Genomic DNA, 57,671 nt, shown 5'->3' on the forward strand with positions numbered 1-57,671 from the left:
CAATAGGCGTTTTTGATATAACAAATCGTAAATGTCGTTTATCAGCTCAGAATTTATCCCTTTGTAGAGCTGTTTCTGGCTGGCGATCAGTGAGCATCTTTGATTAGGGGTCAACTCGTGGAAGTAATCGACATAATCTGGCGAGGTCATCTCTAAAGTAAGCTTGGTATATTCCAAGGGATAAAAACGCGCTGATCGTGTCATCCAATTGAGTTGATAACCATAGGTATCAATATCTTGCAGTAGATCGTAAAACACTTCCGCCGCACTCTGGCCACTACCAATTACTGTGATGGCACTCTGACTCTGCAGGTAGGTTTTTTGCTGCATATAACTGGCGGTATGCATGACCCGTGCATCTTGGATTGGGCAATCCTTTGGTAGATAAGGTTCAGTGCCAGTGCCTAGCACTAGCTTTCGGCATTGATAGGAATGGGTTTTACCACTGCGCCTATCAAAACCTGTAACTCGATAAATACTTTCACCTGCGTTGTAATCCACTTGAGTGACCTTAAAACCAAATTTAAGGTTGCTGAGTTGTTGGCTCACCCATTGGCAATACAAGTTGTATTCGTGGCGGGGTAAAAAGAAATTCTCACGAATATAAAAGGGATAAAGTCTGCCCGTTTGCTTGGCAAAATTAAGGTAGCTGTAGCGGCTGGTGGGATCGGCCATAGTCACCAGATCCGACATAAAGGGTGTTTGCAATCTTGAGGATTTGAGTAGCATGCCTGGATGCCAGTCAAAACTGGTTTTAGCATCTAAAAATAAGCAGTTAAAGCCGTCAATAGGTTCTGATAAGGCGGCGAGGCCAAGATTGAATGGGCCAATGCCTATGCCAAGTAGATCAAAGATTTCGCGATCCATTTCCCTTTGCTGTGTACTCACTTACGCCTCCTTGGCAACATGCTGCTGCGCGTTGCCGATCCAGTAATCAGTTACCTAAGGACGCAAACCAAAGTGAATGCGGTTATCAAAATAGACTGTTTGGCTATTTATCTTGCGTTGTTCAACTCGCTATTTTTAGCTCAGTCCTTAGGCCATTTCCTGCTGTCTCTGTCCCGACAACGGTAGGTAAATTAGCATGTGAAAATATTCAAATGCAAACCATTCTCATTTGGGTGGGGCTGTGGGTTAATACTTTTAACTGATGAATAAGGGGGGCGGATACGGTTAATGGTACAAATAAGTAAATGACAAAGGAGTGATAATTAGGCAGCGTTTTGGGGATGTATCATTTAGGGTTTTACGAGCTCTATTTTTATAAAATATATAAATACAGTGGGTTACATTAATGCTTGAGTTGGTTCGAGAACAGAGAAAAATTGATTTAGGTGGGAGCCATGTCATCCTTATACAATAAACATAGGTGCCGCTAAACGGTCAGTGTAAATCCATTGTAAAGCGTGGACAGGGGGCTCAATGAGCGCTTTGATTTAATACGATTGGTATGATGTAGGTCGTACTGTTTTAGTTTAAGTAAATATGGGCAGGGTAACAGATCGAGCAATTATCGATGTAATTTTTAGTCGCTGTACGCATACAGAGAAGGAGTTCAAGATAAAGCCGTCCTAAAACGGCTTTGAAATAAAATAGTTAAATCGGAAGATTAAGTCGTAAAACTAGCGTAAATCGACAAAATGAGCTGTGATTTTACGCACCAAAGGTAACACCATCAGCAGTGTCGGAAAGGCGACAACCCATGAGATCAGCCAAGCGCCGAGCCAGAGTTCGAGAAATTGCGGTGAAGCGCCAACGCCATTGAAAGTGCTAATCCCAGAAACGATACAACTCATGAGAATAGAGAGAAAAAATGGCATCACCACAGTGGCATACTTGGCCGGTAATTTGGGTGTTCCCAAAAAAGTACGAGGTTTGTTATCGGGTAAAGATTTAGAAATGGTCATCGGATCCTCTAATGGATATGTATCAGGCGAATGATTTGTTACAGGCTAGCACTATACCTTTTTTTATCGACTCAATTCATCCAATTTGTTACCCAAAGCTCGCCTGTTACATTAACCCAATGGCCTAGCGAGATAGGGGATTTTCCCAGTTCATTATCAAAGGGGAGCGGTAGATTTGATTGCAACAGGTAAATTGTATCTTCGAGTGTTTGGCTGATGTCGATGATTTGTCCCGAAGCTTCAAAGTGACAGTTATGCAACGGGAATTTTAGATGCTGGTGTGGAGTTTGTTTAATCATATCAGCTTGAAGACTTGCACTTGCTAATCGGCCAAGCAATTCAACTGTGACCCATTGGTTAACCGGAAAGCGAATTTCGGCCTGCTGATCGCTACCTTGGTAGTAAAACCAAATTGGTGCACCATTATCGCATTTACCTGCAACTTCACCTTCAAAACCACAGCCCCAAGGCGTTAATTCGAGAATATAGATCCGATACTGCATAAAAAGTCCGTTTTTCTTCGATAGGGCATTCTATCGAGGAACTGTGACTAAATAAATACGCTGTCAGTGTAGTACTGCGTGAGTGTCAGTATTGCCTTGATAGATTGTGTTTGAGGGAGATAAAGGCTGAGTAAACATAGAGCTTGGTAAATACAAACAAAATAAGCGAGGCGACGAGTCTACCTCACTTATTTTATTTGTAATTGAACTTTTGATTTATATTGGATTATTTAAATCAAGACTCGCTTAGGTTGCAGCCTTCATTGCGCGAGTAAATTCCCCAAGCGTTGCAAGTAGCTTAACTTCATCGTGCTGGTGGGTTTCGATGATTTTTACTACGGCAGAGCCAGAAATCGCCCCCGCAGCGCCCGCTTTGATGGCGGCGCTTACCTGTGAAGGCTCGGCAATACCAAAACCGAGGAGCGGTGGCGGGGCGTTAAAGGCTTTTAATTTAGATAAAATTTCCTCTACCGGCACGCCAGCTTTCGTGTCTGTGCCTGTGACTCCCGCGCGGGATAAGAGATAGGTGTAACCTTCACCACTTTTACTCACTTGCTCCAGGGTTTCACTGTCAGCATTGGGTGGCGCGATAAAAATCGGCGCAATACCATGGGCTTTAGCGGCTTCGCTAAAGGGCGCAGATTCTTCCACTGGCACATCGGCGATAAGTACTGAATCCACACCCGCTTGCTGCGCTTTGGCGTAAAACGCATCTATGCCGTTAGCAAACACCAAGTTCGCATACAGCAGCAAACCGATTGGTAGTTCTGGGTATTTTGCACGTACTTGCGCCAGTAATTCAAAACACGCCGTTGGAGTCGTGCCAGCGGCTAAAGAACGCAGGTTAGCGCCTTGGATCACAGGGCCATCGGCCAAGGGATCGGAAAACGGAAAGCCCAGTTCTAAGGCATCGGCACCGTTTTGCACTAAGGTATCGATAATTTTTAGCGATAACTCAGGGCTAGGATCGCCAAGGGTGACGAAGGGGACAAAAGCGCCACGGCCTTCAGTTTTGAGTTTGGCAAAGGTGGCTTGGTAACGGCCAGTGTTGGTAGACGTGTCACTCATGTTTATTATTCCTCTTTACCATTCAAAATGTCAGAAACGGTGAAAATATCTTTGTCGCCACGACCGGAAAGATTGACCACTAAAATGGTTTCTTTGGTGCACTCGCGCGCCATTTTGACGGCATAGGCGATAGCATGCGCTGATTCTAATGCGGGGATAATCCCTTCACAGCGAGCCAGTTGTTGGAAGGCTTCCAAGGCTTCATCGTCGGTAGCCGATTCATAACGGGCGCGGCCTGTGGCATTAAGATGCGCGTGCTGCGGGCCAACGGAGGGGAAGTCCAATCCTGCTGAAATCGAGTAGGACTCTTCGATTTGACCTTCGCTATCTTGCATCAAAGGCGCTTTCATGCCGAAGAAAATACCAGTCTTACCGTGTTTAAGCGGCGCGCCGTGCATTGGCGTGTCTATGCCTTTACCCGCAGGTTCGACGCCAATCAGTTCGACACTTGGTTCGTCGATAAAGTCAGCAAACATGCCGATAGCGTTGGAACCGCCGCCCACACAGGCGATAACCGCATCGGGCAGGCGACCTTCACGTTCCAGCATTTGTTTTTTGGTTTCTTCGCCAATAATGCGTTGGAATTCACGCACTATGGTTGGGAACGGATGTGGCCCCGCAGCGGTGCCTAGGAGATAGTGGGCCTTTTCGTAGCTGCCAGACCAGTCGCGCATCGCCTCGTTACAGGCATCTTTTAAGGTGGCAGAACCTGAGGTGACAGGGATCACTTCCGCACCCATCAAACGCATTCTAAATACGTTAGGTGATTGGCGCGCAACGTCTTTGGCACCCATATAGACTTTACATTTTAAGCCTAACAGCGCGCAGGCAAGGGCGGTGGCAACGCCGTGTTGTCCTGCGCCGGTTTCAGCAATAATTTCTTTTTTACCCATGCGCTTAGCAAGCAGGGCTTGGCCTAACACTTGGTTGGTTTTATGGGCGCCGCCGTGGAGTAAATCTTCCCGTTTAAGGTAGATTTTCACCATAGGATTTGGGCTTAAATTGCGGGTTAAGGTGAGTGCTGTTGGGCGACCCGCGTAGTTTTTCAGTAAATCGGTAAATTCGGCTTTAAAGTCGTCATCTTCCTGCGCTTCCACAAAGGCAGTTTCTAATTGCTTAAGGGCTGGCACTAAAATCTGTGGCACATACATGCCGCCGTATTCGCCGAAATAAGGGTTAAGCTTTAACTTTGACATACCTTTTTCCTTATCTTATCAATCAGTTTGTCAGTGGCTTGATGGTGCTAATAGCGTCTTGGGGTTAACCGCATCATAGTGTTAACTGAGCCGTTATCTATTTGGCCACTGGCATTAATAGGTTCATATTGTTTGTTGAGCATCACTCTTGTCGAGCACCAACAGCATCTAGGGCTTCTTGCTTAGCGCGATAGGCTAGAGACGTAAATGGGCAAAAGCCGTTTGGATCAGTTGCGCCGATTTAATTCCTGCGGCGGTTTCTAGGCCAGAATTAAAATCTAAACCGTAAAATCCTTGGGCATTGGCACTGGCCGCATTCTCGGCGTTGAGTCCACCCGCCAACATGGCATGGGCCTTTTGCTGGCCTAAGGACTTCACATCAATATTTTGCCAATTAAAGGCTTGGCCCGAGCCGCCAAATTGGTTTGCCGTTTTACTATCAAACAGATATCGCGATGCTCCCTGAGGTAAGTTACCAAGCTCACCCGTTTGCGCATCGACGCTGACGGCTTTCCAAATTTGAGTGGTGAGTCCCGCTTGCTCAAGTCGCTTAGTGAGCTCTGCGATTTCAAGTTCAGTTTCCGTGCCATGCAGCTGCACGGCAGATAACTGCAAACTGGCTGCGGTATCCGTAATGGTGCTTGGCGCTGCGTTAACAAACACACCGACGAATTCAATGGCGGGAGCCGCGGATGCGCGATATTCCCTGAGCAATTGTTCAGCGGCGTTAAGGGTTAACGCGCGCGGGGATTTTTCAGCAAAAATCAGCCCGGCATAGACGGCGCCTGACGTTGCCGCGGCGCGAATATCTTCCATGCGGGTGAGGCCGCAGACTTTATTGTGACCGAAGATCAATTTACGGCAGGCTAAGTCGATATCAGCCTCGGCCATTATCGAACTACCGACGAGGAAACCATCGACCAGTGGACTCAGGCGGCGTACTTGCTCATTGTTGTAGATGCCAGATTCGCTGACAACCACGCGGTCGCTGCTAATGTGTGGCGCTAAGGCTTCTGTGGTGGCGAGATCGGTACTCAAATCCCTTAAGTTACGGTTATTAATGCCAATGATCGGCACATCTAATGCGATGGCGCGTTTAAGCTCTTCTTCGTTACTGACTTCGGTCAGCACATCGAGTTGATACTGAGCGGCTTCTTTCGCTAGGCGGTGATATTGCGCATCATCGAGTACGGATAGCATCAACAGAATGGCATCGGCGCCTTGGTGGGCGGCGAGTTTAATTTGGTATTCATCGACAAAAAAATCTTTGCACAGAATAGGTTGGTTCACCCGAGCGCGTACCTTAGGGATATAGTCCATATCCCCTTGGAAAAACTGCTCGTCGGTTAATACCGAAATGCCCGCCGCATATTTTCCGTAAATATCGGCAATGGCTTCTACATCAAACACATCGCGGATAAGCCCTTTGGACGGGCTGGCTTTTTTACATTCTAAAATGTAACCTGCTTTGGGCGCCTTGAGTGCGGCAAATAAACTGCGGTCAGAGATTTTTGGCGACAAGCTTGCCTCGGGGAAACGCAGCTTCAGGGCGGCAATATGGGCCGCTTTGGTATCGACTATACGGGTTAACACATTACTTTTTGGCATAGGGTTTGTTTCTGCCTGTGGCTGAGTTCTCATATCTTGGCTATTTGTTATCAGTTCTTGAGTCATTGCCACTTATTCCTTTGTTTCACTGCTGACTTTAGCTAATTGGCTTAACAATTCAAAGGCTTTACCGCTTTGTATGGTACTGAGCGCAAGTAAGGTTCCCGTTTTCACTGAATCAGCAATTCCACACACATATAAAGCACAACCGGCATTGATGGCGACCGCATTGGCATGCGCATCTGTGCCGTAACCTTTTAAAATTGCCTCGGTGATCAAGGCATTCTGCGCGGGTTCGCCGCCTTCTAAGTCACTGATTTGTGCTAAAGGCACACCTAAATCGGCGGGCGTGAGTTGATACTCTATGATGTCGCCGTCTTTTAATTCGGCCACTTGGGTGTTGCCGTGCAGCGCGACTTCATCTAAACCACTGCCGTGCACTACCATAGCGCGTTTTGTGCCAAGCGCCTTTAATACTTTCGCTATCGGTAAGACTAACTCAGGGCTATACACGCCAAGTAACATAAATTCGGGGCGGGCAGGATTGATAAGTGGCCCTAACACATTGAATAAAGTGCGCGTTTTCAGTGCTTGCCTGACCGGCCCCGCATGCTTTACTCCGCCGTGGTAGTGGGGCGCAAATAAAAAGCACAGGTTCAATGCGTCGAGGCAACGACTGGCGGTGTCTGGTGACATCGTTAAGTCGATACCAAACTGCGCCAAAAGATCCGATGAACCCGATTTACTCGACACGCTACGATTGCCGTGTTTGGCGACCTTGGCGCCCGCCGCCGCGGCAACAAAGGCCGCAGTGGTGGAAATATTAATGGTATTAAAGCCATCGCCACCGGTGCCAACTATGTCAACGATGCCATTGCTAAGGTTATCGCCATTCGAGTAGGGAAACGTCTTGGCGGCGGCGCGCATCGCATCGGCGGCGCCGCTGATTTCATCAATGGTTTCGCCGCGCATCTTGAGCGCGACTAACATGCCTGCCATAGTGGCTTCACTCATTTCACCGCGAATTAACGCGCTAAAAATCTCAAAGGTTTGCTCGCGACTTAAACTCTTACCTTGGTATAAAACGTCGAGTAAAAGCTGAATATTTTTTGTACTCATGCATTTACTCCTGCTGTCATGTCTTGGGTCAGAAATGCCAAGGTTTGAATGAGCAGTGTGCTGCCCAACGTCGTCAGAATCGATTCTGGGTGGAACTGAAACCCAACGGCTCTATGCTGCGGGTGCAAAATTGCCATCGGCATAGCGTCTGTGGTTGCAATCACTTGCAAGCAATCCGGTACTTGAGTGGCAACGAGACTGTGATAGCGGGCAACGGGCAGGGGAGAGGGCAAACCGGCAAATACGCCAGTACCGTCATGGAAAGTGGGGCTTGCCTTGCCGTGTACCACAAAAGGCGCGCGCGCCACTGTGCCGCCGTAATATTCCACCATGGCTTGATGCCCAAGGCAGATCCCCAGCATTGGCACCTTACCCGCAACTTTGGCGATAAGTGCCATCATAGAACCTGCCTCATGGGGGGCACCAGGACCAGGTGATAACACGAGGGCTGCAGGCTCTTGTTCGTTAAGCAGTTTTTCAGCGATATAATCGGCGGTAACATCGTTGCGGTAAATCACCACTTCACAGCCAAGGCTGCGAAATTGATCCACTAGGTTATAGGTAAAGGAGTCAAAATTATCGAGTAGATAGAGTTTCATGTTTGGCTCCTATTTATATTGCACTGAAGAGAATTGTGCTGAAGTGGATTGAGTTGACGATTCATTCACTGGTGATTCAGTTACTAGCAGTCCAGCGCCCATTTTGATGGCCGAAATCACGGCTTGGGCTTTTTGACGGGTTTCATCTGCCTCGCTTTGTGGATCAGAATCAAATACCACGCCAGCGCCCGCTTGAATAAAGGCGGTACCATTTTTAACAAAGGCGGAGCGGATCACGATGCAAGTGTCCATGTCTCCAAGGGCATTGAGGTAACCCACAGCGCCGCCATAGCTGCCGCGACGGGCTTTTTCTGCTTGGCGTACCAGTTGTGATGCACGTACTTTTGGTGCGCCCACTAATGTGCCCATATTCATACAGGCCTGATAAGCATGCAGTGCATCTAAATCTTGGCGCAGTTGACCCGTTACGCGGCTGACGAGGTGCATCACGTGGGAATAACGGTCAACTTTTAATAATTCGGCGACTTTGCGGCTGCCGCTTTGGCTGATGCGTGCGATATCGTTGCGCGCTAAATCGACCAGCATTAAGTGTTCCGACAGTTCTTTTTTATCTAAGCGCAGTTCAAGTTCAATACGGCTGTCTAAGTCAAAATCAATCTCGCCCGTGGCGGTTTTACCGCGTTTGCGGGTGCCTGCAATCGGGTAGACTTCCACCTGATTACTGCTGGCATCAAATTTGAGCGCACTTTCTGGTGAGGCACCAAAAAGCGTGAAATCTTGGCTTCTGAAATAAAACATGTAAGGGCTTGGGTTAGTCAGACGCAGGGCACGATAAGCCCCTAAAGTATTCGGGCAAGGCAAACTAAAGCTACGGGATGGCACCACTTGGAAAATATCGCCCGCAATAATGTGTTCTTTCAAATCGATAATGGTTTGTTTAAACACCTCATCGGAAATATTGACTTGCTCAGTTGCGTCGATGGCGACCAGTGTCGGTATATCGGCAGGTGAATTACCCAGAGTTTTACATTGTGTGCTTAACTGCTGAACTCGCTCGCTTAGCGCTGCGGTAATGGCGGCATACTGGTCGGAATCGCCACTAAAATTATGGGTAATGATGTCAGCTTGTTTCAGTTTATGGTCAATAAGGATTAAGGTTTCAGCGAGGTAAAATAAGTAATCAGGGCAATCGTTATCGCGGTTCGGTACGGCTGGCAGCGGTTCGACGGTATCAATCAAGTCGTATGCCAGCACGCCACCTAAAAACAGATCCTCAAAGGCGGGTTTAGTCTGGCTGTCAGTATGGGCGCCACAATCAATCTGCTGGATAAACATCCGCAGACCATCGAGTGGCGAGGTCGATTTTAAGCGCGCATCTTCATCCTGCAGCTGAGTGTCTTTTTGCAGCGTCACCACTAAGGTCAAGTTATCTCCGGCCACATTGACAGCAGTACTGAAAAAGAGCGCGATGGGAGCAAGTAAGCTCGCGCCATTGTCGGTCAGTGCGGTGAAGGTCAGCTGATAACCGTCACAGCGGATCATCATGGCGGCATGGGTCATTACCATGCTTTTTAAGTGATCTTTACTGTCGATTTCGGCCGATTCGAGCAACATAGTATGGGGCGCATCTTGGGTGATGTGCTGATATAAGCGTAGTGGATCGCTGTGGTAGGTTAATGCCGCCTTGAGTGTGCTTGAGCGTGCGAATGTCTGTTTGGGCATGTTCATATTCCAGCTACCTTATAAAATGTCTTTAACATCATGAGTTATCTCGCTTTCTTAATTTTTTTACCCGAGTCTGCCGACATTTTTCGCACCTAACAAAAAAGCCCGCATTTCTGCGGGCTTCTTGTTGATTCTGGTCACTTTCAAATGAGCACAGAGCTTCACACCACCCGCTACGTTGGGAAGTGCCACCACCAAATGATGTTTAATGAAGCGTTAATGTGTGTCATTCAAAAGGGTCTCGCTAATTCAGTAATTGGTGTATAGAAAACCTTAGCTGGAGCTGAATGTCAATTGAATATTTTTCACTTCCTGCGATTTATTCGCTGCAATGATGCATAAAATTGATGTTACTCAGCCACAAAATACGAGATAGCAGCGCATTTGTTAACAAGTTCGCGTACAATAGCGCCATGAATACTCAAAGCATATTGGCTGATCTACATAGCCACACGACCGCGTCCGATGGTCAGTTAACGCCGTCTGAATTGGTGGCAAGAGCCCTTGAAAAGGGGGTGCAGTTATTTGCCATTACCGATCACGACACAGTGGCTGGTTTACCTGAAGCCCGTGCCTTTAATCAGGCACAAGCTACTCCATTGAAATTGATTTCTGGCGTGGAAATCTCTACTCGCTGGAACAGTTACGATATCCACATAGTGGCGCTTAACTTCGATGCTGATAATCCAGCGTTATTAGCATTTTTAGAAAACCAGCGTGAATTACGTGAATTACGTGCTCAAGAAATTGGTCATAGATTAGCTAAAGCTGGCATTGAAGGTGCCTACGAAGGTGCTAAGGCGTTGGCGGGTGATGCGGCATTGAGCCGTGGACATTACGCTCGCTGGATGGCTGAAAATGGTCATGCTGTGGATATGCCCAGCGTCTTTAAACGCTACCTTGCCCGCGGTAAAACCGGTTATGTGCCTAATAATTGGGGTGATATGGCCAGTGCCATTGATATCATCCATAACGCAGGTGGATTAGCCGTGTTGGCGCATCCCAGTGGTTATAAGTTATCGGCTAAGTGGCTTAAGCGCTTAGTGCGTGAATTTAAAGAAGCGGGTGGAGATGCCATGGAAGTGGTGCTTGGCCAGCAAACATTAGACGACAGGGCCAATCTTGTGGCGCTGAGTGTCCAAAACCAGTTGCTTGCATCGATAGGGAGTGATTTTCACTTTCCGAGCAATTGGATAGAATTAGGTAAAAATCTGTATCAGCCCCAAGGTATTGATTGGGTCTGGCAATCGGAATCTTGGATGGAACGACCATGAGTCAGTTTTTTTATGTACATGAAGTAAATCCGCAAACGCGGCTTATAAGTCAGGCGGTTGCCGTATTGAAAAGCGGCGGTGTAATTGTTTATCCCACCGATTCGGGCTATGCCTTAGGCTGCCTGATTGGTGAGAAAGACGCGATGACGCGGATGGCGAGAATTCGTCAAATTGAGAACGATCATAACTTTTCCTTGATGTGCCGTGATTTATCCGAGCTTGCGACCTACGCTAAAGTGGATAATCAGGCGTATCGCATCCTAAAAAGCTGCACGCCTGGGCCTTATACGTTCATTTTCAAAGCGACTAAAGAAGTACCGCGTCGCTTACAAAATGACAAGAAAAAGACCATAGGTATTCGTGTGCCCGACAATGTGATCGCACTGGCGTTACTTGAAGCCTTAGATGCGCCGCTGATGTCGACCAGTTTAGTGATGCCGAATGCAGAATTTGCCGAGTCTGATCCTGAACAAATTCGTGATTTGCTCGAGCATCAAGTGGATGTGATTATCCACGGTGGTTATTTAGGCGAAAAGCCAACGACTGTGATTGATATGTCTGAAGATGGCGCCGAGATTTTACGTGAAGGCGCGGGTGATATCACGCCGTTCCTCTAAATTTGCCGCATTAGATTTATCGCTAATGGATGCGGGTAAGTGATTCGGATAGTGGTAGTCAACATTTGGCAGTTTTATCGCCGTAGATTTACAGGTATAATCGCGCGTTTGGCGTTAGCCTAGGTTGGATAGCGCAGTGTTAACGGAGCAAGATAGCGGATGCAGGGCACGCAACAAAGTTTACCCTTAGCCGTTATTCGTGGTCAGGCAATGACCGAAATGCCGCTGGATTTGTTTATTCCGCCTGAGGCATTGGAAGTGTTCCTCGAGTCCTTTGAAGGGCCATTGGATTTACTTTTATATTTGATCCGTAAGCAAAAATTAGACGTTGTCGATTTACCCATTCAGCAAATCACCGCGCAGTATTTAGAATATATTACGTTGCTGACTCAGGCTCGAATCGAACTTGCCGCTGATTATTTAGTGATGGCGGCAACGCTTGCCGAGATTAAATCCCGTTTGCTGCTGCCGCGTATGGTGGCCGAAGATGAGGTTGAGGAAGATCCACGGGCACAGCTTATTCGGCAGCTTAAAGCCTATGAAGTGATTAAAGAAGCGTCGCAAAAACTCGATGATTTACCGCGGCTCGAGCGGGATGTATTTCAAGCCAAAGCAGTGGCAGCACCCGACATTAAGCCGTTAATGATCCCGCCAGAAGTTTCGTTGTTTGAAATTGCCCGCGCCTTTGGTGATGTACTCAAACGTATCGATGCCTATGAAGATCATCACGTTAAGCGTGAACAGTTATCGACCCGTGAGCGCATGAGCCAGATTTTAGCCATGCTGAACTCGGAAGATTTTACGGCATTTGAACGTTTATTTACCCTAGAAGAAGGCCGTGCCGGCGTGGTAGTCACCTTCTTAGCTTTGATGGAATTAGTCAAAGAATTATTGGTCGAATTGTACCAAACAGAGCCGTTTTCAACTATTTACGTTAAGGCCTATTAATTGATGCAGATAAATCCGACTCAATTAAAACAGCTTATTGAAGCGAGTTTGTTTGTATTGGGGAAACCCTTGTCGGCGAAAATGTTGAAAGACACTGTATTGGTGGATTTCACGGTTTCTAGAGACAAAATAAAAGCTGCATTGGATGAGCTGCAGCAGGATTATCAAGACAGAGGTGTGCAACTTGTGAAAGTCGCTGGGGGTTATCGCTTCCAGACCTTAGAAGTCTTGAGTCCATTTTTGCAGCCTCTGTGGCAAGAAAAGGCGCCTAAATATTCGCGTGCGACATTAGAAACCTTGGCGGTGATTGCTTATCGTCAACCTGTGACTCGTGGCGATATTGAACAGGTGCGCGGTGTGGCTATAAGTAGCCATATCATAAAAAGTTTGTCAGATAGACATTGGATTAAAGTAGTTGGCCATAAAGAAGTACCGGGGCGACCCGCGTTATATGCCACTACCTTAGAATTTTTAGCATATTTTGGCTTAGACACCTTAGCGGATTTACCGCCGCTGTCGGATACTGAGTCATTGCAGGCGGTTTTTTCAGGTTTGAAATCATCGCCAGAACAGTCAGAAGAGCATAATACTAATGAGTGAAAAGTTGCAGAAAGTCTTGGCCCGTGCAGGCCATGGCTCCCGTCGTGAGATGGAGGCATGGATTGCTGCAGGCCGAGTTAGTATTGATGGTGAAATTGCTAGCCTTGGGGATCGTATTGAAGCTGATGCTAAAGTACGTATCGATGGCAGAGCCATTTCGTTAAAGTCTGCCGAAGATGTGATTTGCCGTGTGCTGGCATATCATAAACCTGAAGGCGAAATTTGTAGTCGTAAAGATCCTGAAGGCCGTCCAACGGTATTCGATCGCTTACCTAAAGTGCGTGATTCACGCTGGGTAGCGGTTGGTCGTTTAGACATTAACACCTCAGGCTTATTGTTGTTTACGTCAGATGGTGAGTTGGCGAACCGTTTAATGCATCCATCGAACGAAGTCGACCGCGAATACGCAGTGCGTACCTTTGGTGAAATCCCTGAGGCGACAGTACAACGTTTACGTACTGGCGTCATGTTAGAAGACGGCCCTGCGCAGTTTGATAGCATCAAACCAGCGGGTGGCGAAGGCATGAACCAGTGGTGGCATGTGTGTTTACGCGAAGGTCGCAACCGTGAAGTGCGCCGTTTGTGGGAATCCCAAGAAGTGCAAGTGAGCCGTTTGATCCGTATTCGTTATGGTATGGTCGAACTGCCAAAATCACTGCCTCGTGGTGGCTGGGTTGAATTGCCCGTAGAGCAAGTTAACTACTTGCGTAAGCTGGCAGGTCTTGAGCCCGAAACTCGTACTATGCTCGCCGCTGATAAACACAGCGTAGCCCGTGCTCAGGTGAAGAGTGCTAAAATTCGCCGCGCCGTACGTAAGCATAAAGTAACCGGATCGGGAAAACCTAAGCCATCGCGTCAGCGCAGCTAAGTTGTTTTATCCCAATGAAAAAGGCCGCTAAGCGGCCTTTTTGCTTTCTGTTATTTGCAGCTATGTTATAACAAGTCTCAGTTGGATTGAGGAGTGAATGGATGAAGCTAATTTCAGTGAAACGGATTTGGGAACACGCTGCCCATAATGCGTTTACCGATTTAATCACGTTTCAGGGGGCACTGTTTTGCGTTTTCCGTGAAGGGACTGCCCATGTGTCACCCGATGGTGCGCTACGAATTCTACGCTCAGCGGATTTAGGCGACACTTGGCAGAGCGTGGCGCTGATCCGTTCGGATGAGGCGGATTTACGCGATGGCAAACTGATTGAGTATCAAGGGGAATTACTCTTACTCGGCGGCGGGACTTTACACGATAAGTCCGGCTTACAATCACATCTTTGGCGCTCAGCCAATGGGCTAGCGTGGTCGGATGCGTTAAAAGTCGCTGATAAAGGCTATTGGTTATGGCGCTTAACCGAGCATCAAAATGCACTCTATGGCGTGGGTTATCGCGCTGGGCCTGATGGCGATACTCGCTTGTATAAAAGTGATGATGGGGTGCAGTTTGAGACTTGGTTAAAGGTGTTTAATAATCAAGGTTATGTCAACGAAACTGCCATTGTTTTTCATCAAGAAAACGGCTTTTGTCTATTGAGGCGCGATCCCGTATGGGGCCCAGAATTTGTCGGTTTACTCGGCCGCAGTCAAATGCCATTCACTGATTGGCAATGGCAAGAACTCGATAAGCGCATTGGTGGGCCAGTGATGTTGATGTATCAATCCCGTTTGTTGGCTGTAGTGCGTTTATACGATGAGCAAGTTCGTACGGCTTTAGTTGAAATTCATCCAGATACTGGCGTGGTTCAAGAACTACTGACACTGCCATCGAAGGGCGATACCAGTTATGCGGGCGTTGTGATTGACGGAAATGAGTTGTGGGTAAGTTATTACTCCAGCCATGAGTTAGCTGACTCACAGCTGGATACACAAAATTCGCTTGATGAGTCAAACAGAGTCGCCAAAGCTAAAACGATGATTTATTTTGCAAAAATTCAGTTAAGCTAAGATTGGCGGTGCGGTATCTTTGTCGTACTTAATGTCATCGACAAGTTCGGGTTTCATTTTGAGAATATCTAAAATAATAAAGAGCCATAAATAGGCCCTTTAATATTGCTGAATCATACAGGCAGAAACTCAATAAGCGATTCGATTACTGTGCGTTAAACTGCTGTCCGTTGACGGCACTAGAATCTTGACCCATCAAATAGAGATAGGTCGGCATGATCTCTTCAGCGGTTTTGAGATCCAGTGGATTCTCTGCAGGGTAGGCTTTAGCGCGCATCTCAGTGCGGGTAGCTCCTGGATTGATGCTGTTAACTCGAACTGAGGTGCCATCGCATTCATGGGCGAGAACTTGCATCATGCCTTCGGTGGCAAACTTAGAGAAAGCATAAGGTCCCCAATAGGCGCGGCCTTGACGACCCACACTGCTCGACGTAAAGATAATAGATGCACTGGGTGCTTGGCGCATCACAGGTAGTAATGCTTTAGTTAGCATGACTTGGGCCGTGACGTTCACTTTGAGCACGTCTTCGAGTGATGGAATATCTATGTGTTCAAACGGGCCTAAGGCACCGAGCAAGCTAGCGTTATGTAATAAGCCGTCTAAATGATCGAATTGCTCGGCTATGGTATCGGCCATATCGCGATAATTTTGTTCCGTTGCGCCCTTAAGATCCAATGGCACTATGGCTGGTTTGGGATAACCGGCTTGTTCTATTACGTCGTAAACTGCTTCCAATTTTTTCACTGTTTTACCAAGTAAAATCACAGTGGCGCCGTGTTTTGCAAACTCAATGGCGGCGGTTCGGCCTATGCCAGCACCAGCGCCTGTGACTAAAATCGTCTTGCCCTTGAGTAAATCTTTTGTTGCTTGATATTCCAACATGAGTTTCTTTTTCCTCTTGGCGAGAATGCCCGCCACTTCTAGAGTCGCCGAAGTGATAAACGCATGTTTCAAACAAATGAATGAAACTTTGTTATCAATAGCTAAAATCTTTGTGACAAACTTGTGGCTAACTCAATATTTTTACGTTAACTTGAAATGAGTTAGGGGCTAACATAAGCCCTATTGGTCACAGATCTAAAAGCTATTGTGACTAATTTCTTGGGGAAAACAAAACTATTACAACAAGATTTGGGGAAAAAAGATGAAAAGACTCATTTTGGGTGTTGCGATTGCATCTGCACTGGGCCTCACAGGATGTGGTGAGGACAGTTTTAATGAACTCAAGGATAAGACAGAAGTGCTCATCCCTGAATCGCACATGGTGTTCGACCCTGCTAATTCAAAAGTTCCATTACCGAATGATTTGCTGTTCAGTGGCACCAAAGATGGCACATTATCAATTCCGGGTGAAAGCTCGGGCAATTATGTTGACCCACAAATAGCGCTTGGGGCGTTAGATGGGTGGTCGACAACATCACCGATTTCTATTGATATCGATTTGGCGAAAAAACATGACGGTACACCGCTGACCTTAATGGCGGCATCGGTTGCGCAACCGAGTGCTGTCAGAATGTTTGAAGCTACAGTAGGCGGCGCATTATCGTCTGATCCCGAATGTAAGGCTAAACCGTCAGTTTCAGCCTGTAAAGTGGGCGCTGAGTTGCAGTTTGGCGTTGACTTTATATCAACCGCTTCGGGCAAAAAAGTGGTAATAATTCCGCTTAAGCCACTCAAAGCTGGGCAATCTTATATTTATGCGACAACGAATCTTATTCAAGATTCTGAAGGTCGTAGTATCGCTCCTTCAACGACCTATGGTTTGTTGAAGCTGGATATCAATACGTTACCTTTAGAAACGCCAGACCAATTGATGCTGCAAACCTTAGTGAACAGTTATGAGAAAGGGATTGCTGCGGCCCATAAGGTCGATCCTTTAACCATCAGTTACTCTGGCTTATTTACAACTCAGTCTGTTGCTAACGTCTATGAAACCACCAAATTGCTGATGGCGAAGGGAGTTCCCTATGCACCAAGCTTTGCCCAGATGCCAACACCGACTGGATTGACTGTGGCTCAAGTGGCGGGCTTAACACCAGCTGCTGGAGCTGCCTATGTTGCCGCAAACTTGGCTGATGTGTATACGGCAAAAATTAAACTGCCTATTTACGGTGATTGTTCTTCAGTTGGTTGTTTATCCGCTGAAGGTAAACCATTAATTAATGGTCATTGGAAAGCACAAGGTGATAGCCCTGTATCTGTGCTACTAGCACTGCAAGCGGGCACACTCAGCCAGAATAATTTTGGTATGCAAGCGGTGGCTAATGGTATTGCTAACCCTGCTGATGCTTTAGCCAATCCCTCGTTAATGGCGGGTAAAACATGGGTTTTAGACGATGGTACGGCAGTTGATAAAACCAAACATCTGACTAAATTCAATCCTATTCCAGCAATCAAAGGTTATGAAACAGTATCTGTACTGATTTCTATGCCCAATGCAACGAAATTGGCCGCTTTTTATCAACAGCAAGGTCGTGAGTTTATTCCTCCTACATCTGGTTGGCCAACAACAATTGCCCTTCACGGTTTAGGTGGCGGTAAAGAAATGTCATTGGCCTATGCCGGCACGTATGCGGCAATGGGGGTTGCAACTGTTGCTATTGATATGCCACTTCACGGTGCGCGTTCATTCGATGCTAACGGTGATGGGATTTATGAAGTCTCTGCGACAGATCCTGCCTTCGGTGCAGTTGTCGGTAAACCGGATGCCTTTAAAAATGGTAACCCGTTGGTGTTTGTGAATATTTCTAGCACTTTGTCGGTGCGAGATAACTTCCGTCAAGCGACGATGGACCATTTAGGGGTGCGTCTTGCTCTTACGGGCTTAGCACAGGGCTTAGCACAAGCAGGTCAGCCGCAAGTATTTGATGTGACTAAAATCAGTGCTCAAGGTCTGAGTTTAGGCGCCATTGTGGGCACTGATTTTGCGACCTATGCCAGCACAGGTATGAAGAATCCAGCAACCGGCGATGCCTTGCCAAATGCTTATGCTATCAATGCTGTATCCTTAGTTGCGCCAGCAGGTGGATTAGCAGGATCATTCGCAGGTTCTGCAACCTTTGGCCCAGTGCTGTTTAGTAATATTACGGCATCTGCAACTTTCCAAGCACAGGTCGATGCGGCTAATACAGCAGGTTATGAGCCTGGTAGCCCTGAATATGCGGCACTGGTGCAGGGGGTGTATGCCCAATTTATTCCGACGTTTGCCTTTGCGGTTCAAACAGCGGTAGATTCTGCAGATCCTGTTAACCATGCTGCTATGTTAAAAGCGACTGGCTTACCTGTGCACTTAATTGAAGTGGCGGGTGATGGTAACGGTAACTTAGCAGACCAAGTGCTGCCTAATCGCGTCGATAACTTCCCATTATCGGGCACTGAGCCGCTGATCGCTGCCATCGGGCTACCTTGTGCCGATAGCACGAGCAAAGGTCATGGCGTTGTACGCTTCGCTAAAGGTCACCACAGTTCGATTGTTGATCCTAAAGAAAAGGAATCAACGGATGGTATGGCCGCGGCTGCCACGGTTGAAATGCAGACTCAAGTGGCAACCTATGCAGCTACTGCAGGTAAGGGCGATGCGACGATTTTAGTGACAAACAGTGAGGTCATTGCGACTTGTCCTAACTAATCTTGCCTTAATCGGAAAAACCCAGCCTTTGCTGGGTTTTTTTATGGGCCTTTAGGCTGTTAGAATAGCGCGCAATTGACTGAATGATGTAACGCCCTAACGGAGAACACTTTGGAATTTTTATACGAGTATGGAATGTTTTTGGCGAAAGCCGTCACAATAGTGGTCGCAATCGTTGCCGTTATTATTGTGGTGTTGGCTTCTACTGTAAAACACAAGTCAGATAAGGGCGAGCTGAGGATCACTAACTTGTCTGAAGAGTTAGAAGAACTTAAGCATGGCTTAAAAGAAGAACTTCTGTCAAAGAAACAATTCAAAGCCTATGAAAAGCAATTAAAAGCTGACGAAAAGGCAAAAGACAAAGCCGCAGATGAAGCCTGCACGGGCAAAGTGTTCGTGATTGATTTTAAGGGCAGTATCGATGCCGCTGAGGTTGCATCACTGCGTGAAGAAATCAGTGCAATTATCGCTATCGCAGAAAAAGGCGATGAAGTGGTTGTCAATGTAGAGAGTGGCGGTGGTATGGTGCATGGTTATGGTTTAGCCTCCAGCCAGTTAGATCGCTTACGTCAATCAGATATTCCATTGACTGTCTGTGTTGATAAAGTCGCCGCCAGTGGTGGCTATATGATGGCTTGTGTAGCGAATAAAATTTATGCTGCACCTTTTGCCATTGTCGGTTCTATTGGTGTTGTTGCTCAACTGCCTAACTTTAATCGCCTGCTGAAAAAGCATGAAATTGATTATGAGCAACATACGGCCGGTAATTTTAAGCGCACCTTGACAGTATTTGGTGAAAACTCCGATGAGGGAAGACAGAAGTTTCAAGAAGAACTCGAAGAAACCCACGTCTTATTTAAAGCGTTTGTTGGTAAGTATCGCCCTGAGTTGGATTTAGTGAAAGTCGCTACTGGCGAGCATTGGTACGGTCAGCAAGCTATTGAATTAGGTTTAGTTGATGCGATTTCGACCAGCGATGATGTGATAATGTCACTCGCCACAGAGCGTACTGTGTACAAGATACGTTATCAGGTGAGAAAGAAACTTGCCGATAAAATTGCCCACGGTGCTTCTTTGTCTGTGAACGCTATTTTCAATCGCCTCATAGAAAAAAATCGTCCTATGTAATTCTGTCTATTGGTGAATAAAAGTAAAAACGCCTGCATTTGCAGGCGTTTTCATTTGCTTAGCTTTCGCGGCTAATACCGAAGTGGGTTAGATTTGATAGCTGATATGTTGATGGAAGCGTACGATGAGATCTTCACGCTCCGGATCGACACCTATGTCCGCAGCAAAGGCCTTCAGGGCTGTTTCAACATTGTTCATAAAGCGACCGAAACCCGAATCGTCACAGTCCTTAGTACCTGCCACTATGGTAAAGTGCGCGGCTTCGACCAAGTTATCGGCATCCCAACGACGGATCACTTGTTGCTCAGTCGCATTAGGATCAAACCCTATCATTTGTACTTCGGCTTTGCTGTCGAGCTTTTCAAACTTACTGTTACGCACAAGTGGTGTTAAGCCGTTCGCTATCATAGCAAGGCGTGTCAGCTGTCTATTAGCTGCCGCTTTGAGGAAGCAGTCTTCAAGATGCTGATATAAAGGCGTAAAGTCAGTGGCTGAGTCAGGTAATAAACCCTGTTTGAGTTTGCGGCTCAGCGGCAAGCTCACCGTCACATAGGTAAGAGAGCTAACGTTTTCTGGTAACTCACATTTTCTGGCTTTATACCTTGGGCCGATGGCGCGCAGTTTATAACCATAGGTTTCTTTATAGCCCTTAGCTTTTGCGAACAGATCATAGGATAAATGCTGATGGTCGCGGACCTTAACCTTAAGATCGCTTATTGGCATTAAGGGCATTAATTCAGTGAGTAACTCACGCACCTTGATATGGAAACTGGCGGAATTACTGCGAATATCGTCACCTGTGGCGAGAAACACAATGCGCAGTTTACGGGCGCGATAGTTTTCTTGCGAGAATAAGTTTTGGGCTTCGTGGTAGGCTGGGTTATAAAAAAATAGAATTTGTTCAGTGGTTTGGAAGCAATATGCTTCGGTATGGTAACGCACTACTGGCAGTTTATCGTTAGTGATCACGTGAACATTACGGAGATCGTGTTGTTCTGCCAAATTAAATATCAAACGGCTTAACGTTTGATAGCAGCTTTGATAATCGGGATATTGATTGAGTAGCTCATCCGTCACCTTGATTTCGGCTGTGATGTATTGATTTGTACGGGCTTCCTTGGGTATGTACACTTTTTGCTGATGGCTAAGGGACATATTGACTCCTTGTTTGAGTTAACCATTTGCTAACACGAATTTTACTGTTTATCTATAGGGTGAATCTTGCGTTAGAACACGTTTTTATCCGTTGAACATGAGTTTAGCTAAGTAAGCGGTTCGTTAGCTTAAAATAGCAGCTATTTTATTGGGTTAACGCATTTTCTATCCATGGTTGCATCCAAGCCGCAATCTGAGCTTGCGCCTTTTCGTTGGGATGAATGCCATCCCTTTGCATTAATTCTGGATGGGGAGCGATATCCTGCATAAAGAAGGGGATCAACACTATATCCTGGGTTTTAGATATGTCTTGATACACTTGGGTGAACTTTTGGGTATAGCGAGGGCCATAGTTAGGCGGTACCATGATCTCGGTCAGCAGCACTTTTGCGCCGCTATCTTTGGCTAGGGTAATGATTTGGATTAGATTATTTTCGAGTTGCGTTGGGGGGAATCCACGTAAACCATCATTACCTCCCAGTTCAACGACCACAAGGTCGGGAGCAACAGAATCGAGCAAGGCGGGTAATCGGCGTAGGCCGCCCGCTGTGGTTTCGCCGCTCACTGAGCCATTGGTAAACTGATGTTCGGGCAGATTTTTTTGCAGTAGTGCTACCCAGCCTGACTGTTCTGCCATGCCGTAGCTAGCGCCTAAGCTATCGCCGAGGATCAGTATCTTTGCCGCGTGAGCGGGCGTGACCATGAGTACACTCAGTAGGATGAATGCCCCTAGGGTCTTCGCCATTGATTTTAATCTTAGCGATTGATACCAGAACGATTTATATAAGAAGGATCCTATGTCTAACGTCATCTTAAAAAACAGTGCCATTAATGTTGTTAACCTCGAAAAATCAGTGATTACTCAGGAAGGAACGCTCACTATCCTCAAGGGCATTAACTTAGATGTCAAGCAAGGTGAGAGTGTGGCCATTCTCGGCCCATCAGGTTCGGGCAAATCCACCTTATTGGGATTGCTTGCGGCGCTTGATACGCCTACGTCGGGGGAGATTTGGCTCGATGGTGTGGCATTATCACCACTGAATGAAGAGCAAAAAGCGGCACTGCGTAAACAGAAGGTCAGCTTTATTTTTCAATCCTTTATGTTAGTAGATACCTTAACTGCGCTTGAGAACGTCATGTTACCCGCCGAGCTTGCGGGCGTGAGCAATGCCAAGGAAAAAGCGCAGGCCATGTTGGTGCGGGTTGGTTTATCCCATCGCTTGACCCATTTACCCAAACAGCTTTCGGGTGGTGAACAGCAAAGGGTGGCGATTGCCCGCGCTTTTATCTGTGAGCCTACAGTTTTGTTTGCCGATGAACCAACTGGCAATTTAGACAGCGTCAACGGCCATAAGATTGCCGATATGTTGTTTGAGCTTAATCAAGAAAGCCATACAACCTTAGTCCTTGTTACCCATGATCTGCTGCTGGCCAAACGGTGTGAGCGTCAATTGGTGATGGATAACGGCCATTTACAGGAAGATATTACTCAAACAGAACCGCTAGCCGATGTTAAGGAGGCTTAATAATGGAGCTAAGTCTGGCATGGCGCCTGTTTAAACGCGAGTTACAGCAGGGACAATTGTTATTGATTATCCTCGCTATTACGCTCGCGGTTTTGTCTGTGAGTGGCTTAGCGCGGGTGAGTGAACGTCTGCAAGTGGCAATTAGTGGTCAAGCTTCACAGTTTATTGCTGCCGACCGTATTATCGATTCGCCGGTTAAAATTGATGCGGCGATTTTATCCAAAGCCGAAGCGCTTGGGCTTAAGCATGTGACTAACATGCAATTTAATTCCATGGTCTATTCGGGAGATAAGTTTCAGTTAGTCACAGTACGCGCCGTAGAGTCGGGTTACCCGCTTAAGGGTGATATTGAACTCACCAGCGGTAAAACCAAGGCGTTACCTCAAGCGGATCAAATTTGGTTTGAGACTCGCTTAGGCGGACTTTTGGGTTATCCCAAATCCATCGAACTAGGTAACAGTGAATTTGTGCTCAGCAATGAGATAAGCCGCTTACCCGACGCAGGTTTTAATCCTTTTGCTTCATCGCCTGTGGTATTGATGCGGATGGAAGATGTCGCCAAAACAGGTGTTATTCAACCAGGCAGCCGCGTGACTTATCTGTATCAATTTGCTGGAGATGAAGCCTCGCTTACGGCCTTTGAACAAAGTGTTAAACCACTTTTGAATAGCACTCAGCGTTGGGTCGATGTGCAATCCGGTGACTCGCCGATTGCGGGAGCCGTTAAGCGAGCGGAGCGCTTCTTACTGCTGGCAAGTTTGATGGGCATTGCATTGGCCTGCGCGGCGATAGGTATTGCCGCCCAGCGTTATTGTCAGCGTCATTACGATGTGGTGGCCATGCTGAAAACCTTTGGCGCCTCGGCAAAGCAAATTCGCCTGTTGTTTGGTACTCATTTATTGTTGGTAACGCTACTGGGAATTGGTCTAGGCCTTATTGGGGGAGGGTTACTCGATTTTGGGATCAGTTATCTCTTGCCACCCGAAATTGCGGCCTATTCACCGCCACTCACACGGCCATTATTACTCGGTATCAGCACTGGGCTCATCAGCGCCTTTATGTTTTCGGCTTATCCATTGATGCGTTTACTGGCTATTCCGCCACTGCGGGTGTTGCAGCGTCAGTTAGAAGGCTTACAGCTTGGTATGTGGCTGCATTTGCTACTGAGTCTAGGGGCTATGGCGCTACTGGGCTATTTGTATTCCCAAAGTTGGACTTTGACTCTGACTGTGGTCGCGGCTGTGCTATTGCTGGCTATGCTATTAAGTCTGCTTGGATTTGTGATGATACGAGCAGGACACAGTGTTGGTATGAAGACTACCAATCCTTTGCAATTAGCGCTGGCGGGGCTAAGGCGTCGTGCGCGGCAAAATGCGGTGCAATTGGTTGGTTTTAGCGCCGCACTGGTACTGTTATTGACGATTTTAGCGCTAAGACAAGATTTACTTAACGAATGGCAAAAACAGTTGCCCGAAAATGCGCCTAATTATTTCCTTGTCAATATTGCGCCTGATGATGCAAAGCCCTTGAATGATTTCATGACGGCTAAGGGAATAGTGGCGACGGACATTTATCCGGTGATCCGTGGCCGGTTAACCCAAATTAACGGTGAACCGCTGATTTCGAATGAACAGTCCGAAGCGGGTGAAAAGGGAAGAGTGGGCATTTCGCGCGAGTTAAACCTAACGTGGCGCAATACACTGCCTGCTAACAACGAACTGTTAGAGGGGCATTTTAATCAAGCCGCTGATGAAGTATCGGTGGAGTCCGGCGTGGCGGAGCGTCTAGGTATTGGTATTGGCGATAAGCTGACTTACGTGATTGATAATCAAGAGCTCACAGTTAAAGTTGCCAGTATTCGTGCCGTACACTGGGAAACGCTGCAACCGAACTTCTTTATGATTTTCACTCAAGAAGCGCTCGCGCCTTTTGCTTATACTTCGATGGCGAGTTTTTATTTAAATGACCAGTCAACAAATGACCCCGCAACAAACGGCCAAGCGCTGAGTGCCGATGGTACGCCTAAGGATGCAGTGATCCTTGCGCTTATTCAGCAATTTCCGACGATATCTATCATAGATGTTGGCGCTATGGTGGGGCAGTTGCGGCAGATAATTGAGCAAGTGTCGCTGTCGTTGTCTTTAGTGCTGGCCTTAGTGTTATTAGCCAGTGCCTTAGTCTTGATTGCACAGACTGAGGCTGGCATGGCAACTCGGCAACGTGAACTGGCGGTGTTACGTACCTTTGGTGCTTCAGGATGGTTATTGCGCAGTGCAACGGGTTTAGAGTTCGCCTTACTTGGCGGTATTGCGGGTGTGTTAGCCGTAATTGTGGCCGAATTTGCGTTATATCTACTTAAGACGCAAGTATTTGAACTTAATGTATACATGCACTGGCCTTGGTGGGGTATTGCCCCTGTTTCTGGAGCCTTAATCGTCGCCTTACTAGGGGTTTGGCGTTGTCGACAATTGCTCAGCCAATCTTGCTCTGAGCTATTAAAGGCTGGAAGCTAGGGCGGTTTGTGAACTCTGTTGATGGGCTAAAACATAAAGCTTATTAAGACAACAAGCTGAGCTAACATTAAAAGCACTGATGCGACATAAGCTCAGTGCTTTTTTGTTATGGGGTTGATTCTGCTGCACTTGAATTGAATATGCTTTTTACATCGGCTTACAAATTGATCTGTGCTTAAGCAGGTAGCAACAGAACTTAGTGCAACGCAATGGGTCTATCTAACTGAGAACAGCGACTAGCTTATATATGCCATAGAGGGAATATTATGTTCAAAGGAATAACAAAACTGCTTAAGGATAATCGCTCCTTTTTTCTGTTTATCAGCTTAATGTTAGTGTTCAGGAGCGCTGTGGCAGATTGGAATACTGTGCCATCGGGTTCTATGCTGCCGACTATCGTCGAGGGGGATCGCATTCTTGTTAATAAGATGGCTTATGATCTTAGGGTGCCATTTACGCATATCGCATTAGTTAAACTGGCAGATCCTGTTCGCGGCGATATCGTGGTATTTGACTCGAAAAAGGCCGATAAAAAGCTGATTAAGCGGGTAATAGCTGTGCCAGGCGATACTGTGATGATGCAGGATAATCGCTTGTATTTAAACGGCGAACTGCTCAGCTACACATCCCAAGCATTGAGTGCTTATGCTCCCGCTGATGTGACAGAAATGCAGGAAAATTTACTTGGTATGGTCCACAGTATTCGCCTTAACCCTGTACCCTCAAGGCTTGCCAATTTTGGACCTGTCACAGTGCCAGATGCGCATTATTTAGCCCTGGGTGATAATCGTGATAACAGCGCTGACTCTCGGGTTATTGGCTTCGTGCCCCGTGATGAGATTGTTGGCCGTTCAAGTTCAGTCGTTTTCTCCCTTGATTATGATGATTATTACCTGCCTCGGCCTGAACGCTTAATGCGTGAATTCTAGTCTTAACTATTTTGAACCATGAAATAGGGCGCCAAAGTCGGCGCCCTATTTTTTAAGTGATTGAGTTATAAACAACTACTTCATAAAGCTCAGATAGCCCTGTAAGACAATTAAGTTAACTATGTCGATGAAGAAGGCACCGACGATAGGTACTACCATAAAGGCTTGGGGTGATGGTCCTGTGCGTGAGACTAGCGCGCCCATATTCATTACCGCTGTTGGGGTTGCCCCCATACCAAAGCCGCAGTGGCCACCGGTGATCACCGCAGCATCGTAATTACTGCCCATGACTTTGAACGTCACGAAATAGGCAAAAATGGCCAACACTGCGGTTTGTACCAGTAATATCACCAGTAGCGGGATCGCTAAATCAAAAATTTCCCATAACTTTAAAGTCATTAAGGCCATTGAGAGGAAGAGAGACAGCGCGACAGTCCCTATCACATCGATGCTTTCGGTATGGGGTTTGTAACCGCGGGTGAGTTCTGTGAGATTAGCGATGAGCACGCCAAGAAAAAGAGCATATACAAAGTCGGGCATCTTTAGCCATGCAATACCCGATTGGCTGATCCACAGCGTGAGCCATTTTGATCCTGCAACACACAACAACAGCACAAACAGAGTTTCTAATATGGTTTTGGCGGTGACTTGGTCTTCTTCTAAGTGATCATAAGTGACTAAATGTGGATGTTCACTGTGATGCTTGCGGCCAACCCCATAGCGAGAAACAAGATTATGCTTACCGATTAATCGCTGCGCGACGGGGCCACCGATGATCCCACCCATGATCAAACCAAAGGTTGCCGCAGCCATAGCAAACTCTAAGGTGTTGATACCGTAGCGCTCAGCAAAGGTTTGTGACCAAGCGACGCCGGTACCATGCCCGCCCGACAGGGTAATTGATCCTGCGATAAGTCCCATGATGGGATCGAGCCCCAATAGACTGGCTAAACTGACGCCGACGGCATTTTGAATCACAATATACACTGAGGCCACACCTAAAAAGATGAAGACTTTTTTACCACCGCTGAGCAATAGTTTGTAGTTTGCCGAGAGGCCGATTGTGCTAAAAAACATCAGCATTAAGGTATTTTGCAGTGATAGGCTGAAGTCGAGACTGATATTTTGAAAGTGAAGAAATGTGACTCCCGCGGCGACAACAAGGCCACCCACTATGGGTTCGGGGATATTATATTGCCTGAAAACACGTACATGGCGATTGATAGAGTGGCCGATAAACAGCACGAAAATGGCAATTAAAAATGATTCTAGCTCGCCAATCATATAGGTCATGTGCATGAAAATTCCTTACAAACTGTCTTAGTGCGGGCGTTTCATTGGGCACAATGTCCAATGAGAAGTAACCCATCTTGTTATTAAGTACCTGCTAATGCTGGATGTTAAGCGCTTGATGTCGAGGACAGATCAGTGTCAATCCGATAAAAAATTTAAAGGACGAGTAGGCGCGAGTGTGTATCGTTTTATGGTCTACAGACCAAGAACAGCAGATTAAATAGCCTGTTCCTGAGCATAAATAACTGTCTATTTATGAGGTGTTGCTGAGTCTATCTGTGGTCAAGGCTGAGGCGATTAATGCGTGCCTCCTATGACCGAATGAAGGCGAGTTTAGCAGAAAATGGACGGATTGTCGCTAAATCATAATATAAATCATGATGTTACATTCTTGTTTTTCTAGTGTTGCTAAAATAATGGCAAGATTGACGTTACAATATACCTGGCTGTTGAGCGGATTTGAGTACTAAGATCCGCCTGCATTAGCGACTGATTTTATCAGCATATTTAAGCTGAGTTTAGGCTCTAGCGTGCTAGCCTATTTGGCTAACACGTTTGTTAAGGCGTTATCAAGATCACTGAATTGAAACTGAAAACCCGCTTCGAGGGCACGTTTGGGGTAAACAAATTGCCCTTCCGTCAGCAGCTCCGACATTTCGCCCATCGCTAAGCGTAATGCAAGCGGTGGGGTCGTGATTAACGCTGGGCGATTAAGTGCTTTTCCGAGCGCTTTGGTAAACACAGCGTTACTCACTGGATTGGGTGCAGTGGCATTAAATATGCCTTTACAGTGTTGTTGAGTGAGTAAAAAATCAATAAGGGAAATGAGATCCTGCACATGGATCCAGCTCATACCTTGGCGTCCATGGCCAATTGGGCCACCGAGTCCGAGTTTAAATGGCGGTAACATTTTCTCTAAGGCACCACCTTTGCCTAGCACGATACCAATACGGATAATACAGACGCGTGTGTGCTCTGAGGTTGCATTTAGCGCCTCTTGTTCCCATTTTCGACAGATGTCATGGCTAAACTCAACATGGGCGCCACTAGACTCATCGAGTAATTTATCATCGTGCCGCCCGTAATAACCTACTGCCGAACCACTCACCATGATCTGAGGAGGAGTGCTACTCTGTTGTATTAACTGAGTTAATCTTGCCGTAATATTCCAGCGACTATCACAAATGCGCTGCTTCTGGTTTTTACTCCAACGTTTAGCGACTATGGGTTCACCCGCAAGATTTACAATGGCATCAATGTGATTTAAGTCGCTTAGCGCATCGAGACTCTCGAGGTAATGGTGCTGACTACCGAGCACTTTTTGTGTTTGTTGCACTGAGCGAGTTAATAACGTCAGTTGATGATATGGCGCCAGTCGTTCGACTAATTGGCGACCAATAAAGCCGCTTGCGCCGGTGATCAGTATATTCATGGAACCTCTCTTAATTGGTTAAGCTCTGCGGATATATACCAAAATGCGGTGTGCAACGATCACTTAGTCGGAGTATTTTTAGCCAGATTATTTTTGATAACATAACTCCATCGAGACTGAATCGGCAAAGCGTAGTGCATGGGGCTTGTCGATTTCGACACTGGCAAATTCAACCCAAGGATGCTCACTGGCGATGGCCAGCGTTTGGCTGGTGAGATTTTCGAGTAATGAGAAACGGTTATTCTCAATCAGTTCAATGATCTTTTTGGTGATTGTGCGGTAATTGAGCGCATCCTCGACATTGTCACTGTTGCGGGCACGTTCGGCACAATAATGGATCACGACATTAATGATCACGTCTTGGCGATTTTGGATTTCATCTTCTTTAATGCCAATAAAAGTACGAAGTCTTAAGTTTTTAATGCGTATAATCGCGGTTTCTGGTTTCATAATGACAAATGGCTATCTTAAGCTAAAGTTTCTGAGGTTAAGTGGTTTCAAGGGTTAGCCTAACAATTTTATCTAAGATCAAGAAGGATTTTTAATAAATGACTCGACCTAATGCGCCCTCTGCTGCTTATCGTGGCTTTGCGGTTATGGCCTTTGTAGTGATTATTTTGGCAGGGATTAAGGCGGCGAGCCCGATTGTGGTGCCGTTTGTGCTGTCCAGTTTTCTTGCGGTGATTTGTAATCCTGCAATCGGTTTGATGACAAAGTTCCGTGTGCCTAAATGGCTGGCAGTAATTCTCTTGATGGGTTTTATTGTGTTGATGGGCCTATGGTTAGCCTCAGTCGTCGGCAGTTCTGTCAATGAGTTTTCTAAACAATTGCCCCAATATCGCGATCAGCTGGTGGAGCAGTTTTCGTGGATTATCCATAAATTACAGGCATTAAATATTCAGATTTCGAAGGATCAGGTATTAGCCTATTTTGACCCAGGTATGGCCTTGTCTATGACCACGAATATGCTATCGGGTGTCGGCAATGTGATGGCGAATTTATTTCTGATCATCCTCACTATCGTCTTTATGCTGTTTGAAGCTCAGTCGCTGCCAAAGAAATTGCATCTGGCATTGGACGATCCTGATATGCGCTTAAAGCAGATTGACCGTTTTTTACAATCTGTGAATCAGTACATGGTGATCAAGACTTTAGTGAGTTTGGCTACTGGGATCATTGTTGGTGTGGGGTTGACCTTCATCGGCGTGGATTACGCCATGTTATGGGCGGTGATTGCTTTCCTGTTTAATTACATTCCCAATATTGGTTCTATCATTGCCGCCATTCCAGCGGTGTTGTTGGCCTTTATTCAGCTTGGCCCTGCGGCTGCGGGGGGGACTGCACTTTTGTACGTGGGTGCCAACATGGTGATGGGCAATATCATTGAGCCTAAATTTATGGGGCGCGGCCTGGGGTTATCGACCTTAGTGGTATTTTTATCATTAATTTTCTGGGGCTGGTTATTAGGTTCTGTGGGCATGTTGCTGTCAGTGCCATTGACTATGGTGGTTAAAATTGCCCTCGAATCGAGTAAGAGTGGTAATTGGTTAGCCATTTTATTATCGGACGATATCGAAGATAAGTTCTTGGCCAGTAACACGGAAAATTCAATTCCCAATGGCGATGAAGCCAATACAAGTGCAACTGAGAGTAAGTAGTAGAAGATGCAAAGTTTTATACAAGCGCTAGCGACAATTGAGTTAGGTGATGATGCGGTGCGGTTATTCCACGGCCGCGGTGGGCATTACGTGGGTTGTGAGCACCTATGTTTAGATTGGTTTGCACCCGTACTATTGCTGACCAGCTTTACTCCCTTGGAGGATACGGATTTAACCCTCTGCAAACAGGCGATTGCAGCGCGCTGGCAAGCTATTAGGCCAGATAGCCAATTGAATTTAGTCTACCAATACCGTAGTGCGGGGGAGACGTTTACCCAATTATTGCAAGGTGAAGTGCCTGAGCCGCATATCGTTAGCGAAAATGGTGCACGGTTTCAGGTGCACCTAATGCGCGGACAAAACCACGGACTCTTCCTCGATATGGCTAATGGTCGTGAGTGGGTTAGAGCAAACGCCCGTTATAAAAAGGTGCTTAATTTGTTCGCTTATACCTGTGGTTTCTCGGTCGCGGCATTACAAGGGGGCGCCGATGAAGTTGTGAATATGGACATGAGCAAAGGCGCATTAGGCATAGGTAAGCAGAACCATTTGCTGAATGGCTTTAGCGCGGGAGCCCGTTTTTTAGGCCATGATATTTTTAAATCTTGGGGCAAACTGAAAAAGCTCGGTCCCTACGACATTGTTGTTGCCGATCCACCGAGCAATCAGAAGGGCAGTTTTGTCGCGACTAAGGATTATGTGCGTTTAATTAGGCGTTTACCTGAGTTGCTTGCCGAGAATGGCGAAGTATTACTGTGTCTAAATGCACCTGAACTCGATACCGCTTTCCTGCGTCAACAGGTAGCGGAAGCTGCACCTGCACTCGAATACATAGAGCGCTTAGCCAATCCGCTAGCCTTTATGGATGTGTCGGAAGAGAAGTCACTTAAGGTGCTTCGCTACCGCTTATCGACTCAAGCCTAGGCCTGATTTAACTTAACTGGCCAGTATTAACTGGCCTTTTTTGTCGGCTTAGGTTGAGTGTTTAGCTTTCTACACTGTCGCTTATTACACAGCACTTATTCTTCAGTAGCTTAATCGCTCAGATAGCTGCGATCGCCCATAGGTTTCAATCACTTTACTGACTTGATGTTGGTCTAAGTGTTTGAGGGTAGAAATTTCACCATAAAGCCTGCCCTGAACATCTAATGGCATTCCCTAGATTCATTTTATGTAAGCGATTTCTGTTAATCGCTTTTGTGTATAAAGCGAATGATGAAATGGCGTCAGCATGGCCTCAATATCCTCGTAGAAAGTGAAAGTCTTTCATGTTTAATCACTGATTTTGAGCTATTTAAATGACAATCAGCCTTAAATGCCATGCTTTGTGGTACAAAACTGAAAGTTTTCTGTAATTATAACTTTTGCTTTGTTATACTCCCGCCCACGGAATGTATCCCTTTCCTCATAGGCAAAATGTCAGCATAGAATGGCAAGCCTCTGCGACCTTACCCAATCAAGCAGGAGTTGTTATGGAAGTTCATGAATACGAAAATGCTTATTATCAAGTGAAAGACGATGTACTAACGTCTTTACCTGTTGAAAGCGAAGAAGAAGTGATCCAAGCTTAATCGATAACGATTAAACTGACGGTACTTATGAGTCGGAAATAACAGAACAAGCACAAAAAATAGCAACCTTAGGGTTGCTATTTTTTTGGTTGAAAGTAAGCAGAATGATTGTATGACAAGGTATGCGCGGTGAAAGCAGGCAAGAAAGGGGGTTAACCGTTAACTTTGCGCTTTTCAGGCAGAAGTTCGACGATAATCCATTGGCTACCAATTTTGTGTAGGCGTATGGTCCTGTCATCAATCCATGGTTGACCACCTTTAAGACCTTTCATTTTGACCACAACAATGACGTCTTTGGTAAATTTGCGGAAGAAGTCGATATCGATATCATCAATTTCCATTTCAACATTGGTCATAGATAGGCCTAGCATATTACGCTGTACGGCTGCGGCAATGTGGTAATGGGTGAGCACTTGTTTAATGGGATCGTCGACGTATTGCTTGGCTTGTTCAACATTACGATCAACATAAATCGCTTGAAAAAAGCCTAAGCTCACTTCTTCCGGTGATAACTGGCGCTGCTCTTGCGTTGAGGGATCGCCACAACCGAAGAGGAACAGGAGGGAGAAAAATAATAGAGTTCGCATAAGTTTTAGTTATTGGAATTTGTTCCGAGTATCGCGATTTTAGCTGTAATGTACAAGTCTTGTCGTGATTCGCAGTCTATTGTGAAAAGCATTGACTCAAACCTCATGTGTGTGGCATATAGTTAGGAGCCATATAAAAAGGTTATCCACAGAAACTGTGGAAAACTATGTTGAAGACTTCAGTGATACTTTGTAAGTCACTGATATTGTCTTGCTTTATTTGCTGGTTAAAAAGTGACGCTTTTCTGCTTTCCATTATGTTCCACTTCTACTTGTGGATATTTTTCGCAATTTGCCGAGCTTATTCACACTGCATAATTCGATATTTCTCGTTTTTCTCTTTATCTTTTGCAATTTCGACTCATCCATTAAGCGATTCTTGCGATCAACGGTATGGTTTACGCTAAATTTGAGCATAAAAAAAGCACCGGTAATAACCAGTGCTTTTTTGTACGTAACGCTATGCAGATTTAATGCTGTTAGCCTTTAGCTGCGTCGTTCTGTGCGGCTTGAATTGCCGTTAGGGCGATAGTGTAGACGATGTCATCGACTAACGCGCCGCGAGACAAGTCGTTCACAGGTTTGCGCATACCTTGCAGCATAGGACCAATACTGATCAGATCGGCGCTTCGCTGTACGGCCTTGTAAGTCGTGTTGCCTGTATTAAGGTCTGGGAACACGAAAACGGTAGCTTGACCAGCGACAGGGCTATTAGGTGCCTTAGAGCGTGCAACGTTTGGCATAACCGCCGCATCGTATTGCAATGGACCATCAATAATCAGATCTGGGCGTTTTTCTTTGGCAATACGGGTTGCTTCACGCACTTTATCCACATCAGAACCTGTACCTGAGTTGCCGGTTGAGTAGCTGATCATCGCCACTCTTGGCTCGATACCAAAGGCTTTTGCTGATTCTGCCGATTGGATGGCGATATCAGCTAACTGCTCAGCATTGGGATCTGGGTTAATCGCACAGTCACCGTAAACAAGCACTTGATCCGGCATCAGCATAAAGAAGATGGATGAAACTAAGCTTGAGCCCGGTGCTGTTTTGATCAATTGCAGTGGTGGGCGAATGGTATTGGCTGTGGTGTTAACCGCACCAGAAACGATACCGTCGACTTCGTTTTGCGCCAACATCATAGTGCCGAGCACCATGTTGTCTTCTAACTGTTCACGGGCAACGACTTCAGTTAAGCCTTTGCTGCGACGCAGTTCCAACATAGGTTCTACGTAACGGTCGCGCACCTCTTCAGGATCGATAATGATCACGCCTTCGCCAAGCACCACATCTTGCTGGGCGGCGATACGCAGAATTTCCTCTTTTTTACCTAAGAGTACACAGCGAGCGATACCGCGTTCGGCACAAATGGCCGCCGCTTTAATGGTACGCGGCTCATCACCTTCAGGCAGCACCACAGTCTTGTGGGCGGCGCGCGCCAATTCCGTGAGTTTGTAACGGAAAGCCGGTGGTGACAGGCGATGCTCACGGGGTGAGTTTTTAGTCACGCTTTCAATCCACGTTTGGTCGATGTGGCTGGCCACATAATCCTGCACCAGATCGATACGAACCGCGTCATCGACGGGTACTTCATGGTCGAAACGTTGAATGTTGAGCGAGGTTTGCCAAGTGTTACTGTCGATCAAGAACACAGGTAAACCAGTTTCAAAGGCCTGTTCACACAGCTTAAGAATTTCTGGCTCCGGCTCGTAGCTACCAGTTAATAACAGGGCACCAATTTTTACGCCGTTCATGGCCGCAAGACAGGCTGATACGATCACATCTGAGCGATCGCCAGAGGTTACAAGCAAGGAGTCAGTCTTAATATGAGTGACCATATTCGGAATACTGCGGGCACAAAACGTTACTTTACGCAGGCGGCGAGTATGCATTTCACCAGCATTCAGAATGCGTGCACTTAAATGTTTCGCTAAATCCGACGCACGAGGAGCGACAAGATCAAGGTTGTAGGGCACGCTGCCTAAGATACGCAGTGGGCTTTTACCCGGCAGTTGGAACATGCTGGCCGCATCTGAGCGTTGAACACCTTGGTGATCAAAGACTTCAGATAGATCAGGGCGCGCGCGACCTTCGTCGTCAACGGGGGCACCAATCTTGTTGATCACAGCACCAATTAAGCGTTTATTCTTTTTTCCGCCCCAAGAGTTATAGGCGATTTCGAGGCGATTCATTAGCCCTGTGGCCGTATCACTGCCTGGTGTGGCAATAAAAATCACGTCGGCATCCATGGCTTTAGCGATGGCATAGTTCACATCATCGGCGAAGGGATGATTACGCGTTGGCACTAAACCTTCGACAATTAAGGTCTCTGTGTTGCTAGCGCAATCGGCCGCACGGGCAATGATTTGCTCCATTAAGACGTCGATTTGGTCGGCGCGGATTAAGGCTTCGGCATGGGCCATGTCGAAGGGCTCTAAGGGATTTACTGTTGGCGATTTGCTCAGAATAGTGGTCGAGCGTTCTGGGCCATTATCGTTTGGACGAAGCTGAGAAATAGGCTTAAAGAACTGAACCTTAACCCCGTGGCGCTCCAGTGCGCGCACCATCCCAAGGCTTAAGGAGGTCAGGCCGACTCCGGTACCTATGGGGATTAACATAATATTACGAGACATAAAAACCTCTAGTTTCGATGGTTTTTGGCAGAAGAGTTTCTGCAAATTTGCTTGTGAGTACGGCTACGTAAGGTATAAAGCCGTTTGGGTGAGCAAACGGCTTAGGTCTTTTTATTTGTTGATAAGTTTAATGGAATCTTCGGCGATAACCCATTCTTCGTTCGTTGGGATCACCATGGCAATCGTGCCTTTATCTTGGGTGATGATACCTTTCTTACCGAAACGCGCCGCTTTGTTGCGCTCACTATCGACATGGAAATTGAATATTTCCAGCATGTTGAGCACTTTTTCACGGATTAAATCTGAGTTTTCACCAATACCACCGGTGAAGACGACTGCATCTAAACGGCCCAGTGGCACAGTGTAAGAGGCGATGTACTTGGCTAAGCGGTAGCAGAAGATTTCTAAGGCTAAGGTCGCGCCTTTATGACCGTCTGCGTAACCTTCTTCGATGCCACGGCAATCGTTGGTCAGCTCGGAAATACCCAGCAGACCACTTTGCTTGTTCATCAGGTTATTCACTTCTTCTAAGGTGTAACCCAGTTGATGAACTAAGTGATAGATGATTGAAGGGTCAATATCACCACAACGTGTGCCCATGACCAAACCTTCTAATGGGGTTAAGCCCATAGAGGTGTCGACACTTTTGCCGCCTTTGATGGCAGTCACTGACGCGCCGTTGCCCAAGTGAGCACAGATAACATTCGTTTCTTCAATTGGCTTGTTGAGCATTTTTGCCGCTTCACGGCTAACGAATAAATGACTCGTGCCATGCATGCCATAACGACGGATACCGTGTTCACGGTATAACTTGTAAGGCAGGGCGTAGACATAAGCTCTGTCTGGCATGCTTTGGTGGAAAGCGGTATCAAATACAGCAACCTGTGGCAATTTAGGGAAAGAGGCCATTGCCGCGCGGATGCCGATAAGGTGAGCAGGATTGTGCAGTGGTGCTAATGAAGCACAGTCTTCGATACCTTTGATCACGCTCTCATCGATGATCACTGAGCGAGTGAATTTCTCACCACCGTGAACGATACGATGGCCAACGGCTTGAATTTTTGCTGCTAATTCAGGTTGTTCCGCAAGAATTTTATTAACAATGTATTCAACTGCTTCACGGTGAGCCGTAAATGCACCTAAGGCTGCTTCATGTTTTTCGCCGTTGATTTTCCATTTAATGCGAGAGTCTTCTAAACCAAAACATTCAGCTAAGCCAGAAATTTGGTCGTCACCTGTTTGCGCGTCAATGACGGCAAATTTGAGAGAAGAGCTACCGCAATTGAGAACTAAAACCAGTTTATTTGACATGTGTAAACCCTTTGCCATTGTGTTTAATATAACGATTCAAAATAATGAGGAACTGCGGTGTTTTTACCATATCAGTCTTGGGGCGATTCGCCAGATTGTGCTATGGTAAGAGCAGTATTCCATTGTAGTTGGTGTCTAAGATTGAGCATTAAGATCCTCAAAACCTTAGGTGATGGTCATCAGTATATGAAGACTTGGCCTATGGTTAGACAACTGGGTTTTTATTTTCCTGAGTATCGGGTCGTCCGAGCGACTCAGCTTGCCATACTGGTGATGCCAGTGCTGGCGATTTTTGTGAGCATGAGCCAGCTGTATATTCACGGTTGGGCATTTCTGCCCCAAGCTGTCACTCTCGGTTTATTTTTCATCAGCTTACCGTTACAGGGGCTGCTGTGGTTAGGCTGGCGAGCTCGCCATCCATTACCGTTAACGCTGTTCGACTGGATTAACCAGTTGAGTGCGAAGTTGTCATCCATGGGTATCAATTGCCACACGTTAGGCGCTAAGGCCTGTTACCTCGATATGGCACTGATTTTAAAAATAGCCTTTGAGCGTTTAGATGCCAGTTATTGGGAAGAACTTTAGGCCGTTGCCGCGGTTATCCGTTTTGGCTTTCTATTACTGTGGATTAATAAATCGCGTTAATCCCTTGTTGGACAAATACCGCTTTGATCTTTTCCATGGTTTCTCGACTCGGGGGGGATATCCCATCGAGTTGATAGCTTTCGCCCATGGCTTCCCACTTATGTTTACCTAATTCGTGATAGGGTAGTAACTCTACCTTTTCAATGTTTTTCATGGGCTTGATAAACTCGGCCAGTTGTAATGCCGATGCTTCATCGTCGGTAAATCCGCCCACTACGACATAACGTATCCACGTCGCTTGATTACGCTCTGCCAAATACTGCGCAAACTGTAATGTTCTATGGTTGCTGACTTTGGTTAACTCAATATGTTTTTCATCGTCCATGTGCTTGATGTCGAGCAGGACCAAGTCAGTATGGTCGAGTAACTCATCAATCACTGGCGTGTACTTACGTACAAAACCATTGGTATCTAAACAGGTATGAATACCTTCTTGCTGACAAGCCGTGAATAATTCGGCGACAAATTCGGCCTGTAAAATGGCTTCACCACCACTGGCCGTAACACCACCATTGCTGGCATCGAGAAAAGGCCGATAGCTGATGATTTGGCTCATTAACTCATCGACCAGAACTTCTTTTCCACCATCAAGATCCCAAGTGTCACGGTTGTGGCAATATTGGCAGCGCATTAAACAGCCCTGCATAAAGGTGATAAACCGTATGCCGGGACCATCTACTGTGCCAAAGGATTCCACCGAGTGGATCCGACCGATAACTGCCATTGTGACTCCTGTTAAAATAAGTGAGGCTGTAGCACAGTGTACTACAGCCTTGACTAATTTAGCTTACAGACCTTTTGTGAACGTACGCGTGATCACATCTTGTTGTTGTTCTGGCGTCAGTGAGTTGAAGCGCACTGCATAGCCAGAAACACGGATGGTCAGCTGTGGATACTTGTCTGGATGCTTAACGGCATCTTCGAGCATCTCGCGGTTCATCACGTTGACGTTCAAGTGTTGGCCACCTTCTTTTTTGTCATTGTGGTCGAAGTATCCGTCCATCAATGCCGCTAAGTTGGTACGGCGAGCATCATCATCTTTACCCAGCGCATTTGGCACGATTGAGAAGGTATAAGAGATACCGTCTTGAGCGTGGGCAAATGGGAGTTTTGCCACTGAGGTTAATGAAGCGATTGCGCCTTTTTCATCACGGCCATGCATAGGGTTTGCACCCGGTGCAAATGGCGCACCTGAACGACGACCATCTGGTGTGTTACCGGTTTTCTTACCATAAACCACGTTTGAGGTGATGGTCAGAATTGACTGCGTTGGGATCGCATTGCGATACATTTTACGGTCACGAATTTTCGCCATAAAACGTTCAACTAAGTCACAGGCGATATCATCTACACGTGGGTCGTTGTTACCAAATTTTGGATAATCACCGCTGATATCGAAATCAACTGCTATGCCGTTTTCATCACGAACCGGTTTTACGGTGGCGTATTTGATGGCAGACAGTGAGTCGGCTGCGATAGATAAACCCGCAATACCACAAGCCATAGTGCGACGTACGTCTCTGTCGTGCAGCGCCATAAGCGCGGCTTCGTAAGAGTACTTATCGTGCATGTAGTGGATTGAGTTCAGTGCAGTGACATATTGAGTCGCTAACCAATCCATTAAACCGTCTAAGCGATTCATCACATCATCAAAGTTGAGCACTTCGTCTGTGATCATGTCTGCTTTAGGGGCAATTTGGATTTTCAGTTTTTCGTCTACGCCGCCGTTAATCGCATACAGCATGGTTTTCGCTAAGTTAGCGCGAGCACCGAAGAACTGCATGTGTTTACCCACAACCATAGGGCTCACGCAACAGGCGATTGCATAGTCGTCTGATTGGAAATCTGGACGCATTAAGTCATCGTTTTCGTATTGGATTGAGCTAGTGTCGATAGACACTTTGGCGCAATATTTTTTGAAACCGATTGGCAGTTTATCTGACCATAATACTGTGATGTTTGGCTCTGGACTTGGACCCATAGTGTAAAGGGTGTTCAAGAAACGGAAGCTTGATTTCGTCACTAACGTACGGCCATCTAAGCCCATACCGCCGATTGACTCCGTCGCCCAAATTGGGTCGCCTGAGAACAATTCGTCGTATTCAGGGGTACGTAGGAAACGCACCATACGCAATTTCATCACGAAATGGTCAACCATTTCCTGAGCTTGTTGCTCAGTTAAGGTGCCATTTTTCAGATCACGTTCAATATAGATGTCGAGGAATGAAGAGGTACGACCTAATGACATGGCAGCGCCATTTTGGCTCTTCACTGCAGCTAAATAGCCGAAGTAAGTCCATTGGATCGCTTCTTGTGCATTGGTCGCTGGACGAGAAATATCGAAGCCATACTTGGCAGCCATTTTCTTCATTTGGCCTAATGCACGGTGTTGCTCGGCAATTTCTTCACGTAATTGGATAACGTTAGATAACTCTTCACCCGCTTCGAACTGCGCTTGCAGTGAGCTAAATTGGGCAAACTTATCTTTCATCAGGTAATCGATACCGTAAAGTGCCACACGGCGATAGTCACCAATGATACGGCCACGGCCATAAGCATCGGGTAAGCCCGTTAAAATACCTGATTTACGACAGGCCATAATTTCGGGGGTGTAAACATCGAACACACCTTGGTTATGGGTTTTACGCAGTTCTGAATAAACGTATTTAACATCTTCATCCAGTACACGATCGTAGGCGGCGCATGAGCTTTCCACCATACGAATACCACCGTTAGGCAACATAGCGCGTTTTAGCGGCGCGTCTGTTTGTAAGCCAACGATAGTTTCTAATTCTTTGTTGATATAGCCAGCGTCGTGGGAAGTGATGGTTGAAACCATCTTAGTGTCGAAATCAACAGGCGCGTGGGTACGGTTTTCCTGTTTGATGCCTTCCATGACTTTATCCCACAATTTTGTGGTCGCTTCGGTGGCACCGGCGAGGAAGGACTCGTCGCCTTCAAAAGGCGCGTAGTTTTGTTGGATAAAGTCACGTACATTGACTTCAGATTTCCAATCGCCAGGAGTAAAGCCTTCCCATGCGTTGGCAAACAGTTCAGTTTTGTCGGTCATCGTACTAATACCTTCTGGTTGAGATAAAAGGTTATTGGCGATCAGCGTTAAGCAATGCTGAGTATAAGCCAATAGCTAATTCCTGAAATAAAGCTCCCTTCATGATGACGCCCTATGATGGGAACTGGATTTTGAAGCGCTCGTCACTCCAAAAGTCTGTCTATTGATACCCGATAAGATGACAAATATTCGCTTACTTTGATTATCGGCTACTGATAAATCTTTATAATTGGTAAGACCAATTGTCCATAAGCATATTAACATAGGTCTGTCGCTATCGCATCTTAAACGGCTTGGTTTATGCTCTGTTAATCCCAAATTTGCTAGCTAGGTAGCATTTTTTTACCACAATAGGGAATACGGCACGCTTTTTAAGTTGGTGTGACATCTGAACCCCATATCTCTTAAATCAGCCTGCCTATATTGTTCCCATTTACTGTCCACCTTTAGCGAGGATAAATCTATCCTCGTATAGGCTGATTTTGATTGGTGGGAGTCACGGCTCGATAATGGGAGCTGTCACAGTAGGCGCAGTGGTTATGATATTAAAAATAAGTTTGATGTTAGCTATTTGTATTAATTTATTTTTATTTGCTAACTTAGTGTCGATTTAGGAGACGCCATGTCATAACGCCATCAAATAAAGCATGCAATGCTTAAATCATTCAGGAAGGGTTAAAGAGTGGCTAAATACAGTAGTTTGCTATGATGCAGGCAACTTGTTACTTGCTGTTGGACTAAACTGTAAATGCTAAAGTATGGGTTATAGTGGGTTCAATTTAATGAATACCGAGATACATGCATCAAGCTATTGGTCATTTAATGTGTCATTGCTGAGGTTTGCTTGAATCTATAGCGCATTAATTTAAGCGTTAGTTCGCTAAATATGAGATGGAAACGTGCAGGATATGCATTGTATACCATCTTAATTAAGCCACATTCTCGCGATGAAAATCGGGCTGTCATGGTAAGACCAATTAACCTTTTGTGTTTTTGGCTTCAAAGTTTTCACATTTTGGGTGTGAATAGCATCACGCTTTAGCAATATCTGCTTCACAGCATAAGCGCGTTGTATGATACAAAGCGAGACTTTAGTGAATCATCATTTAAGCAAATCATTATCTCGGTTTTGATTCGTGTTATCTGCGCAATGGCGCTGCTGGAGATACCTATGCTACGCGTTCAAGTTTGTTTATCTGAAGTTGGAGTTATGCAATGAAAAGCCCAAATCCATCGTCATCAGTTCCAACTGTGACAAACAGCGCACATGAAGCGCCACAGGTTTCAGCTCATTTTAGTTGTTACAATCAGGCTGAAATTTACGGGACAAGCAAAGTGGTTAAAGCACCTTGGCAGTCCTTTGGCTTAGCCGTGTTTGCTGGCGCATTTATCGCTTTAGCCTTTGTTTTTTATTTAACCGTAACCACTGGCGCAGGCGATGCGTCTTGGGGTTTAGTTCGTTTCGTTGGCGGAATAGCCTTTAGTTTAGGTTTAATTTTAGTGGTTGTTTGCGGTGGAGAACTGTTCACCAGTTCTGTGCTCAGTACCGTCGCCTGGGCACAAAAACAGGTCACTGGCGCTGAATTACTCAAATGTTGGTGCCGCGTGTATGCCGGCAATTTTGTCGGCGCTCTGTTGATGGTTTGCTTGATCACTGCCGCAGGTATGTATGATCTCGATGGTGGTAACTGGGGATTAAATGCCCTTAAAGTGGCACAGCACAAACTGCACCATACTTGGGTCCAAGCCTTTAGTTTAGGCATTTTATGTAACATGTTGGTGTGTTTAGGTGTGTGGATGACCTTTGCCAGCCGTGATGTGCTGACTAAATCGTTACTGTTAATTTTACCTGTGGCTATGTTCGTCAGTAGTGGCTTTGAACACAGTATCGCTAACCTGTTTATGGTGCCTATGGGCATGATGATCCAATCAATCGCCAGCCCAGAGTTCTTCGTGTCTTTAGGGGTTACTCAAGCACAATTTGCCGATTTAACCGTGGCAAACTTTATATTCAATAATTTAATACCTGTAACCTTAGGCAATATTGTCGGTGGCGGTGTGATTGTTGGTTTAGGTTATTGGTGGATAGAGCAGGGTAAAGTCACCTTGGCTGAATCACACAAAGCTCATCATGAACACTTTTCTACACCACATTCACATACTGAAAAACCTCAGCACCAGAGTGAGATTAAGCTGACTAAACATTCCTAAAACGTCTTTAATTATCAGTCTGAAGTGAAAGTGCCCAGCAGGTAGCTGGGCATTTTTATGTCGGTTTACTATGATGTGTAAATAATGAAGTAAATAAAAACGGCATCCGAAGATGCCGTTTTTTGATTAGGTTCTAACTCATAAACACCATATTAGAATTTAACTTCGCCTTCGATAAACCATTCACGACCACGCGCATCATATGATGAGCGGTTATAGTGTGGCCAGGCTGTATCTGTTGGATCAAAGTTTGGTCCAACATTAAATAAGTTCATTACACCGCCAGTCACTTTAATTGCGTCTGTGATGTTATAAGCCGATGTTAAGTTCCACTTCGTTTGTGATGCAATTTCGTTTGCACTTTCATCGAATGCCAAACCTTTATCTAATGCAGCTTTTTTAAACGATTTATATCCAACACCATGCATTCTTGCTGTGTGGTAAGCGCCTAAAGTTGTTTCAAAATCGTTTATATACCAACCTAAAATGATATTGGCTTTATATTGCGGTAAACCACCATCATCGATGTCATCATCAATTGCAGCTGTAGGATCTGTTTGTCCTTCAGAAAGAAGAATATAAGTACCATTAAAGTTTAGTTTTAACTCACCAAAGTCAGCGACATCCCATCCGTAACCAGTGGTTAAGTCAATACCACGAACTTTCTGATAAGCAAGGTTTTGTGCGACGGTATTAATGTGAGTAATAGTACCTAATGCGTCACGGGTGATCATGTTTGCATAAGTTTCATATTCACGAGCAGCTTTGCTTGCAGAGATGTCACTTACCATGTCATCCAGTTTCCACTCCCAAATATCGAGTGAAGCATTTAAGCTATCGCCACCATATACAGCACCTATGTTGGCTGTATAGCCTGTTTCAGCGCTAAGATCTTTGTTAGCACCAGTAGTGATATCAATATTGAGTTCATTACAGATTTTGTTCAGTGTTGGATCTGGATTTTTCTGAGATGGAGTTCCACCTAGAGCTTGGCACTGTTTAAAATCAATGATATTGCTATATGCTTTAGTTGCATCTCCATATACGCGATGCATATCTGGTGCACGGAACACTTTACTGATAGAGCCACGAACTAATAATTCATCAAGTGGACGATACTCTACGGTTAATTGCGGCGACAAATTTCCACCGAAATCATCATATCGGTCATAACGTAAGGCCGCATCAAGTGTTAAGTCCTCAAGAACTGGAAGCTTTAATTCCATATAGGTTGCCCAGTATGAACGCTCACCAGCACCTGATGAACCACCACGGCTTAGAATATTGCCTTTAACAGATTCTGAGTCAGATTCTGATGAGTAGTCTTGAGTGGTATATTCCGCCCCAAAAGCAAAGTCTGCTGAACCTGCTGGCAGTTCAAATGCTGGACCTGTGATATTTGCCTGAATATTTTTTTGAGTTGATTGAGCTTTTTCAAACGGAGTGTACGCTATACCGCTGACATCATTTGTGCTGATAGGCGCAAGCAGTGATTTACCGTCAGTACCTTGAGCTAGATAATTAAATAATCCACCCACAGTCGCAAAGCCACTATTGAATACATCCACATTAGTACGGCCGTAATTTACGGATGTATCCCAACTATAATCATCAGCGATCACGCCTTCCAAGCCCGCGGTGAAGAAATAGTTACGGGTACTTGTTTCTCCTGCGCGGTTGCCGAATTCGTGCAAACGACGAATATAGTTGTAGTCACCATTTTCGGCATTTTTAAAATCTCCACCAAGACCTGTATTCTTGTCGAATGTTTTTGTCAGTGAATCATCTAAATCAACACCTAAAGTTACTTTGTCTCCTGCAACATTGACTGTGTAGTTATCGATACCCATAGGTTCGATACGTGTTGTTGATTTTGCTTCTGCAAAATCAAGACGTCCTACAAAGTTCAAATTATCTGCAAGTTCATAGTTAAAGTTCGTTGAACTGATAAAACGAGTGCTTTCTGGTGATAGATCGCGCCACTTTGAGCGATCAAAGCCACATGCGCTACCTGTCCAAAGAAAACCGCCCGCTTCGCATTCACTCGCAGTTAGGACACGTTGGCCTTTTGGTGTCGTTCCACCAGCAGGTTTTTTACCTGTAATGCCAGCCCCATATGAGCTGTATTGTGAATATTTACTATAAGGTACTTTGTCTGTATCTAATCCAAAAACAGCTCTATCAGTTGCATTCAAACGCTCAGTATCAGTAAATTCGATGAAGGTTGAGACGTTACCACGTTCGGAAGATGAACCCAGAGATAGCGCAATTCGATCGCTTCCACCACCGCCTTCAGTAGTATCACCATGTCGATATTTTAATGCGACGCCATCAAAATCTCTTTTTAAAATAATGTTTACTACGCCACCAACAGCATCTGCACCATAAATTGCTGAACCACCAGATTGTAATATCTCAATACGAGCAACAGCTTCCATTGGTAAGTTTGCGGTATCAACAAAGTTGTCTGTACCACCTGCTGGTTTAGGATATTGGTTGAGACGTTTACCGTTAATCAATGTTAGCGTTCTGCTTGCACCCGCATTACGTAAACTGATTGATGACGCAGCTGGTGTAAAACCATGTACTGATTGAGTTGTCATTGCTCCTGTTGTTGAAGTCAGGCTCTGCAATGCATCTTGTACATTAGTAAAACCTTGTTTTGCCATATCATCAGCACTTAGTACTGTAACTGGGGTTGCGGTTTCCATATCGGTACGCTTAATACGTGAACCTGTTACTTCAATACGTTCAACTTTGGCACCATCTTCAGCTGCATATACTATCGAAGTGGTTAACGCGGCAGTAGCTGCTCCGCTGATTAATGCAAAGCGAACGGCTTTGGCTAATGTAGAATTTGCACGCATTTTATTCTCCCTTAACACATGTTGTATGTTTATTTTTTATTTTTCTTAAATGGTTACTTATGTAAAGAATTAAGCTCTCATTTAATTGAGTTCAGGATATAACCACAAGAAAATAACAAGTGCAACATTGGCCATGCTGGAGTTTTGTTTAAAATTTGTTATTTACTCTCTTTTTAAAATGCAGATATAAGTAGGGTGTGTGTGTAATTGGTGGCAGATAAGGTTTTAATCTGAGGGTTTTGTTTTTTATTTGGCTTTTTGTTTTTATTATTGGTTTTTTGTGTTTTTTTATTGTTGCTAATGTTTTATTTTATTGTGTTTTAATTTTGTTGTTTTCAATAATAGTTTGAAACTATTTTATGTGAAAAAGTAAAAATTAATAACGATATGGTTTGTCATTCCATATATTTTAGATTGGATGATTGAGGAGTGTTATCAATAAGGGTTTTCATGCGGTTTAATTTTGTATGGTGATATTTTTACACCGCGTCAGTAAGCTAGAAGTAAAATTATGGAATGAAATGTTGTAAAGAATAAAAACTAATCAAATGCTATTTCTGATTATTTAATTTTGACTGTTTAAATATAAAAGCGAAGTGAATATCTATTCACTTCGCTTTCGGTTTATTGTTTAGTTTTTTGAGTGAACAATTCATTTGTATGGTTAATTATTTTTACAAAAAGCTGTTCTGTTTATTTGCTATTTAGAACTGATTTGTGCTCTACCACGTTAAATTGCAGTGGAAAGTAGTGTCCTAAATAACGTAGGGCGACATAGGCAACCACTAAGGTGGCGATTACCAGTTCGAATTCTGCTAAGTATTTTATCCATATCGCTAACTCACCCATGTTATTGAACTGCGTTAACCAAGCAGCGGTTTTAAAGAGGGCGGTTGCACCGATCACCATAGGGAAGGTAAAGGCTGCGTAGCCTGGGCTAAAGGGCAGTTTTAGTAGGTGAAAGAAGGCCAAGTAGATGATGCTGGTCATCAGAATGGCGATGCTCAGTAGTAAGGCGACTAAGGGAATCGACGCCTGCTCGCAAACGGTCAGATAACCTGCAAGTGATAAACTGGCGGGCGCCGCGAGAATGGCAATGGTTGGTTTAGCGGCATCGGGTATCGCCTGACAGAAAATGAGGCGATAGAGCATCAAAGGCAGCATGATTAAGTAAGCCAACATCCCAAAAACCAAAATGGCATTTGCTAACCATTGGTAGTCAGACACAGGGAAAGACACCGCCGCGACGATAATGCCAATCGGTGGTACAAACCAGCTTGGAACCATGTGCTCGAGTTTAAAATCAATGGCGCGATAATAGATAAACGCGCTTAGGAAGATCACATGGATACCAATGGCGACTAGCCACAGAGTTAAGCCTGCATGGGGGAAATAATCGCCGAGTGATTTAGACACCACCATCAAGCCCATGGCGAAGGTGGGGATCACACTACCAATCACAGGGTGACTCAGCTCGTCCTTTAAAATATTAGGATGAAGCATGAATTTACCCATGAGCAATAACAGTAACACAGAGGCTATGATGGCACCTGTGAGTTGTCCTGCGCCATTAAGTGAAGGTGTCATGTTCTCCCATGTCCAACCTAAGCTGGCAATTGCCAGTGCCAACCCAGCCATAGGGCTGGGAAGTTTAGCTGCGTGGGATGTCCAGCGTTTGCGTTTTGAAGTCATTTTGAATACCTCTCAATACTGACAATGCTTAACATCGCTTTTTTGGGGCGCTGTTTTGATGTATTTAGTGTACTGCGGGTATCTATGATAAATAAATTTGATTAATTTTATTCATTACATAAGTTTTGCTTACTTTAATGTTGCTATTAAACTTAAGGTTTGAGTTTACAACGCAGTAGCGTGTGCCCTAGGCCAAGATTGTCTGTATCTTCATCCACATACAGTCCCGCTTGGTGAAGCAGGGCCAATAAATCCTTAGAGTGATACATGCGGCTATTGCCATTGGCCATGGCGCTGAAATAGAGGCTAGTGGCATTTACGCAATAGGCGGAGGCGGCCGATGGCTGTCTATCCCAAAAGGTTTCGACGATAAAGAGTTGGCTGTTTGATGTCATTGCCTTTGCCGTGCGTTGTAAAATGCTCAGGATTTGGCTTTTTGAGAAGCAATCCAGAAATTGACTCATCCAGTAAGTATCGGCGCCTTCGACAAAGGGTAGGGAGTCGTCCAGCAGATCGGTGGCAAAGGTATGCACGCGCGCTGCAAAACCTCGTGCGAGTGCATTTTGTGTGGCTACCTCTAGTTGCCCCGGGAAATCCATAATCGTGACTTCAACGTTCGCGTCATAATCACAGCAGCTCAGTGCCCATTTGCCCGTATTGCCGCCTATATCCACTAAATGGATTGGCTTATGGGCAAACACTAATGGCAGAAGCTGTGGAAAGGCATGATCCGAATAGTAATGATCGAAGGCAAACCAGCTCTGTTTCGCTTTGGGTGGTAGATCTTTTAAGGCGGGGTAGATGGTATTCCAGTCACCGAACACCTTAAGTCCTGTGGCCTTGCCTTCTAGTAGCGCGGTATCAAGGTTAAAAAGGCCTTGATAGCAAACATCCTGCACAAAGTTAAGATTGATGGCTGCCATGTCGTCATGGAGTAAAAAGTGCCCAGTTTTGTCGAGCACATAGCCATTTTCATTTTGCCAAACGAGACCCATACTGAGCCCCATATCCAACAATACCCCCAAGGCATATTCACTCAGTGGGGTGGATTGGCTTAACTCGGCCGCAGTGATCCCATGCTCGGCCGCGTTATCTATTTGGGCTAGCACATCGAATTTGAGTAGGCAGTGGGCGACTTGGAAACTAATGGGGCCAAAGGCAATTTTTTGAGCTTCAAACTTTGCATTGAAGGCGCTGATATTACTTGGTGTTCGGTAAAAAGACATAAAAAGGAATGAATTGGCGAGCGGGTCCGTTCTTTATAACCAAGTTAGCCGTGAAAGCCAGTTGAGATACAAAGAACTATGAGCTGTATCCAAACTTGAGCAGTAACTTGTTTATGCTCTGTAATCGAGATCTAAATAATGGAATGCCATAAATAAAAATACCCAGCCAAAGCTGGGTATTTTAAGGACGATAAAACGTCGTTTATTGAACGTTTTCTTCGTCGCCGAATTGGCCTTGGAACAAGACTGAAGATAGGTAACGCTCGGCAGCCGATGGCAAAATCACCACAATGGTTTTGCCTGCAAACTCTGGCAACTCAGCGATGCGGTTGGCGGCGACAACGGCGGCACCCGATGAAATACCCACTAAAATGCCTTCTTCTTGCATTAAGCGGCGGGCCATGTCGATGGCTTCATCGTTAGTTACAGCTTCAACACGGTCAATCAATTCTAAATCTAAGTTACCTGGGATAAAGCCAGCACCAATACCTTGGATTTTATGCGGCCCTGGTTGCACAGGTAAACCCGCTAAGGTTTGAGCTATAACAGGGGAATCTGCTGGCTCAACCGCAACTGAGGTGATGGTTTTACCGGCCACTTTTTTCAAGTAACGGCTTACGCCAGTAATTGTACCGCCAGTACCTACACCGGCAACAAACACATCAACTTCACCATCGGTATCATTCCAGATTTCTGGACCTGTGGTTTTTTCATGGATTTCTGGGTTAGCAGGGTTATTAAACTGCTGCAATAAAATGTATTTTTCAGGAGCCGATTGGCGAATTTCTTCCGCTTTATCAATCGCACCTTTCATGCCTTTCGCGCCTTCAGTCAGCACGAGAGTTGCGCCTAAGGCTTTGAGTAGCTTACGACGCTCTAAACTCATGGTATTTGGCATGGTAAGGGTCAGTTTATAGCCACGGGCCGCGGCAACATACGCTAATGCAATACCTGTGTTGCCTGATGTTGGCTCAATCAGCTCGTGATTTTTTGTTAATAGACCTTTCTTCTCGGCATCCCAAATCATATTGGCACCGATACGGCATTTAACACTGAAACTTGGGTTACGGGCTTCGACTTTGGCCAGCACTTTACCTTGGCTAACACGGTTTAAACGTACTAGTGGTGTATTACCAATAGTATATGAATTATCTTCGAAAATTTTGCTCATGGATTGCTTGCTCCTATGTTGGCACTACTGAATCATAATCTGCTGTGGCGCTTTTAGAAGTGATTGTTTGTTCTTCTTTATTCGATTTGGTTATTAAAGGGTGTGCTGTTATTCGCAAACCCTGATTGGCAGCCAGTTTAACTGTGTTAACCTCTTGCTAACATAAAAAAGATTGTGGCATTAACAGGGATAACTTCTTGATGTCTCAATCGTAAAACTAGCCTATCACTCGTATCGGACAAGCGCAAAGATGAAGCAGCAACAAATGGATCTGGGTAAAGATCCAAAAACGATGGTAACACCAAAGGCATTTACCATTGCAGCATCCGTGTTATACACCCCATTGGCGACACCGTTGAAGCGGATGTTAGCCATACTGATTGATGGTTTGCTGATCACTGTGTTAGCTGAGCAGATGGATTGGATGTTTGTCTTGCTGGTGGTCAGTATTATCTGGATTGAAAAGCGCAGTCGTAAGTTTGGTCGTTTACTCAAGTGGGGACTTTATGCCCTGATGTTGGTTTTTATGTTGCTGACAACCGCTAATAATCTGTTTGATTTTAATGGAACAGACGTTAAAAGCAGTGAGGGAGTAGAGCAACAATTGGCATTAGGTGAACAAATCATTACGTCACTACCAGCATTGATGTCGTTGAGCCAGTGCAATAATTATGCTTGTGGTAAAACTCAAGTTCAATCCCTACATGAAGCGATAAAAAGCGCTTCAGGATCAAAGGGCATGACAGAAAATGATCAACGTGAAATAGTGCTAGCAACCATAGCCAACAGTAGTTTGCCTGCCATAGACAGTGAAAAGTTACAGGCGGAAGTGCTTAATGGCAGCCTATGGCCTGTTATTACGCTTCCTGTTGAGTTGGCGACAACAGATTCTTCGCCTGAGCCACTTCAGCCTATTCAAGCTATTTCGCCGGATGTACAGCTGCAAAGTGCGGCTGATGCAGTGAATGTGAGCTCTTCGCAATATTCTCGCCTCAGAACCGTTGATGAAGCTACAAGCCATAGTGTTGTCGCTTGGGTGAAAGGCTTTCTGAGTGATATGGGGCTGGGTTTTGGTTGGGCAGCGTTTTACTTTACCGTCTTTACTGCACGATTTGATGGTCAAACCTTAGGTAAGAAGATGTTGGGCATTCGGGTGATCCAGCTCGATGGTGCCAACATCAGTTTATGGGCCGCGTTTGGCCGTTATGGTGGCTATGCCGCAGGCTTTACCACAGGCTTACTTGGTTTTATGCAAATATTTTGGGATGCCAATCGGCAGGGGATCCAAGATAAAATATCTTCAACAGTCGTGATAGACTTAGTGCAAATGCATAAAAAGCAACGATTAGAGCAACAAGCGCAGGGGCAAAATGAGTTAGCACCTGTGCTTACGAGTGATGATGCATCCTCTGCTCACCTTACAACCAGTACCCGTTTGGAGCATTTATGAAACAGGTCGTCATTTCGGGGAGTGGCCTATTTACGCCGCCCCACAGTATTTCCAATGAAGCCTTAGTTGAGAGCTTCAATGCTTATGTGGATATTTTCAATCTTGAAAATGCAGGCTTAATTGAGCAAGGCCATGTTGCGGCTTTGTCCTATTCATCAAGCGAGTTTATTGAAAAAGCCTCAGGCATCAAGCACAGATATGTGATGGTGAAAGAGGGCATTCTGGATCCCGAAGTCATGATGCCGTTGATTCCTGAGCGCAGCAGTGACGAATTATCGATGCAGGCTGAGATTGGCCTTGAAGCTGCCTTGATGGCACTAAAGAATGCCAATCTCAAGGCTGAGCAAATTGACTTAGTGATTGTTGCCTGCGCTTATACTCAGCGTGCGTATCCTGCTATGGCGATTGAAATTCAACGTGCACTAGGTACGCGGGGTTATGGTTACGACATGCAGGTAGCGTGTTCATCGGCGACGTTTGCAATTGTCGCCGCGGCTAATGCCATTGCTACGGGTTCTGCCTCAAGAGTGTTAGTGATCAACCCTGAGATTTGCTCGGCACAGGTGAATTATCGCGACCGTGACAGCCATTTTATCTTCGGTGATGTGGCGACGGCTCTGGTACTGGAAGAACAAAGCTTAGCCCAGTCTGACCATGTGTTTAAGATCCTCTCAAGCCGCTGTTTTACCGATTACTCGAACAATATTCGCAGTAATTTCGGTTTCTTGAACCGCTGCGATCCGAGTGCGGCCCATCAAGCCGATAAGCTATTCCACCAACAAGGGCGCAAGGTATTTAAAGAGCTGTTGCCGATGATTTATCAGCATTTGGATGAACATCTGGCCGAACAAGCGTTAACGCCACAGTCTTTTAAGCGTTTATGGTTGCATCAAGCGAACATCAACATGAATCAGTTTGTAGTGAGAAAGTTGCTTGGGGATGATGTGTCTGCGGAACAAGCGCCCGTGGTACTAGATGAATACGCCAATACGGCTTCCGCGGGTTCTGTTATTGCATTTCACAAGTTTTCCGGTGACTTTAAGACTGGCGATTTAGGTTTATTGAGTTCGTTTGGCGCAGGATATTCTATTGGCAGTGTTATTCTGCAGAAGGTCTAAGATTCTCACCGCCATAATAAAAAGCCCACATCGAGGAAGATGTGGGCTTTTTATGTCAGTTGTTTGCCTAAGTTGCTTTCTGTTTAAGGCAATGATTGTTTATAGCAGCAATGCGTAACTTAACTTCATAAAGTAGGTTTTCTCGTCCCGCGTCAGGCGGCTTAACTCATCATTAGCCTGTAAACTATCAGAGTATCCGAGGTAGAACACACTCTGCGGATTGAGTTTATAACCGTAGAGGAGCTCATTGCCTAAATGCGCTTCCTCACTCTGCGGCGCCGAATATAAATACTGCGCCACATTGCGATTTATCCGGGTGTAAATGCTAGAAAGGCGAATAAAACTGTGTAGACTGAATTGCCAGTTGAGGCGTACATCGCTCAGATTCGCGGTAAAAAGTGCACCTTGTTCCACATCCATTTGCTGATAAAGATGGGATATATCGATAGAAAGTCCATTAGCAATTTTCCAATTGATACTCGGGTTCATTTGCGTTTTAGTGCCCAGCCTATCATTGATAAAATCAATTTCATCGCCGTAGTACATTTCAAGCTCCATACTCAGGGGCGATAACGGGGTTACTGCGCCATAAAACCACACTTGGGTTTCATCATATAGTTGACTATTTCCGGCGATAGTGAGTTGTGAAGCATCGCGGCGAGGGCCCACACGTTCACGGGTTTCTACACCAAAGGTGATTTCGCTTTGTAATGCGCCGAGGATTTCGATGTAGGCTTCATACTCTTCTTCAAGTCGTTCGCCTGCTTGGTTATGAGTGATATCCCAATCTCCCGCTAATTCCACCTTGTTAAAGGTGCCCGTAGGATACCAAATCAAACCCGCACCAGCCTCAAAGGTGCGGTAATCGATTTTTTCGACAAAGCCTAAATCGGCACGAAAATCTGGATCAACTGCGTTGTATTCACTGTAAGCAAACCAATTTCGCTCTTCGTGTTTAAAGGTTAACTGATATAAATTGCCGCCAAAGCGGTTATCAGATTGGCTACGTAATACTTGTTCGTTGAGCTGGCAGTGACCGAGTTCGCAATCAAGCTGAGATTGGCCACAGGGCAACCCATTACTAGGGTCATTTTCAGTATCAGTGCAAAATTGACGATAGACTCCCGTGGGGTACTGAGTATCCGATTGGGCCACTTGCGCAGTGAAACTGTCCTGTGGTGTTGGTTGATATTTCGCATCCAGACTAATGACATAGTTGTGGTAATCGGGTTGGCTGTTGAACTCATAGTGCGGGTTATTTGCTGTACCATTGTGAGTGTTGTCACTGCTTGTTTTCGCGGTAAGTAATCCGCCGATGGAGAAGGTTTTGCTCATGTCGAAACGATAACGTCCCGCAAGGTTCACACTTTCTTGATCAAGCGAGGCAACCTCTGAGCTTAAATTTCCCGGTACCAAAAACGTGGTTTGGCTATCGTTACTCGCTAGCAGAGCTAAGGTGTGATCATCGCTCTTACTTGTCAGTTTGATACCATAGTCAGGTGCAACAATATTGCGGGTGTGCAGCAGATTCACCTGTGTGTCGAAATAGTCTTTATTATCCAAAAAAAACGGCCGTTTCTCATCATAGAACAAGGAGAAAGTGCTGTTCACATCGAGCTGGCCAGCATCGGATTCCACTTGGGAAAAATCGGGATTAATGGTGGCATTGAGTAAGGTGCTGGAATTAATGCCCCAGCGCAAGTCTACACCTGGCTCGAGATTGTTATCAGCTTCCCAGCCATCCGCCTGTTTATGTTCGTTACGGTTGGCGATAAAAGTCGGGGTGATTTGTACATCCTGTCCTTGTTCTGCCCCCGCCAAGCCAGAAGCCACACCTAACTGACAAAGTTGACAACTCGTATTACGGTCAATCTTATGGGTCGATAGGCGATGTTTTTCATTGCGTGGATAATAACGAATTAACTCAAAGCCCCATTCTTGCAGGCTTTTCTTGTCGTCAAAGTTAAACAGTCTCAGTGGTAACTCGACTTCGACCTGATAGCCATCGGCGGTGATCTTGCCTGCGGATTTCCAAATACCATCCCATGCTTCGCTTTCTTCACCCGTTAGTTCGTTTTCAATTGAGTCTAATTGCACGCCAAGGGGATTAATAAAAAATTGGTACGCTAAACGGGCATTATTAAAAGTATCGAGTTTAATTCCGACTAAATCATCACTCCACAGCTTGTCTCTGTCCTTGAGTGTGGCCCGAATGAGCTTGGGATTAATGTCTTTGGCAGTAAATGCCACAAAAAGACTGGTTTTAGTTGCATAGACTCGCGCCTCGGTTTTCACTAATGCGGCAATATTTTCCCCTGGTTGGGTTTCATATTTGAGCTCTGTGACTGCAGCTTGTTGCCAAATGGCATCGTCCAACTCACCGTCGATATTGGCAGCGCTGTTAAGTGTTGGAATGGCTAACTGAAATTGGCTGGCATAGCCAGCAAGACAAGTTACAGGTAGAAAAGTAAGACTAGATAAGATGATGGCTAAGATTGATTTCAACAAAAAAGACTCAAATAACACATTCGTGGCGCGCATTTTGCCAGAAAACGTGAAGTTAACAATAGCGAGTAATTGTTACAAGGTTTGCGTTGGTTTTAACGGGGGAGAAACATGATGAGATTAGGCGGTTATTGGGTCTAAAAAGTTGGGGCGCAGTGCTGAGCCATGACTCAGCACTGCTGGTGTTACTACTCGGGTGCGATGGCATGGTTGCGATACGCTTCACGATACTTATCGACCCACATGGCCGTCGCGCCACAAATCGCCACTGGCATGACGATAAAGTTGACTATGGGGATCATCGAAAATAGCGTCACAGTGGCGCCAAAGCTAAAACTGGTGCCACGGGTTTGATTCAAGGCAAAGCGCATATCTTTAAAACTGACCTTGTGGTTATCGAAGGGATAATCGCAGTACTGAATCGCCATCATCCAAGCGCTGAATAGAAACCATAAAATCGGCGCCAGCGTCTGGCCTACCATAGGCACTAAAAACAATAACAAAAATACCAGTGCGCGGGGCAGATAGTATTTGAGTTTGATCCACTCACGCCCAAGGATACGCGGTAAGTCTTTGATTAAATCAATACCAGAACCGGTATTCAGCTGCTTACCAGTTAACAACTGCTCGACTTTTTCAGCCAACAGACCATTAAAGGGGGCAGCGAGCCAGTTCATGACGGAGCTAAATACAAAAGCAAGCATCACCAGCATAGTGGTGACGGCGAGGGGCCAAAGCAAAAAGTTTAACCAGCTTAAGTAGTCAGGGAGCTGGGCATTCATCCAAGTGAATAGCGTATCTAACTGGCCTATGGCTACATAAATGACGCCAGCAAACAGCAGTAGGTTAATCATTAACGGAATAAATACGAAAGTGCGCAGGCCTTTACGTGTGATTAAACCAAAGCCATCGAGAAAATAATTAACGCCGCTTTTGGCTGGGAAGGGCAAGGTTTTTTTCTGTGTCATATCGTTTTTCCAAAAAGTTAAGCGACAGCTATATGCGATTGTGATCAACTCATGGACAGATGACAAGCTAAAAGCCGCATGAATTCAATAAAAAGCGTTACAAAATGCTGCCTGCTTTGTTAAAGTTGCCAGCAGAATGCATTTGCACCGCTTGGCTCATTTTCGGGCCAGACTTCAGAGACGCGCTAACTGGCACCATGAGATTAAAACAGATAAAACTTGCCGGCTTTAAGTCGTTTGTCGATCCTACGAAAATTCCTTTTTTACAGGCATTAACCGCCATTATTGGCCCAAATGGCTGCGGTAAATCGAACGTGATCGATGCCGTGCGTTGGGTGCTCGGTGAAAGCTCGGCGAAGCACCTACGCGGTGATTCTATGGCCGATGTGATATTTAACGGTTCAAGTGCGCGAAAACCTGTGTCTGTGGCGGGTGTTGAACTTATTTTTGAAAACAAAGAAGGTCGCCTCGCGGGTCAGTATGCCAGTTATGAAGAAATTGCCGTTAAGCGTCAGGTGAGCCGCGACGGTGAGTCTTGGTATTTTCTCAATGGTCAAAAGTGTCGTCGTAAAGACATTACCGACTTGTTTATGGGCACAGGTCTTGGCCCGCGCAGTTATGCCATTATCGAGCAAGGCACTATTTCCCGCCTGATTGAATCTAAACCCCAAGATTTGCGCACCTTTATTGAGGAAGCCGCTGGGATTTCCCGCTATAAAGAGCGTCGGCGCGAAACTGAAAACCGTATTCGCCATACCCGCGAAAACCTCGAGCGTTTGGGCGATATTCGCAGTGAACTCGGTAAGCAGTTAGATAAACTCGCGCAGCAGGCTAAAGCCGCTAAACAATATCGTGAGCTTAAACAGGCCGAGCGTAAGACCCATGCTGAACTCCTTGTGATGCGCTATCAAGAGTTGCAAGCTCAGATGGCGAGCCTATCTGAGCAGATAAGTGCTATTGAAGTACAGCAAGCGGCGGCGCAGTCACTCGCGCAAACAGATGAATTACAAACCACTGAACTGCAAGTGCAACTCGCGCAATTGGCGGAGCAAGAGCAGCGAGCCGTTGAAGCCTATTATCTGACTGGTACTGAAATCGCTAAGTTAGAGCAACAGCTACAGAATCAAAAGCAGCGCGACGCCCAGCTCGAAACCCAGTTGGCGCAAGTCAAAGAGCATATCCAACAAAATACCGACAAGCTTAACGGCTATAAAGCGAGTCTTAGCGCGTTGGAGCTTGAGCTTGCCAAACTTGGGCCACAGCATGATGAGCAACAAGAGCTCATGGATGAGCTGCAATCCCAATGGGAAATGAGCATAGAACGCAGTCAGCAGCAGGCCGAAGTGGCGCGCCAACAGGCAGCGGATGTTTCTCAGCATAAGTTGCAGCTTGAACTACGTCGCAGCCAGTTAGCGCATCAGCAGCAATTACTGCAACACAAACAGCAGCAAAGTCGTGAGCAGCAGGCGCAACTTTCGGCGTTAATGGACGGTGATCTCGCATCGAGTATTACACCATTGCAGCAAGATATTGAGTCTTTGGATGATGCGCTCACACTGCAAAATGAAATTAATCATCAGCAAGAACAAAGTGTAAGTGCAAGTACGCAAGCTTTAGATGAAGCCCGTCATAGCGCTGAGCACATTCAGCAGCAATTAACCGCGACTAAAGCGCGCCATGAGCTGGTTGAACAGTGGTTGACTAAGCAAGAACAGCAGAGTGATAAACCGCAGTTATGGCAGAGTTTAACCGTTGAAAATGGTTGGGAAACAGCGGCGGAACTCGCCCTAAATGGCTTGTTGACCTTGCCCGTTGGCGTCACTGAAACTGAAATGGGGTTTCAAGCGTTAGCGTCACAATCAAGCCAAAGTGAATTTTTACAGGCTAAGGTGAATCTCGCCCCTTGGTTAGCGGGGCTTAAGTGGGCAAAGGATATCCATGCAGCGAAAGAACTGCTGCCACAGCTAACATCCGATCAACGGATTGTCACCGCCGACGGTTATCTACTGGGACAAGGTTTTTTAATCACGAAAACAGAGGGCGCCCAGTCACTGGTGCAACTCAGTAAAGAGCAAGCTCAGTTAGCGCAAAATATCCTCGATTTGCAACAATCCCTGCAGATTCGGCAAGACAAGATGACAGATCTTGCGGCTATTTTGCAGCAACAAAGACTGCAACTGACCGATGGCGCGCAAAAATTACATCAATGGCAGTTAGACAAAGCGACTAAGTCGATGCAGCTTAGTGGTTTAATCGAGCAAGTGAAGGCGCGCGTCGAACAGCAAAGTAAACTCGACGCGGCTTTAAGTACGAGTTTGATTGA

Annotated in this window: 45 protein-coding genes and 1 other annotated feature (2 of these 46 running past the window's edge); of the genes, 18 read left to right on the forward strand and 27 right to left on the reverse strand. The window is 45.8% G+C overall.

From position 1 onward, the window contains the following. The 9 genes from L5M17_RS07235 to L5M17_RS07275 all read right to left on the reverse strand — a co-directional run. A protein-coding gene (locus tag L5M17_RS07235) for a lysine N(6)-hydroxylase/L-ornithine N(5)-oxygenase family protein (protein WP_263146306.1) crosses the window boundary here: on the reverse strand, positions 1–888 show its 5' portion. Its footprint begins 627 nt before the window's first position; the window shows 888 of its 1,515 coding nt (coding positions 1–888); its start codon is at positions 886–888; its stop codon lies beyond the left edge, outside the window. 734 nt (positions 889–1,622) lie between these two features. Next, complete coding sequence (locus L5M17_RS07240; RefSeq protein ID WP_028761002.1) at positions 1,623–1,907, reverse strand: DUF2798 domain-containing protein; 285 nt, start codon at positions 1,905–1,907, stop codon at positions 1,623–1,625. Positions 1,908–1,978: 71 nt separating this feature from the next. Next, positions 1,979–2,410, reverse strand: a complete 432-nt coding sequence (locus L5M17_RS07245) for a glycerate kinase (protein WP_263146308.1) — start codon at positions 2,408–2,410, stop codon at positions 1,979–1,981. A 246-nt stretch (positions 2,411–2,656) separates the two neighbouring features. Further along, positions 2,657–3,478, reverse strand: a complete 822-nt coding sequence (gene trpA, locus L5M17_RS07250; RefSeq protein WP_168824199.1) for a tryptophan synthase subunit alpha — start codon at positions 3,476–3,478, stop codon at positions 2,657–2,659. A gap of 5 nt (positions 3,479–3,483) precedes the next feature. Next, positions 3,484–4,674 (reverse strand): tryptophan synthase subunit beta, encoded by a 1,191-nt coding sequence (gene trpB / locus L5M17_RS07255; RefSeq protein ID WP_063884781.1) that lies wholly within the window; start codon positions 4,672–4,674, stop codon positions 3,484–3,486. 195 nt (positions 4,675–4,869) lie between these two features. Further along, positions 4,870–6,348 carry a bifunctional indole-3-glycerol-phosphate synthase TrpC/phosphoribosylanthranilate isomerase TrpF gene (trpCF, locus tag L5M17_RS07260; RefSeq protein WP_263146314.1) on the reverse strand — a complete coding sequence of 493 codons (1,479 nt, stop codon included), beginning with the start codon at positions 6,346–6,348 and terminating at the stop codon, positions 4,870–4,872. A gap of 6 nt (positions 6,349–6,354) precedes the next feature. Further along, positions 6,355–7,401: an anthranilate phosphoribosyltransferase gene (trpD, locus tag L5M17_RS07265; RefSeq protein WP_263146317.1), complete on the reverse strand. Its 1,047-nt coding sequence runs from the start codon at positions 7,399–7,401 to the stop codon at positions 6,355–6,357. Further along, positions 7,398–8,000, reverse strand: a complete 603-nt coding sequence (locus L5M17_RS07270; RefSeq protein WP_263146320.1) for an aminodeoxychorismate/anthranilate synthase component II — start codon at positions 7,998–8,000, stop codon at positions 7,398–7,400. Before L5M17_RS07270 ends, trpD begins: the two co-directional genes overlap by 4 nt. A 9-nt stretch (positions 8,001–8,009) precedes the next feature. Next, positions 8,010–9,683 carry an anthranilate synthase component 1 gene (locus L5M17_RS07275; protein WP_263146323.1) on the reverse strand — a complete coding sequence of 558 codons (1,674 nt, stop codon included), beginning with the start codon at positions 9,681–9,683 and terminating at the stop codon, positions 8,010–8,012. A 98-nt stretch (positions 9,684–9,781) separates the two neighbouring features. Next, positions 9,782–9,889: a sequence feature (Trp leader region), on the reverse strand. 210 nt (positions 9,890–10,099) lie between these two features. On the opposite strand from L5M17_RS07275, the gene rnm reads away from it, so the two are divergent. The 6 genes from rnm (at position 10,100) to L5M17_RS07305 (ending at position 15,060) form a co-directional block, all read left to right on the forward strand. Then, on the forward strand, positions 10,100–10,960 hold the full coding sequence (gene rnm, locus L5M17_RS07280; RefSeq protein WP_105253095.1) for an RNase RNM: 861 nt from the start codon (positions 10,100–10,102) through the stop codon (positions 10,958–10,960). Further along, entirely contained in the window at positions 10,957–11,577 is a 621-nt protein-coding gene (locus L5M17_RS07285) for an L-threonylcarbamoyladenylate synthase (protein WP_028760994.1), read from the forward strand. Before rnm ends, L5M17_RS07285 begins: the two co-directional genes overlap by 4 nt. 159 nt (positions 11,578–11,736) lie before the next feature. Further along, positions 11,737–12,525 (forward strand): segregation and condensation protein A, encoded by a 789-nt coding sequence (locus L5M17_RS07290; protein WP_105252121.1) that lies wholly within the window; start codon positions 11,737–11,739, stop codon positions 12,523–12,525. Between the two features lie 3 nt (positions 12,526–12,528). After that, positions 12,529–13,125, forward strand: coding sequence for an SMC-Scp complex subunit ScpB (scpB, locus tag L5M17_RS07295; RefSeq protein ID WP_113940746.1), 597 nt, complete (start codon positions 12,529–12,531; stop codon positions 13,123–13,125). Then, positions 13,118–13,993 (forward strand): 23S rRNA pseudouridine(2605) synthase RluB, encoded by an 876-nt coding sequence (gene rluB / locus L5M17_RS07300; RefSeq protein WP_028760991.1) that lies wholly within the window; start codon positions 13,118–13,120, stop codon positions 13,991–13,993. Before scpB ends, rluB begins: the two co-directional genes overlap by 8 nt. A 101-nt stretch (positions 13,994–14,094) precedes the next feature. Continuing rightward, positions 14,095–15,060 (forward strand): hypothetical protein, encoded by a 966-nt coding sequence (locus L5M17_RS07305; RefSeq protein ID WP_028760990.1) that lies wholly within the window; start codon positions 14,095–14,097, stop codon positions 15,058–15,060. A gap of 145 nt (positions 15,061–15,205) precedes the next feature. On the opposite strand, the gene L5M17_RS07310 is transcribed toward L5M17_RS07305, so the two are convergent. After that, positions 15,206–15,943, reverse strand: a complete 738-nt coding sequence (locus tag L5M17_RS07310; protein WP_168824184.1) for a YciK family oxidoreductase — start codon at positions 15,941–15,943, stop codon at positions 15,206–15,208. Between the two features lie 262 nt (positions 15,944–16,205). Between L5M17_RS07310 and L5M17_RS07315 the strand changes: the two genes are divergently transcribed. Both L5M17_RS07315 and sohB read left to right on the forward strand, forming a co-directional pair. After that, positions 16,206–18,689, forward strand: coding sequence for a VolA/Pla-1 family phospholipase (locus tag L5M17_RS07315; protein ID WP_263146327.1), 2,484 nt, complete (start codon positions 16,206–16,208; stop codon positions 18,687–18,689). Between the two features lie 111 nt (positions 18,690–18,800). Further along, entirely contained in the window at positions 18,801–19,817 is a 1,017-nt protein-coding gene (gene sohB, locus L5M17_RS07320) for a protease SohB (protein WP_198572807.1), read from the forward strand. Positions 19,818–19,904: 87 nt separating this feature from the next. Here sohB and L5M17_RS07325 read toward each other — a convergent pair whose 3' ends face one another. Together L5M17_RS07325 and L5M17_RS07330 are read right to left on the reverse strand one after the other, a co-directional pair. Next, the gene (locus L5M17_RS07325; protein ID WP_028760986.1) at positions 19,905–20,972 is read right to left on the reverse strand and encodes a DUF3083 family protein; all 1,068 of its coding nucleotides are present in this window, start codon (positions 20,970–20,972) and stop codon (positions 19,905–19,907) included. A 145-nt stretch (positions 20,973–21,117) separates the two neighbouring features. Further along, positions 21,118–21,717, reverse strand: a complete 600-nt coding sequence (locus L5M17_RS07330; RefSeq protein WP_028760985.1) for an arylesterase — start codon at positions 21,715–21,717, stop codon at positions 21,118–21,120. Between the two features lie 52 nt (positions 21,718–21,769). Here L5M17_RS07330 and L5M17_RS07335 point away from each other — a divergent pair, with 52 nt between their 5' ends. The 3 genes from L5M17_RS07335 to lepB all read left to right on the forward strand — a co-directional run bounded on the left by L5M17_RS07335 (position 21,770) and on the right by lepB (position 25,940). Next, positions 21,770–22,498, forward strand: coding sequence for an ABC transporter ATP-binding protein (locus L5M17_RS07335; protein ID WP_212600695.1), 729 nt, complete (start codon positions 21,770–21,772; stop codon positions 22,496–22,498). Between the two features lie 2 nt (positions 22,499–22,500). Beyond that, a complete protein-coding gene (locus tag L5M17_RS07340) occupies positions 22,501–25,011 on the forward strand; it encodes an ABC transporter permease (RefSeq protein WP_263146335.1) in 2,511 nt (836 codons plus the stop codon). Between the two features lie 266 nt (positions 25,012–25,277). Continuing rightward, entirely contained in the window at positions 25,278–25,940 is a 663-nt protein-coding gene (gene lepB / locus L5M17_RS07345) for a signal peptidase I (protein ID WP_113940751.1), read from the forward strand. A 75-nt stretch (positions 25,941–26,015) separates the two neighbouring features. Here the strand turns inward: lepB and gltS are convergent, their stop codons facing one another. The 3 genes from gltS to folX all read right to left on the reverse strand — a co-directional run bounded on the left by gltS (position 26,016) and on the right by folX (position 29,115). Then, positions 26,016–27,239 carry a sodium/glutamate symporter gene (gltS, locus tag L5M17_RS07350; RefSeq protein WP_168824169.1) on the reverse strand — a complete coding sequence of 408 codons (1,224 nt, stop codon included), beginning with the start codon at positions 27,237–27,239 and terminating at the stop codon, positions 26,016–26,018. Between the two features lie 532 nt (positions 27,240–27,771). Further along, positions 27,772–28,665, reverse strand: a complete 894-nt coding sequence (locus L5M17_RS07355) for a TIGR01777 family oxidoreductase (RefSeq protein WP_219251488.1) — start codon at positions 28,663–28,665, stop codon at positions 27,772–27,774. A gap of 87 nt (positions 28,666–28,752) precedes the next feature. Beyond that, entirely contained in the window at positions 28,753–29,115 is a 363-nt protein-coding gene (gene folX / locus L5M17_RS07360) for a dihydroneopterin triphosphate 2'-epimerase (protein WP_006082167.1), read from the reverse strand. 98 nt (positions 29,116–29,213) lie between these two features. Between folX and L5M17_RS07365 the strand changes: the two genes are divergently transcribed. Further along, complete coding sequence (locus tag L5M17_RS07365; protein ID WP_028760979.1) at positions 29,214–30,323, forward strand: AI-2E family transporter; 1,110 nt, start codon at positions 29,214–29,216, stop codon at positions 30,321–30,323. A gap of 6 nt (positions 30,324–30,329) precedes the next feature. Further along, positions 30,330–31,247, forward strand: a complete 918-nt coding sequence (locus tag L5M17_RS07370) for a class I SAM-dependent methyltransferase (protein ID WP_263146340.1) — start codon at positions 30,330–30,332, stop codon at positions 31,245–31,247. A gap of 102 nt (positions 31,248–31,349) precedes the next feature. Here L5M17_RS07370 and L5M17_RS07375 read toward each other — a convergent pair whose 3' ends face one another. From L5M17_RS07375 to ackA, 4 genes are all read right to left on the reverse strand, one after another. After that, the gene (locus tag L5M17_RS07375; protein WP_263146341.1) at positions 31,350–31,478 is read right to left on the reverse strand and encodes a hypothetical protein; all 129 of its coding nucleotides are present in this window, start codon (positions 31,476–31,478) and stop codon (positions 31,350–31,352) included. Positions 31,479–32,046: 568 nt separating this feature from the next. Next, the gene (locus L5M17_RS07380; RefSeq protein ID WP_263146344.1) at positions 32,047–32,481 is read right to left on the reverse strand and encodes a hypothetical protein; all 435 of its coding nucleotides are present in this window, start codon (positions 32,479–32,481) and stop codon (positions 32,047–32,049) included. Positions 32,482–32,960: 479 nt separating this feature from the next. After that, positions 32,961–35,114 carry a phosphate acetyltransferase gene (gene pta / locus L5M17_RS07385; RefSeq protein ID WP_131523542.1) on the reverse strand — a complete coding sequence of 718 codons (2,154 nt, stop codon included), beginning with the start codon at positions 35,112–35,114 and terminating at the stop codon, positions 32,961–32,963. A gap of 111 nt (positions 35,115–35,225) precedes the next feature. Continuing rightward, complete coding sequence (gene ackA, locus L5M17_RS07390; RefSeq protein WP_107948097.1) at positions 35,226–36,425, reverse strand: acetate kinase; 1,200 nt, start codon at positions 36,423–36,425, stop codon at positions 35,226–35,228. A 141-nt stretch (positions 36,426–36,566) separates the two neighbouring features. On the opposite strand from ackA, the gene yfbV reads away from it, so the two are divergent. After that, positions 36,567–37,010 (forward strand): terminus macrodomain insulation protein YfbV, encoded by a 444-nt coding sequence (gene yfbV, locus L5M17_RS07395; protein ID WP_081729091.1) that lies wholly within the window; start codon positions 36,567–36,569, stop codon positions 37,008–37,010. A gap of 43 nt (positions 37,011–37,053) precedes the next feature. Here yfbV and pflA read toward each other — a convergent pair whose 3' ends face one another. Together pflA and pflB are read right to left on the reverse strand one after the other, a co-directional pair. After that, complete coding sequence (gene pflA / locus L5M17_RS07400; protein WP_105252135.1) at positions 37,054–37,794, reverse strand: pyruvate formate lyase 1-activating protein; 741 nt, start codon at positions 37,792–37,794, stop codon at positions 37,054–37,056. Between the two features lie 63 nt (positions 37,795–37,857). Continuing rightward, positions 37,858–40,140: a formate C-acetyltransferase gene (gene pflB, locus L5M17_RS07405; RefSeq protein WP_028760972.1), complete on the reverse strand. Its 2,283-nt coding sequence runs from the start codon at positions 40,138–40,140 to the stop codon at positions 37,858–37,860. 1,215 nt (positions 40,141–41,355) lie between these two features. Between pflB and focA the strand changes: the two genes are divergently transcribed. Beyond that, positions 41,356–42,351 carry a formate transporter FocA gene (gene focA / locus L5M17_RS07410; protein ID WP_263146348.1) on the forward strand — a complete coding sequence of 332 codons (996 nt, stop codon included), beginning with the start codon at positions 41,356–41,358 and terminating at the stop codon, positions 42,349–42,351. Positions 42,352–42,503: 152 nt separating this feature from the next. On the opposite strand, the gene L5M17_RS07415 is transcribed toward focA, so the two are convergent. The 4 genes from L5M17_RS07415 to cysK form a co-directional block, all read right to left on the reverse strand. Beyond that, positions 42,504–45,218 (reverse strand): TonB-dependent receptor plug domain-containing protein, encoded by a 2,715-nt coding sequence (locus L5M17_RS07415; protein ID WP_028760970.1) that lies wholly within the window; start codon positions 45,216–45,218, stop codon positions 42,504–42,506. Positions 45,219–45,911: 693 nt separating this feature from the next. Then, entirely contained in the window at positions 45,912–46,910 is a 999-nt protein-coding gene (locus tag L5M17_RS07420; protein WP_168824158.1) for a TDT family transporter, read from the reverse strand. Positions 46,911–47,062: 152 nt separating this feature from the next. Beyond that, positions 47,063–48,136, reverse strand: a complete 1,074-nt coding sequence (locus L5M17_RS07425; protein WP_198572815.1) for a methyltransferase — start codon at positions 48,134–48,136, stop codon at positions 47,063–47,065. A 202-nt stretch (positions 48,137–48,338) separates the two neighbouring features. Continuing rightward, a complete protein-coding gene (gene cysK / locus L5M17_RS07430; RefSeq protein ID WP_113940761.1) occupies positions 48,339–49,307 on the reverse strand; it encodes a cysteine synthase A in 969 nt (322 codons plus the stop codon). A 250-nt stretch (positions 49,308–49,557) separates the two neighbouring features. Between cysK and L5M17_RS07435 the strand changes: the two genes are divergently transcribed. Next, a complete protein-coding gene (locus L5M17_RS07435) occupies positions 49,558–50,757 on the forward strand; it encodes an RDD family protein (RefSeq protein ID WP_263146353.1) in 1,200 nt (399 codons plus the stop codon). Continuing rightward, positions 50,754–51,875, forward strand: coding sequence for a beta-ketoacyl-ACP synthase III (locus L5M17_RS07440; protein WP_028760965.1), 1,122 nt, complete (start codon positions 50,754–50,756; stop codon positions 51,873–51,875). Before L5M17_RS07435 ends, L5M17_RS07440 begins: the two co-directional genes overlap by 4 nt. 99 nt (positions 51,876–51,974) lie before the next feature. Here the strand turns inward: L5M17_RS07440 and L5M17_RS07445 are convergent, their stop codons facing one another. After that, complete coding sequence (locus L5M17_RS07445) at positions 51,975–54,416, reverse strand: DUF5916 domain-containing protein (protein WP_411568936.1); 2,442 nt, start codon at positions 54,414–54,416, stop codon at positions 51,975–51,977. 152 nt (positions 54,417–54,568) lie between these two features. Next, the gene (gene cysZ / locus L5M17_RS07450; protein ID WP_028760963.1) at positions 54,569–55,348 is read right to left on the reverse strand and encodes a sulfate transporter CysZ; all 780 of its coding nucleotides are present in this window, start codon (positions 55,346–55,348) and stop codon (positions 54,569–54,571) included. 197 nt (positions 55,349–55,545) lie between these two features. Here cysZ and L5M17_RS07455 point away from each other — a divergent pair, with 197 nt between their 5' ends. After that, positions 55,546–57,671, forward strand: partial view of a chromosome segregation protein SMC gene (locus tag L5M17_RS07455; protein ID WP_263146359.1) — the 5' portion only. The gene runs 1,291 nt beyond the window's last position; only the first 2,126 of its 3,417 coding nucleotides appear in the window; it begins with the start codon at positions 55,546–55,548; its stop codon lies off the right edge, out of view.

It is taken from the genome of Shewanella sp. SW24 (assembly GCF_025653395.1).
Lineage (GTDB): Bacteria > Pseudomonadota > Gammaproteobacteria > Enterobacterales > Shewanellaceae > Shewanella > Shewanella oncorhynchi.

What these genes read in the sequence shown, in the direction of transcription:
- L5M17_RS07240 (WP_028761002.1), bottom strand. Translation starts at nt 1,907, where the DNA reads ATGACCATTTCTAAATCTTTACCCGATAACAAACCTCGTACTTTTTTG.
- L5M17_RS07325 (WP_028760986.1), bottom strand. Translation starts at nt 20,972, where the DNA reads ATGTCCCTTAGCCATCAGCAAAAAGTGTACATACCCAAGGAAGCCCGT.
- trpCF (WP_263146314.1), bottom strand. Translation starts at nt 6,348, where the DNA reads ATGACTCAAGAACTGATAACAAATAGCCAAGATATGAGAACTCAGCCA.
- cysZ (WP_028760963.1), bottom strand. Translation starts at nt 55,348, where the DNA reads ATGACACAGAAAAAAACCTTGCCCTTCCCAGCCAAAAGCGGCGTTAAT.
- L5M17_RS07415 (WP_028760970.1), bottom strand. Translation starts at nt 45,218, where the DNA reads ATGCGTGCAAATTCTACATTAGCCAAAGCCGTTCGCTTTGCATTAATC.
- L5M17_RS07440 (WP_028760965.1), top strand. Translation starts at nt 50,754, where the DNA reads ATGAAACAGGTCGTCATTTCGGGGAGTGGCCTATTTACGCCGCCCCAC.
- L5M17_RS07365 (WP_028760979.1), top strand. Translation starts at nt 29,214, where the DNA reads ATGACTCGACCTAATGCGCCCTCTGCTGCTTATCGTGGCTTTGCGGTT.
- L5M17_RS07335 (WP_212600695.1), top strand. Translation starts at nt 21,770, where the DNA reads ATGTCTAACGTCATCTTAAAAAACAGTGCCATTAATGTTGTTAACCTC.
- L5M17_RS07380 (WP_263146344.1), bottom strand. Translation starts at nt 32,481, where the DNA reads ATGCGAACTCTATTATTTTTCTCCCTCCTGTTCCTCTTCGGTTGTGGC.
- L5M17_RS07340 (WP_263146335.1), top strand. Translation starts at nt 22,501, where the DNA reads ATGGAGCTAAGTCTGGCATGGCGCCTGTTTAAACGCGAGTTACAGCAG.
- L5M17_RS07310 (WP_168824184.1), bottom strand. Translation starts at nt 15,943, where the DNA reads ATGTTGGAATATCAAGCAACAAAAGATTTACTCAAGGGCAAGACGATT.
- L5M17_RS07270 (WP_263146320.1), bottom strand. Translation starts at nt 8,000, where the DNA reads ATGAAACTCTATCTACTCGATAATTTTGACTCCTTTACCTATAACCTA.
- L5M17_RS07305 (WP_028760990.1), top strand. Translation starts at nt 14,095, where the DNA reads ATGAAGCTAATTTCAGTGAAACGGATTTGGGAACACGCTGCCCATAAT.
- L5M17_RS07355 (WP_219251488.1), bottom strand. Translation starts at nt 28,665, where the DNA reads ATGAATATACTGATCACCGGCGCAAGCGGCTTTATTGGTCGCCAATTA.
- L5M17_RS07420 (WP_168824158.1), bottom strand. Translation starts at nt 46,910, where the DNA reads ATGACTTCAAAACGCAAACGCTGGACATCCCACGCAGCTAAACTTCCC.
- L5M17_RS07425 (WP_198572815.1), bottom strand. Translation starts at nt 48,136, where the DNA reads ATGTCTTTTTACCGAACACCAAGTAATATCAGCGCCTTCAATGCAAAG.
- L5M17_RS07275 (WP_263146323.1), bottom strand. Translation starts at nt 9,683, where the DNA reads ATGCCCAAACAGACATTCGCACGCTCAAGCACACTCAAGGCGGCATTA.
- L5M17_RS07435 (WP_263146353.1), top strand. Translation starts at nt 49,558, where the DNA reads ATGAAGCAGCAACAAATGGATCTGGGTAAAGATCCAAAAACGATGGTA.
- scpB (WP_113940746.1), top strand. Translation starts at nt 12,529, where the DNA reads ATGCAGATAAATCCGACTCAATTAAAACAGCTTATTGAAGCGAGTTTG.
- L5M17_RS07285 (WP_028760994.1), top strand. Translation starts at nt 10,957, where the DNA reads ATGAGTCAGTTTTTTTATGTACATGAAGTAAATCCGCAAACGCGGCTT.
- trpD (WP_263146317.1), bottom strand. Translation starts at nt 7,401, where the DNA reads ATGAGTACAAAAAATATTCAGCTTTTACTCGACGTTTTATACCAAGGT.
- trpB (WP_063884781.1), bottom strand. Translation starts at nt 4,674, where the DNA reads ATGTCAAAGTTAAAGCTTAACCCTTATTTCGGCGAATACGGCGGCATG.
- cysK (WP_113940761.1), bottom strand. Translation starts at nt 49,307, where the DNA reads ATGAGCAAAATTTTCGAAGATAATTCATATACTATTGGTAATACACCA.
- ackA (WP_107948097.1), bottom strand. Translation starts at nt 36,425, where the DNA reads ATGTCAAATAAACTGGTTTTAGTTCTCAATTGCGGTAGCTCTTCTCTC.
- pta (WP_131523542.1), bottom strand. Translation starts at nt 35,114, where the DNA reads ATGTCTCGTAATATTATGTTAATCCCCATAGGTACCGGAGTCGGCCTG.
- L5M17_RS07290 (WP_105252121.1), top strand. Translation starts at nt 11,737, where the DNA reads ATGCAGGGCACGCAACAAAGTTTACCCTTAGCCGTTATTCGTGGTCAG.
- L5M17_RS07330 (WP_028760985.1), bottom strand. Translation starts at nt 21,717, where the DNA reads ATGGCGAAGACCCTAGGGGCATTCATCCTACTGAGTGTACTCATGGTC.
- pflA (WP_105252135.1), bottom strand. Translation starts at nt 37,794, where the DNA reads ATGGCAGTTATCGGTCGGATCCACTCGGTGGAATCCTTTGGCACAGTA.
- trpA (WP_168824199.1), bottom strand. Translation starts at nt 3,478, where the DNA reads ATGAGTGACACGTCTACCAACACTGGCCGTTACCAAGCCACCTTTGCC.
- L5M17_RS07315 (WP_263146327.1), top strand. Translation starts at nt 16,206, where the DNA reads ATGAAAAGACTCATTTTGGGTGTTGCGATTGCATCTGCACTGGGCCTC.
- L5M17_RS07245 (WP_263146308.1), bottom strand. Translation starts at nt 2,410, where the DNA reads ATGCAGTATCGGATCTATATTCTCGAATTAACGCCTTGGGGCTGTGGT.
- L5M17_RS07370 (WP_263146340.1), top strand. Translation starts at nt 30,330, where the DNA reads ATGCAAAGTTTTATACAAGCGCTAGCGACAATTGAGTTAGGTGATGAT.
- rluB (WP_028760991.1), top strand. Translation starts at nt 13,118, where the DNA reads ATGAGTGAAAAGTTGCAGAAAGTCTTGGCCCGTGCAGGCCATGGCTCC.
- L5M17_RS07375 (WP_263146341.1), bottom strand. Translation starts at nt 31,478, where the DNA reads ATGCCATTAGATGTTCAGGGCAGGCTTTATGGTGAAATTTCTACCCTC.
- focA (WP_263146348.1), top strand. Translation starts at nt 41,356, where the DNA reads ATGAAAAGCCCAAATCCATCGTCATCAGTTCCAACTGTGACAAACAGC.
- lepB (WP_113940751.1), top strand. Translation starts at nt 25,278, where the DNA reads ATGTTCAAAGGAATAACAAAACTGCTTAAGGATAATCGCTCCTTTTTT.
- folX (WP_006082167.1), bottom strand. Translation starts at nt 29,115, where the DNA reads ATGAAACCAGAAACCGCGATTATACGCATTAAAAACTTAAGACTTCGT.
- pflB (WP_028760972.1), bottom strand. Translation starts at nt 40,140, where the DNA reads ATGACCGACAAAACTGAACTGTTTGCCAACGCATGGGAAGGCTTTACT.
- gltS (WP_168824169.1), bottom strand. Translation starts at nt 27,239, where the DNA reads ATGCACATGACCTATATGATTGGCGAGCTAGAATCATTTTTAATTGCC.
- rnm (WP_105253095.1), top strand. Translation starts at nt 10,100, where the DNA reads ATGAATACTCAAAGCATATTGGCTGATCTACATAGCCACACGACCGCG.
- L5M17_RS07445 (WP_411568936.1), bottom strand. Translation starts at nt 54,416, where the DNA reads ATGCGCGCCACGAATGTGTTATTTGAGTCTTTTTTGTTGAAATCAATC.